Here is a 57,671-nt window from a genome sequence, read left to right on the forward strand (position 1 = left end):
AACAAGAACCTAATGTTACTATAAATCCTAAAAAAGGAATAAAAACGGAACCAATTACTTCATGAGGGTTGGCGCTTTTCAAAAACATAGTATACATTACATAACCAGGCACAACTCCGCTGGTAACCATATCTGCCAAAGAGTCTAACTGTAATCCAAGCGGACTAGAAACTTTAAACAATCTGGCAAAAAAACCATCAAAAAAATCAAAGAAGATTCCCAAACAAACCATATAAAAAGCCATTTCGTAATTGGCTTCCGAAACAAAAACAACTGCGATACAACCGCAGAATAAATTGATTAATGTGATTAAATTAGGAATGTGTTTTTTAATATTCATGATCTATAATTTTGACAAATGGTGAACGGCAAATTTCGTATAAATAAGCGACATTAATAGAAATTTTTTCTATTAAAATTCTATTACCTCAAAAGCTTTGTAAACATTTTTATATGAAAAATTTAAGTTTTACAATAATTTGAATTAGATGACTAAAATATTATATTTTTGGTAAAAATTAAAACAGACTTCGGTTTGCTAAAAAATATCCGTTGAAGAAAATCTTTGTGTTTTTATTATTTTGTAGTTGCACGATTCAGTATGCACAAACCGTTCGAAAGTATTCGAATGAGTTTATGAATATTGGTGTTGACGCAGCTGCTTTAGGAATGTCGGGTGCTGTAGTTTCTTCTACAAATGATGTTAATTCCGTTTATTGGAACCCAGCCGGTCTGACTCATCTTGAGGACCACCAAATTTCGCTGATGCACGCCAATTATTTTGCGAATATTGCGCAATACGACTACATTGGATACGCAAGCCCGATTGACGATAGAAGTGCCTGGGGAATCTCAATGATTCGTTTTGGAGTTGATGACATTATGGACACCACTCAGTTGATCGATAATCAGGGGAATATAGATTACAATCGAATCAGACTGTTCTCTACTGCAGATTATGGTTTTACTTTTTCGTATGCAAGAAAATTACCCGTGGACGGTTTTCAATATGGAGTGAATGCAAAAGTAATCAGACGAGTTATTGGAAAATTTGCCAATTCCTGGGGTTTTGGTTTTGACTTTGGACTTCAATTTGAAAAAAATGGATGGAACTTTGGTTTGATGCTTCGAGATATTACCACTACTTACAATGTATGGAATATTAATGAAGAAGAATACAAGAAAATTGCCAATGCCATTCCGGGAGAAAACAGCGAATTACCAGAAAGTACCGAAATTACTTTACCAAAAGCTCAACTGGGAGTTTCTAAGAAAATTGAGTTTCACAACGATTACAGTCTTTTGGTCGCAACCAATTTGAACATGCGTTTTGAGCAAACCAATGATATTATTTCTACAAAAGCAGTCAGTATTGATCCCGCTCTGGGTTTTGAGTTTGGTTACACTGATCTTGTTTTTTTAAGAGCAGGAGCAGGAAATTTTCAAAATGTAACTCAACTTGACAACACTGAGAAACTAAACTTTCAGCCTAATATAGGTCTTGGCTTCAAGTACAAAGGCATTCAGGTCGACTATGCTTTGACAGATTTAGGAAATCAAAGTACAGCTTTGTATTCTAATATTTTTTCTTTAAAAGTAGATTTAGGTATCTTTAGATAATATTTGTTAACCTTTAAACTTCTTAACATTTTAAATTATGAAAAATGTCCTTTTCAAAAAAACACTTTTTAGTTTACTATTATTACTAAGTTTCCTGGGGTTTAGCCAGAATATACCTTTATCACAGGAGGCTAAAATAAGTGTTATTACCTGCGGACTGGGTAATGAAAGTTATACTTATTTTGGTCATACTGCAATTCGTGTCGCCGACCCCGTTAACAATATAGATGTTGTTTACAATTATGGTAATTTTGATTTTAGAACACCAAATTTTGTTGCTAAGTTCGCAAAAGGTGATTTACAATATTTTGTAAGCGTACGATCATTTCCTGATTTTGTAAATGATTATACTACCGAAAAGAGAAGTGTTTTTGAACAAGAGCTTATTATACCTCAAGATCAAAAACAAAAACTTTTCGACAACCTAAATGCAACCGCCCTCTCTGAAGATCCTTATTATACTTATAAATTTATTGACAAAAACTGTACTTCAATGGTAGTTGATGTTATCAATAAATCGCTCAACGGGAATGTTGTAACTAAAAAAGGAGATACTGATAAAACGTATCGATCAATTCTATTTCCTTATTTCAATGAACATTTTTATGATCAGCTTGGAACCAGCATTATTTTTGGAACCAAAGTAGACCAACCAGGAACCAGGATTTTTTTACCTTTCGAATTAAAAAGCAGTTTAGAGAAAATTACTTTTCAGAATCTTCCTTTGGTCAGTAAAAGCAAAACTGTGCTAAATTTTGAAAAAGAGACACCAAGTTCATGGTGGAATAATATTTACACCTTTCTCCTTATACTAGCTTTTGTTATTTTGGCGCACAATAAAGTAGTTGATAAAATCTATCTTTTGATCTTATCTTTTATAGGAATCTTTTTTGTTACTATCGGATTCTACTCGCTTCACCAGGAATTGGCAATGAATTACAATGTACTTTTATTTAGCCCGATTTTATTGGTATTAATCCTTTTTTCATTTTTAAAGAACAAAAGATGGACCTACAGATTGGCAGCTTTACATTTATTATTTTTGGTAGTTTACGCCATTTTCATGATTAATAAAGCGCATTTTTTCATTGTTTTACCAATGATAATTACAAGCGGATTTGTTTTAGTAAGAGTAGCCATTCGAAATAAAAAGCGTATTCCGATTATTATTTAAACTACTGTCCACGATAAAATAAAACGGTAGTAATCGTTTTAAAAGTAATACTTAAATCGAGAAATATGCTGCGGTGTTTGATGTAGTACAAGTCGTATTGCAGCTTTATTAAACTTTCATCAATAGATTCGCCATAAGAATAATTTACCTGTGCCCAACCGGTAAGTCCCGGTTTTATAACATGTCTGGTTTCATAAAAAGGCATAATTCGCGCTATTTCATCCACGAAAAATGGTCGTTCAGGTCTTGGTCCGATAACAGCCATATCGCCTTTTAGAACATTAAAAAACTGCGGTAATTCATCTATTCTTGATTTACGCATCATTTTACCAAAAGGAGTAACCCGTTTATCATTTGAACTGGCGAAAACAATCCCATTAGACTCTGAGTTTTCTACCATGGTTCTAAACTTATAGATTTTAAAAACAACTCCGTTTTTACCTACACGTTCCTGTGTGTAAAACAAAGCTCCTTTATTAGCTACTAGATTCGTGATAAAAATAAAAGGAATAAAAAGGAAGCAAATAAACAATCCCGTAATTGAAAACAAAAATTCTAATAGGCGAACAAAAAACAGGTATAGCTTATTGTTATTGTTTCTGCTAAAAGGAAAGAATCTATAAAAATCTCGGGCTATATAATGAACCGGAATCCGTTGTGTTTTGCTTTCGTAAACCTGCGTATATTCCCGAATAATATTTCCTGATTCTAATAAATGAAGTAATTGCTGGTATAAGTCAGCTGTAATTCCATCTGTTTTCTGAGAAGCGATAACAATCTCTGAGACCTGATTCTGAATAACAAACTTTTCTAAATCTTTCTTCTTAATTTCTTTAACGTAATGAAAATTCAAATCTTCTGCTGAAATAGCATCTGAATTTACAAAACCAATAATTTTATAATGCGGGTCAACATTCTCAAGTCCTAAAACCAATTCTTCAACCTGATTCTGGTCACATATTAAAACTACATTCTGAGAAAAGCGATGTGATGCCAAAAAATAAACATAAAACAAACGCCACAATAGCAATGTACCAAGTATTGTAAAATAAAAAATTACGATAATCAATCGCTGCTTAGGTAATACAGGCGCTAAAATCGGAGTAAACAAATAGGCAAGGCTTGAAGCTGTGGCCGTAAAAATTACACTTTGAAGAATTTGTAACTGATTACTGGCTACCTGTAAGTTGTACATTTCGAATATTACTCCAAAAGCGTATACATAAGTAAGAAGTAAAAGTATACTTGGGAAATTACTCTTATCAAAAACAAAATAGTTATAATTAAAAACTAAACTTAACAGATATAATGCGGACAAAATAAAAACAACATCAAAAAGAAGAAGTAATACTTTTCTTTCCGAAATTTCGAAATGCATTTTAGTGTTTGAAAACATTTAATAAGTTTGTTAGGGGCTTAAACTTGAGGCAAATGTATTATAAAAAAAAGAACTTAATCGACGGAATTTTCTGCTTTTTCAGGAATTTTAACCTGAACAAAAAGTAATGATAGTGCATATACGAAAGCTGGCGCTGCGGTACGCATGGCGGCATGATTTATCGTTAGAAGCCAAAAAATAAAAAAAGAGAAAAAATACAGATGCTGTCGGTTGTTTAGATAAATAATAAATGGTGTTAAAAGAAGTATAAGGAGTCCTAAAACACCAAACAAACCATGTTCGCTTAGCATACGTGTTATTTCATTGTGAGAAGCTGATTCTTCTCCGGAAGTTTCTTTTCGGATCTCTTTACCCATTCCAGCTCCGACACCTAGAAGAGGGTTATCCATAAAAAGTTTTAATTCTTCATTCATAATTTGCTCCCTTCCACCTAAACGATCTTTCTTTTGTCTACCTCGAGCATCCTGATTGGAATAACGTTTTTCGATGAGACCATTTGTTTGTAAAGAAGAATAGCCCCATACTCCGGCAGCTATCATACCGGTTAATACAAAAACAAACACAAACTTCTTCTTTCCTTGAGCATTTGAAAAACTATAGAGTAAAAACAGTAAAAAAACGATCATAGCGACGGCCGTTATTATACCCCCTCTTGAAAAGGTAACAATGCCTCTATACGTTATAAAAATTAGTAATGCTCCATTTAAAATCATCATTCTTTTCGATTTAGAAAAAAGTACTAATTGTGTAAAAAAGATAAATATCCCTAATCCTAAGACTGTTGAAACCTGATTGGGTCCGAAACCTCCTGAAGTTTCAAAATTAGATTGGGTTCCGGTTACCACATCTCTAACACTAGGATTGTACAAAAATAAGTAAACCGTTGTACTCACTATTGGTAATCCCATTGCGACTAATACATTTTGCAAATCAGAAAATAAAATTTTTCTTTTAAGCATGTAAATAGAACATATTGCTAAACAGACGGGGCCTGACAAATTAAAGACTACTGATTTTTTAATGTCTACAGAAACATCAACTATTGTAGCTGTAATTAAAATCCCCGGGATTAACAAAATCAAAAACAAGGAGTACACAAATGCGTTACTGGAAAAATTGCTATATACCATGCCCAGGAGCATGAAAAAAATCACCGTAAACTTTACAAACTCATTATTAAAATTACCTCCTGTCATGCGTAAAAGAACCTCAGCTCCAATCAGGTAAGCAGAAACCAAAATAACCTCGTTGTTTTTATTCTTGGTTCGATAAACAAGAATAAAACCAAAAATGATAATTAAGAGTGCATAAAATTTAGACAGGAAAGGAACTGCAAAAAGTGTTAAAGCAATTGCTGCATGCAGTATAAGCAAATAATTATAAGATAACGGAACACTTTTCATCACTTACTTATTTTATACGCTAAAATTAATTTTTCAATTACAATTTCTTCCGAGTAATTTCTCAAAACAGATTGATTCAATTTATCCGCCATTTTCTCTCTAAAAATTTTATCCTCTATTATTTTTATCAATTGACTCTTTGCTTCAGAGACTGAGGACGGGTCAAACAGCAATCCATTAGAATTATTTTCAATTATCACTGAACAATATCCTGCGTTTGTAGAAACAACAACCAAATTTGCTAATGCGTATTCTATTAATATCACTGGAAATCCTTCATCTGTTGAGGCTAAAACTCCTATTGATGCTTGCGATAAAATATATTTAACATCACTCTTTTCTCCATACAAATGTATGTAATCCTGTAAGGAATGTGATTCTATAAATCTTTTTAAATTATCGGAATAGGAATCAAAATAATCTTTACCAATTAAATGAAGACTCCAGCCGGCTTCGTCTAATTTTAGATCCCGAAACGCCTCCAAAATTAAAATATGATTTTTTGGCTTTTTTAAATTCGCGACAAAGACAATTCTTTTGCCTTCATTTCCTTTCAGTCTGGTATTTTTTTGATTTCCATCTTTTGAAATTACAAAATTAGGAATAAAAATCACCCTCGAGCACTTCATGTTTTTCTTACTCCATATTTCTAATTGGTGATTAACGACAAAAATGGAAGAAAAGAAAAGCGATAAAAGAATCAATACTCTATTTTCTTCCTTAGTTTCTTTTTCTCTCATTCCATAATGATCGTGCCAGATAATTTTTATTCTGGGCAAAGTCAATTTGACTAGTACTGCGATAAAAAATGAGGAACTATGCGCGTGAATTATTTCAACTTTATTTCCCGTTATGTATTTCCTTAGACGATAAATGGCGCGTAGATCAATTCGTCCTTTCTTTTTTAAAAACAAGTAAGACACCTTAGTATCAATTTGTTCTTTCAAACTTCCTTCGTCTCTCGTTACAATTAAACCGGAAAATTGTACTTTATTCGTTAAAGCGTTAGCATAATTAACAGCCATTCGTTCTGCGCCTCCTGCATTTAAAGAATCTATGATTTGAACAATTCTCATTTGGCTAGGAGTTTTTGTATTTCAGTTTCAAAAACATCTGTGGTATAATTTTGAGACCACTTGACCGATAATTGGCTTTTTATATCAAAACTGCTTTCAGTCTTTATTAATTTTTCGATTTGTTCTATATCCTGATCTAAACTCATTTCTAGTAATATTCCTCTAGCACCATAATCTAACATAAAAGGAACACAGGAAACCTTACTTGCAATAGGAACACATCCCCAAAACATCCCCTCGGCTATGGCTTTAGGCCAGCCTTCACTTTTTGATGGTAAGATTACAAAATGGCTTTTTTGATAGGCTTCTTTTAAAGTATTACTGTCTTTATTTCCATGAAAAATGATCAATTTTTCGAGATTATTTGTCTTAATGTATTTGTTCAGGGCGTTACTCTCAATACCTTCTCCATATACATCCAGCATTACTTTATGTCCATTATTTTTTAATTTTTCAATCAATTTTACAGCATACAAGGGATTTTTTCCCGAAACTAAAGTACCTACAAAAATGAATTTTAATACTGAATTAAAATACGTTTTCTCTACAAATACTTTTTCAGATTCTGAATAAGTCGCGGTAAAAAAAGATTTTACATTTTTGTTTTTTTTAGGCCAGTCTCCATAAACCAAAACCTGCATATTTCTTGTAAAAAAAGTATTATTTAAAATATACTTTTGTAATCTATAAGTAAAGGGTTGTCTACTTTTCGGATCCCAATTACCAGCGTACTTGGCAGTTTTCTTTTTCTTCGGAAATAAAACCTGAACCAAACATCCTAATAAGCCAATATTACCGGGACAACGCAAATGAATATGATCAGCACTTTTCATTGCCCAGAATAGACTCCAAAAAACTACCGGAATTTTAAACAATGAATATGAAATATTCTTAAAACTGTTAATACTAAAACCCGGAATTTTTCTAAAATCTATATTCGGATGCTGATAAGTAATGTCTATAATTGATTTAGTTTCTTTTACTAATGGCGCAACAATAATAACTTCATCTATATATTTAAGCCAAATATTCATTTCGCGTACATACGGTGCATAACCAAAAAAATGCTCTTGGTCTTGAATATGTTGAACATGTGTGATTATTACTAATTTCACTTCTTTATGAATATTATTGTTTTACTGGTTTATTAAATAGTAAACTTAACCATCCTACTTTTCTTCCAACTACTTCTGTAAAAACAGCTTTTCTATTTTTAGAGGAAAATACATTTGTAAATCGTACTAAAATTAACAAAAGAGTTATTGCATTCCATTTAAAACGATCTGCTAATTCAGGGTTAGGGTTCTTTATACGCCAAACATACCAACCATTTCGCACCACCATTCTTCCATATTTGTATCGATTTGGACGACCCGATTCGGCATGAAAATGATCCAGTTTTGCCTGAGTATTCAGATATAATTTTCCAACTTTAGAAACTCTTAAAGTAAAATCTGCATCTTCATACAAACCATAGCCTTCAAAATAAGTAGAGAACGAAAAATTGTCAAAAACTGATTTTCTAAAAGATGAAACCCCTCCCATTAATTGTTCAACTTCATATATTTTGTCACTAGGAGGCAAAAAACCTACACTTCTACCATGCGAGAAAAGTGGAGAAAAACCTGGTGGGCAATCACTGTCTAAATTAAGTTTCCTTCGTAAAATAAAACGACTTCCTTCTTTACGCTTCCATCCATCAAAATAAAATTCACTTATTTTAGGAGTATAATTTTCAACCGTTTTTTCCCATTTTACTTCATTACAGATATAGCCCCCTGCACCTAAAGCCTTGGGGAACAAAACATATGTTTGTAGCAAATTCTTAAAGTAGTCCGGTTCTAAAATTGTATCGTCATCTAGAAAACATACAATTTCGACACCTGCATCAACTTTATGAATACCAAAATTTCGTTGTTTAGTCAGTCCTCGATCCTGACCATCAACTAAAAAGTATTTTAAATTTGTAAATTGATTTTCATTTAAGATAATTTCTGTTTTATCATTTAATGATCCATCAACTATAATTATTTCATTAGGATACAGCGACTGCTTCTTAACCGATTGCAATAATTTAAGCAATGGTTCGGGGCGCATATAGGTACAAATGATTAAAGAGAATTTCATAAAATATTATCTGGATGCTATAAATATCAAATTATTATACCCTCTTTTTCTATTGTATCTATGACCATTCATAGCATACAATTCCTCAATAGAATAAACTTCTATATCTCGAAATCCTGATTCTTTCAGATCTCTAACTAAACCTTTTTTAGTATAATAATATCCAGGAACTTTAAACCCTTTAAACCCTGTATCCCTGTTCCCTACTTTTTCGCCTAAAAAAACAGAAAAAAGCCCTCGCATTTTAAAATAAACTGTTTTCGCTAAAACCCCAATTTGGTTATGAACGGTACCTATTAAAACGCCGTCTTCCACTAAAATTTGATGGCTGTTTTTAAAAATTTTCAAACGGTCTTTCCGAAGAGGAACATAGGTTAACATACTGTTTAATATGGTTACTAATTCAAATTCGTTCACGAGTTTATCAAAATCTTTTGCATCGCCAACAATAGTAGTAGTAATTCCATCAATACTCCAAACTTTTAAGTTCTCGTTACATTTCTCAATCATGTTATCAGAAATATCGGAAGCAACAATTTTATTTGGAGCATAAACCGTTGCAATACCTTTAAGTTCTCTACCGGTTCCACAACCAAAAACTTTTATGCGGTTTATTTTTCCTTTTTTATAATAACGCTTTAAACTGTTTTCAAACATAAAATGTTCAAAATCCGAAATAGATGTCAGTACCTCCTGCGTAGCGATAATATCTTCTCTTTCCCAAAAATTCTTGTTTTCAATTTTCATTTAAATATTATTTGATTCTTTTTAAAATCTTGGATATTTTTGCTTTATTCTTCTTAAAATACTCATTTAAAAATAAATACATTTTAAAAATCCCTGACCTGATTATTAAATGATAATGCGGGTGATCAAAAAAAATGGGTTCGGCCATAAATTTTGCTTTAAAATCCAGAACTCCTTGAGAGCCTCCCATAGATATATTATAACCTCTAAAACCTAGCTCGTATGACTTTTTTATCGCTTCCCAATGAATAATGTAACCAATATTTAAGTCCGGTTTTTCTTTTTTCGTACCTCCCGAAATGTAACTTAAATAGTTGCCACAATTAACAATAAATGCAGCTCCTTTTATTTCATTATTAAAACTAACTGTCAGTAAAAATGCTTTGTTTTTATCGATCAGGCTTAATATTGCGGTTTTAAAGTCTTCGAATGCCCGAACGGGGTAATTGCCCTGTTTTGCATTATCTTCAATTAATTTATAGGCTAACCTACAATCCTCTTCACTTTTTGGATATCCTATTTGAATATCATTTCTATAACCCAAATTAATATTACGTCTTGCCTGTATGGTGAATTTCTGTAACAATTCTTCTGCTGACGCTGTTTCATTAAAACTCAACCAATTTATTCCGTATGAACTATAAACATATTTAAATAAATTTCCATTTGTCCCTAAACCTTCTATTTGATCTTTTAAATCTGAGCCATACGAATAAGATGCAATTGCAACATCATTAGAAAATGGTAAACTATATTGCAAGTAACAACATTTTATTTTTTTTGCACGTTTTACCAGTTCTTTAATCACAAATACAATAATGTTCTCAAAACCTTCATTAAAAATAGGGCCATGAGGAACAATATAAAATTTAAAGAATCCCATTTTTGCAATTACAGCACCAAGGCCACCCACTATTTCATCATTGTCAAGACATATTCCTAACTCAAAATCAAAACCATACGACTCATAAGATGATAACCAATCTGAAAGTATTAAATGACTTCCTTTATTGTTTTTACTAACAAATTCATCCCATTTGTCGAGCCAATAACTTTCTTTAGTAAAAAGGATCTGCATCAGGTAAATTTTCTAAAGATTAAATCAGATTCACTCTTAACAAAAGTATCACCATCAGAATCAATATCCAGTACTACTTTTTCAAAACCCTGCCAATATTCTATTAACTGCATAAGCGTTGGATTCCAAATTTCTTTATTTTTAATTTTATTAGACAAGAACTTAAATCCTTCTTCTATTTCTTTATTTATTTGTTTTTCAGTCAACATCAATCTTCCTTCATGGTATTTCATTGGAACTGAGAAATAAGTATGTGCTATAAAAACGCCTTTTTCATTGATCAGGGTAGTAACATTTTCTTTCGATAATGCTTTTCTAAAATCTAACATTTCTAATGTCTGAAAAACATAAAACTCTTTTTCTGCTATATAATGTTTAAATAAAATTGGAGAATACTTTGCCAATTTATACGGTTTTGTTTTATTGGTCTTCCATAATAAGAAGATTGCCAAAATAGAGCCACTTAATCTAAATAAATCTTTTAATAAGGGAAGAAATGAGGCAAACCTTTTTTGAAAAAATACTTTTTTGAAATTTTTCGCTGTTTCTTTATACCTCAATATCATATTCTCATCGTTATAATAATGAAAAATGATGTTTTTAATCATCAACTGTATTTGCTTAATCCATTTAAAATCTTTAGTTCCTTTTAGAAAGCTGGATAAAGTAAAATGTTCTGTATTTAACTGATTTATTACTCCGTCTGCTGCGGTTCCTGAGTCAATATAATTCCAGAGAACATTAATTTCTTTATCTTTTAAAAGGCTACTAAAATCTTCTTCAGGAATATTATTTTCTTTAAAAAGGGAGAAATTATATGGTTGATATCCGTGATCTATCCAAACTTTCAAATCGTTTAATGGTGGAACAAATTTCTTAAAATCGTCGAGACTTTCAACATTTGGCTTGATCGATTGTGAAAGTGAATGATAACACAATTCATGCCCATCATCCTTCCATTTTAAGAGCTCCTCCTTTTGATTCTGAAAAGATGCATTTTCCTCTCGTTTTGAAAAATGATTTAAAAAAAATCCTTTTGTTACTTTTATTTCGTGCTCTTTGAAAAATCGTCTCTGAACTGCTAAATTTTCGGCTGTATCAAAATCGCAGTGGTCGGTAAAACAGGTAATAGCTGAAAAAGGAATTTTAGATCTACTAAACTCAATCACATGAGCTTTAGGAAATAATAATGCCGGGCTTTCGCTAAACTTGAACTTTTGTTTTGCTGAAGAAATAGCTTTTCTATTTTCATCTCCTAAATAATTTACAATCGGAGAAGCATATTCCGGATTAAAACGCCAAAGCAAAATTGTCGGCTCTTTAGGATCAATTTCCCAAACCCCAAAAGTTAAATTAGATTGTACGATTTGACCATTCTCTAATTTTATTATTTTTGGACTAAACTCATTTGCTACATAATATTCTTTACGCTTTTTCCAGGTATAATCATGATTGCGAAACTCTGCTATTGGCTGTGAAAAAGCAATTTTTATATCGAATGCGTTACAATCTGAAAGGCCAGCCAGAGATAAATCAATACTCACTTTGTGTGATTGCTTATCAAATCCTGGAATATGACTTTCCAAGAGTTTTATAATAGTTATAGATTGTATCAAGCTATTTATTTAGTAATTAATTGATTCGCCCAATACAAACTTTGTTTCCATTGTTTTTGGAAATTCTTATAATAACGTACCGGATTCTTAGTATTTTGAACTTTGTAAAATTTAAAAAACAGAATCATTTTATATCCATTTATTTGTTCCTCTGTTAAATGTAATTGTTTATACAACATTACTGTAGGAGAAGGCTTCGGCTGAACACTATCATTTTGCCATTCTAATACTGGTTTTGTTCTAAAGCCTCCAATCGGAGCTTTTAAGTGTAAAATTTCCGGCTGCGTGAAGTAAATAATATCTACACCTTTATTTCGCAATTGCATACCAAAATCAGCATCCTCACCATAACCAAATTCGAAGCCTTTTCGGTATCTAATATTTTCTATTGATTGCCGCTTTACAATACTACAGCCAGACCCAAATGTTTCCCATTGTATATTACTGTAATTTTCTTTACTACTATCATAAACGGCTTCATTACAGGCAAACGTAATCTCGTCAAGTCCAAATTTATTTATTTGAACGAAAGCTTCTTTCAAAAATGATTCTTTAATTCTAATATCGTCATCGGCCATAAAAACCCAATCGCTACTCACCTCTTTTAAAGCTACATTTCTCGCATTACAAGCACCAGGCTGATGCGTAAAAATGTGCTTTATTTCAAAAGGCCAATTTTCTTCTTTAAGATAATCAAGCTCGGAACTACTTTCTATATTCGTATTTTGCTCTACTATGATCACATTTTTAGGCAGATGACTCTGTACTGATAAGTCTTTTAAAACATCATATAGATATTGCTTTCTTCCTATAGTTGGGATTATTACATCTATAGTTTTGGTACTCAATATGTTTTTTATTGACTGAACCTGAACTGGCTCCAATGAGTCATTAGCAAGTTTTCTTCTGCGATAAATGAAACAGTGGATTAATGGAAAAACAGCAAATTTTCTTTTATACAATAACAAATTCATGAACAGTAAAAATACCCAACGGGTTCTGTAATGCTGCTTAACAAATCGAAATAAAATATAGCTATTGTTTCTCTTCTCTTTTAATTCTGTTGGATTATCAATTAATAATGTTGGATCTGAGTAACAAAACAACCCAGTCTCCATTGCCAATTTTGCTAAAGAATGCAAGAAATAATCAAAGTTAAAAGTTGCTTTTATTTTTCCATTCAGCGCTACTAAAACGGCTGCATTAAGTCCTCCAACCCAACTGCTGGTCTGCCAGGTTGGATAATTAACCTTTCTATTAATTTTTATAAATGGTGATTCCTCCACGTAGCCAATAGAATCCGGTAAGAATGTTTTAAAAGATGGGCTGTAAGATGCCATTATTTTAGAATGATGAAAAATATCCTGAAATTTTGAAACATTTAAACTTGATCTAAAATCAATATGACACCAAACTATTAAACTTTGAGGATGCAAGGCAGCCATTTCGAATAGTGTTTTTGCAATATTGATCTGAGAAACACAGACAGTTTTCTTTTCAAACTCTACCTCAACGACTTTATTTTCTTTATGATAAACAATTATCATTGTGATTTTAAATTTTCACTGATTATCCTTCTGTAAAACTCAATATTTTCTTGTACAATTTTATTAATATCAAATTTAGCTTCTACTCTTTCTCTGGCGTTTTCTCCTATTTTTAAACAAAGTGATTCATCTTTAAGTAATGTTGTAATTCTATTTGCAAACAAATCATGCTCGTCCGGATGTACTAAATAACCACTTTCTCCATCGATGATGAGTTCCTGAGCCCAACCGATATTACTATTAACAACTGCTTTTTGCATCGCCATAGATTCAATGGTAACCATTCCTAAAGTTTCAGCAAAAGTAGGGAATACACAAACATTTGCTTTCTTGATATAATGCTCAATCTCATTGTATGGAATTTTACCAAGATAATCTACATTACTCAGATCATCATCTTTAAATTCATTTTGCATCAATTGCCACGTTGAGTCCGAATTTGTTTTTATATCATAGGAATCACCTCCAATTAAAACCAACTTTAAATTGGGAAACTCTTTACGTACTCGATTAAAAATTTGAGGCAATTCTAAAACTCCCTTTTTTCGAATTAAAGTTCCAACATATAAAAGTAGCCCCTTATCATAAATGGTTGGAGAATTATTGGTAAAATTTTGCAATTCTAACCCGTAATGGATTGTTTTTATTTCTTTATTATTTATTCCAAAAAGTTTCTTCGAGAGATTCCCTGCAAAACTTGTAGGCGCAATAAAAGCTGCTGCACGATTCAGAGCCCATTTTTCAAACCAAAAGTTTTTAAGTTTCTGTTTTCTGTTTTCCAAATGGCAAAAATAAGTGTCACTTCCGTGAAAACGGATTATTAAAGGAATTCTAAATTTCATGAAAGCCGTAATTCCTGTCCAATCCGGTGCTTCAATTACAGATATACTTTCTTTTTTTATTACAGCATTACAATATTTCTGGATGTATTTTCTATGAAAGAACCAACCTAAAAAAGAATATTTTCTCTCTTTAATTAAGTGAATTCTAATTTGATTTTCTACAATTATTTCCTCTGTTTTTTGTCCATAAACAAAAACAGAAACACTTACTCCTTTCTTAACTAAAGAGGTAGCGAGGTTTTTTATACTGGTTCCAATACCAGCCGCATGCTCAACTTTTGCATGGGGAAATTCCGGAGTTAAAAGGGCTATATGCATCTACTTATAAAAAAAATCTTTTATAATTCGGGCTGTAAATATTCTCGCTCCCTCATCAGTCATATGTCCACATGAAGAAAAATATTTATCCTCTACAACGACATTTTCATAATTATAAATTTCAGGATACATTTTTTTTACTTTGTCAAAATAATTCATTCCCACAACATTTTCACACATAGGTGTCATCACTGTAATTAAATTGATCTTGTTTTGTTTGCAAATCTTTTTAATTTCTTCATAATACTTATTGTGAGGCAGCGGGTTCAGATTGACAATATTATTTTTCATATTTCCGTTTTTATGCTTCTCTAATGGATAATAACCTAAATTATCTGAAGCATTCGTTCTTTTTTGAATTCCCGTGAAAAACATTTCTCTGAATCCTATTTTTTCCCCATATTTTATATACCTGTAAAATGGAATATAATACAGTTCATTAAAATTCTTTTGAGTTTGAAAATGTTCCTTTACAATTTCAGAGTAATGAATATAGGGTAAATAGGCACAGGCAATTCCTTCTGACTGATCAATACTCGATAGATTTAGATCAGCTTCAAGAATAATATTTTTAATTTGATACTTTCGCTCTATCATAAGCTTTAGCATAAGTGCACTTTCAAATAAATGTGATCCGCTCATTCCATAATTAAAGGCTTTCAACCCTTTTTCTTCAAACATTGGAGCAACAAAGTGATTATTGGCTCTTGATGACCCCAAAATTACAACATCATACCTTTTTGCCTTAGAATTCACAACATTTTCTATTTTTCCTCTATTTTTAGATTTCAAAAAAACATAGGTATAAATTCCGTCCAAAACCAATGCAATTAAAAAAATCGTAATTACTATTTTGGCTGTATAAATTAAAAAACGCTTCATTAAAATTGAAAATATATAAATTCTTTATAATCTGAAAAAGTACCAAAAGCCATGATTGCCCCTATTGCTAGGGCTATTTTAAGGATATTTCTATTACCAGAGAGAGGTTCTTCCTTAGTTCTATTATTCCATTCGATTAAAACAAATATTCCTAACAAAAGTAGCAACTCATAACTATAACGTTCATTATCTAAATACTGAAATTTAAAATCTCTATTCGTCACAATTCGCTTTAAATACGAAATAGCATCTGTAATCGTTTTGGCTCTAAAGAAAACCCAAGCTATACAGGTAAGGAAAAAAGTGCAAACGATACTGATTACAACTTTTACAGAATCAAAATTAAATTTCAGCTGAATAGCATCTATATTATTTCTATTGCTATTTGATAAAAGTAACGGAAGGAAATAAACAGCATTTATAAATCCCCAGACAACATAAGTCCAATTGGCTCCATGCCAAAAACCACTTACTACAAAAATGATAAATGTATTCCTGATTTTCATCCAGGTTCCACCTTTACTTCCTCCAAGCGGAATATATAAATAATCACGAAACCATGAGGAAAGTGAAATATGCCAACGACGCCAAAACTCTGCTATATCTCTTGAAAAGTATGGATAATTGAAATTTCGCAGTAGATCTAAACCAAACAATTTTGATACTCCCAAAGCAATGTCTGAATAACCTGAAAAGTCTCCGTAAATCTGAAAAGCAAAATAAACCGCTCCTAAAATTAAAGAAAATGTATTCATTGATGGATAATTATCAAAAATGGCATTCGCATAAGTAGCACAAGTATCTGCTATGACAACTTTTTTAACGAGACCCCAAATAATTTGACAAACCCCTTCTTTGGCTTTTTCAAAATCAAACTCTCTTTTTACTTTTACCTGTGGCAATAAATGGGTCGCTCTTTCTATTGGTCCTGCTACCAAAAGTGGAAAATAGCTAACGAATAAAGAATAATCGACAAAATTATATTCCGCTTTAATACGTTTATAATAGATGTCAATAACATATGATAATCCGTGAAAAGTATAAAATGAAATTCCAACCGGAAGGATTACATTCAATAAAAATGGACTTGCTTTTAATCCTGCCGAATTTAATAATTCTGAAAAAGAAGAGGCAAAAAAGTTGTAGTATTTAAAGATTCCTAAAAATCCTAAATTGACTAAAATACTTAGCCAGAACCAAAACTTACGGCTTTTTTCAGATTTCCCTTTTTCAATCTGAATTCCGGTATAGTAATCCAGAAAAGTTGAAAAAACTAACAAAAATAAAAATCTCCAATCCCAACAGGAATAAAAATAATAGCTGGCAACAATTAATAAAGCATTTTGAGTGCTCTTGTTTTTATTAAAAACGAACCAGTATAAGAAAAAAACGATCGGTAAAAAAATAGCAAAAGCAAGGGAATTAAAAAACATACTTAATATATTATCTTTCGGATTTAATTTTATGTGACATAATTATTGAAAATTCTTTGGCTCCTCGTTCGTTCAGATGATACCCATTTTTAAATTTAGTATCATCCGGAATAGATTTTGAAAAATCCCAAAGTCCAGGGTATTTTCCCGACAATAATTGAGTAAAGCCTAAATTTTGAGTATCATTCCTAAAAGGCGAAACAAAAAAATTAGATTTTATCTTATTATCTCTCAGGAATTTTACTATCAGTTTATTGTATTTATTGTATTCCGTAATCGTGTCAGGCAAAGTTCTCTTCCATTTATCTCCAAAACCATAAAGAGGCGCAAATCCTTTGCTCTCCTCAAATTGATTTTTCCTTCTTAGAGATGCTAACAATTCTCTTACTCCCAACTTTGAATCATTTTTACAGAATCTATAAAAAGGACAGTAGTACAATAATAAAAAATCACCTTCCTCTTCATAATAGTTTTTTATTGAAATATCTTCCCTAATAAAAGGCATCATATCGATATATAGAAAATTTGATCTCTCAGAGGAATTGTAATAATAATCTGTTTGAATAAAAATTGAATCATACTTGATCTCATATAAACGCAAAAGTTTCAGTATGGCCAAAATATCTTTAGGTCTGGCGTCCATTATACCAAAATTGACACTATTAACCTTCAAACAAGAATCTACGACCTTGGTATTTATATCATTGATAACTCTTGAAGATCCCAAAAAAACATAATCAAAATACTTTCCTTTCTGATTCTTTATAAAATTAAACTTAGAAGTATTAACGAATCGTGTATTTAAATAGGTATAACCAACATCTAATAATGCTGCCAAGGAAAACATCACTATTAGAATTTTCACTATAAATAACATGAATTTTTTCAACGCTTTTCTATTGTTTTAAAATTCTATCTATACTATTCCAAATCTTATCTGACGCAATAGTAGGATTTGGTCCGACTATTACTTCAAACCATTTTTTACCTTCGAAAACGCTTGATGACCTTGCATCTATAATATCTTTAACCGTTTGAGTTAAATTTTCTTTACTTCTTATCCATAATGCAGCTTCTTTTGAAGGCATTGAGCGAAAATGAATATAATTATAGTTTTGCCCTATGTCTCTAATTCCCTTTTTTAATTGAGGCTGCTCGTAATCAAAAAACAAACATGATTTATTATGAGCAACAAAGTCAAAAACCATAGATGAAGCAATATTCCCAACGAATTCAGTATGTTCGCAAATATTAAATTGCAGCGCAAAATCTTCTTTTGAAGGCATAATTTCATTCCAGTTTTTACCAACTGGCCGCCACAATGGATCAATTGAAACAATGACATCCTGATATTCTTTTAAAATTGCTTCATAACGATCTGTAAAATCAACCGGGCATTTACGATAAATGATTCCTAAAGAATATCCTTGCTTATTTAATTCACGGACTGAGATGGCCAAGTCTTCTAAATAATATTGATCCAGAGGTGATGTAACAATGTCATCACCCGAAAAACAAATATACTTCCTGCCTAAATCTAATTGGTGCTCTGCAAAAAAGTCCTCTTTCGATTGTATCAAAGTCGAATCAAAATGACTCTCAAATTGTGGTGTTCCGGTTACGAATATCTTTTCCGAAGCAATATAAGGGCAATACATCAGAAGTTCTTTCTTCATGTGATCGCTCCAGACGAAATAAAAATCTGTTTCGATTAGGGTTGTTGCTTTGGGTAAATTATCCCATGAAAATATAAAAGTTCCTGTTGGAATTCCTAAGTCTTTAGCAGCTAAAATTGGTGCAATTGCCTGAGTTGGTCTCGGATTAGTACAAAAAATAAAATCGGGTTTATTTTCTTCTAATTGCAATTTACAGCTTTGATATTTAGATGATTTTCGTTCCAATTTTTTAATACGTTCACGAACAAATTTATTCCCAGCGGTATTAGAACCAAAGAAAACCAAAAGATCTACTAAAATACTTTTTGCTGCATTTGTAACCGAACTGTAACTTTGAGGAAAATTGTAAGTATTATAAACTGTTTCTTTATATTCCTTATCAAAAATATTTAGTTCAATTCGTTTTCTGGCACGGGCAAAAACAGTTGTCAAAGGATGGATCTTTTGATCTTTAATTTTTACCTCATCATAATTTAACTCTCCGTTAAGTGAAAAAGGGGTATTATTCCAGTACGTAATTTTAAAATTATTCTCTTCGCCTATCGATTTAAACTTTGTAAAAGCAAAATTCCTCAATCCGACACCATCAGGCAAAAAGATAAAAATATTATTTTTCATGTGTATTTTCTTTTTCAAATAATTACTTATTCAAAAACTCTAAATTCTTTTTTATAAACAAAACTATTAAGCAAAAGGACAAACTTCCATTAGCCCGTCTCTAAGCTTCTCTAAAACAATTTCTTTTGGTAGACTTGGAAACTTTTCAAATAATGCTTCTAATTCTTTTGCACTATAAGGATCTAATCTAATTTCAGGCTTGTAATTTTCTAATTCTACCGATTCAAAATAATCCTGATATTTGATGTCATCTCCAAAAACTTTATCTGAAAATCGCTGCCAAACCGCCGGGATTCCATAAGCGTGTGCTACAATGATACCATGCAAAGACGATGAAATAATTTTTTCACATTGCAAAAACTCGATGGTTTTACCTTCAATATCATTTGTCATCATACTAAGAACGCAAATGTCATCTGTTTCCAGATTCATCGCTTCAATAAAAACGGCGTCGTCATAATGTGGAATAATTCCGTAACGGTATTTTTTTTCTGTTGGGGGATTAAAATAACGAGGCAGTAATAAAGCCGGATCTCCAAAAACTTCGGGAACTTCATGATTTTGTTCTAACAAAAAGTTACGTGTATGCGGACCTCTAACTGCCAAAAATTGGGCTTTTTTAATTGGATATTCTTTGCTGATTATTCCACTTCCCCAAACAATACATTTATGATTGACATTGGTTAAAATACTTCCAATTGTAACATATATCGGATTAAATAAATCCGTAATTCTGTTTTTTTTGGGCCAGGCAAAAATTACTTTTTTTCCTGAAATCTTTTCAACTAAATATTTCCCTAATAAATCACCATAATTTTCTTTCGTCTTCCCTTGAATAATTCTTTCATTCCACCAAAAAAGCCGAATACTTTTCATAGACTAAGAGATTAAACTTTTTGGTTTTTAAGCTTATCCCGCTGCACTTGCTCGATCGCCAGAATATCTGTTTTTTTGAATGTCAACGCTTGATGAACTGCATTTAAATCTCTTGACAGTTTGCGTAAACCCATTGGTTCAAGTGAAGCTGCATGATCGGTTCCTTTCCATGTTCTGTCGATGGTATAGTGACGTTCGATGATATTTGCTCCCAAAGTAAAAGCTGCAATATCTACTGCAATTCCTAAATGGTGACCTGAAAACCCAATGTGTTTTACTTTGTCTCCATATTTTTGAATTAGAATATTAATATCTAATAAACATACATCATCAAAAGGTACCGGATATCCTGACGTACAATTGTATAATACTAAATCCTGATTTCTATTTTTTTGAATAAAGAAATTTACTAAATCATCTGTTTCTTCTTTTGTGGTCATTCCGGTAGAAATATGTAATTCTCCAGTATAATTTTCACAAAGCCAGGATAACATTTCGTAATTATTATTACACGCTGATGGAATTTTAATAAACTCCGGTTTTAAAGAAGCAATTTCTTTTGCAGAAGTTGTATCCCAAACAGAAGTTGAATACACAATTCCAATTTCTTCGCAATATTGTTTTAGAATTGCATGCTGTGCTAAATCAAACTCTAAAAATTCACGATGCGCACCATAAGTATCACCATAGGAATTAGAAGCATTTGGATGAGGGGCATTATATTGCACTTCGGTCAATAATTCTTTATTATTTCTCTTTTGAAATTTTACCGCATCCGCATTGCAAAATATTTTAGCAATTTTGATTAGCTCTTTTGCTATTTCAATTTCTCCTTTATGATTGCATCCAATTTCAGCAATAACATAAGGCTTTTTGTAACTATTCATATCTTTCATTGTAGGCAATTATTTTCTCGCATGCTTCTCTAATAGCACCTGCAGCTGCAGACTTAGTGAGCAGATAATCTGCTTTTTGTTTTACTGTTTCTGTTGCATCAGCCGGAGTAAATGACCATCCTACACTGCAAATATTAGTCAGGTCGTTCACATCATCTCCGATATATGCAACGGCGGCAAAACTACTATTTCTATCTTTAATAAATTGTCTCAAAAACGAGTATTTATCTCTAACTCCTAAAAATGTATTTGATATCTGAAGTTTCTTCATTCGCTGGGCTACTAATTCAGAATTTTCAGACGTCATAACTATTACTTCCACCTCATGCTGGCGTAATATCTCAAGTCCCATTCCGTCACGCATGTCAAATGCTTTTGCCAATTCTCCTTCAGCGTCATAAAATACTTGTCCATTTGTAAAAACACCGTCAACATCCAGAACTAAATAATCGATACGCTGATGTGATTTGCTTTTTTTAAGTCGGTTTGCTAAAAGTTCTTCCACAATTTTCCAATCGGTCATCGAATCGATTTCAACCAAACTGGTTTCCTCCATTTTTACTAATCCGATAGTTCCGCTTACACGATTTTTGGTTTCCAGAAAAGCCTCTTTCGTAGTGGCATAAACAGCTCCGTTTTCAATAAGTAAACCCTCAAAATCCTGTCGTCTCGGGCGATTAAAAACGTCATAATTTTGTGGCGTCCCATCTGAATTCCATGTAAAACGATGTGTATTAACCACTGTCAATGCAGCTGTTTTTTTATGGGTAATAATCTCATTTAAAACGGCATTAATATCTTCTGAAGTTGTCATGGGAGATGTTGCTTGCAGCAAACAAAAAATATCAAAATCATTTGTTACTTCATTTGCAAATTCTATCATAACACTTTCTGTCAAAGCAGTATCATTTGCATTTTGCTCACCTCGAAGCTCTACTTTCACTTTTGGTGACCAATAATATTCTTTTTTAATAAACGCTATGATTTCGCTATCGTCCGTAAAAACATAAATTTCATCTAAATCAGAAAAAATAGCTTCGGTCAATACCCACGAAAAAAGTGGACGACCTAACATTTTTTTTTTATTTTTCCCAGGTATTCCTTTTGATCCCTTTCTAAGCGGAATAATAGCTGTCTTTTTCATAACTATTTAGATTATTCGTTTTAAATTATAAATAGATTGTTGTCTCCACTCTGTATAACTTTCGACTTCAAAATCGTACTTTTTGAATATTTGTTCTAACTCTGGCCTGGTGTAATCACTTAACCACCCATTCTTTTCTCTTGTTAGTTTTACTATATCTGAACAGCAATATGACAAGACAATTTGTTTTGTATTCGATTTAATTTGTTTAAATACATTTTCAATATCATAAACATATTCCAAAACTCCACTAAAAACGATCGTATTATACTCCAATAAATCTAGAGAAATTGGCTCATTTAAATCACATACCACCGTTTCTTCAAATCTCTTTAGAATATCTGATGGAGTATATTTTGAATAATTTTTTAAATAAGTTTTCAAAATCATATTTCCTGCTCCAAATTCAAGAATAGTAGCATTAGGCTGAATATAATCACCTAATATTTTTGTTCTTTCATTCCAGTCTTCATAAAGTTCTTTGTTCTGACTCCATCTTTCAATATCGGATTTTTTTTCTGATCGCAATGCAGCTATTTTCTCTAATCTATCTTCAGCATTACTGACTTGCTTTTTAGATTTATTGAAATTTTTAATTTTGTTTATTAATCTCACAAGCAATTTCTCCATATAATTTTAAAATCTGTTCTCTTACTTTTACTCTATCGTATTTATTTCTAACATTTTCTATGTTATACAATAAAGCACTGGCAATTATTTTTTTATTATTTATAGCTTTAATAATTAAGCGTTTTATTTCGGCTATATCTTCTGCATCATTTATCAAAAATCCGTTTACACCATTCTCTATAATTTCTTCTGTAACCCTACCCGGATTAGATTGAATAGGGAAAGCTCCCATTCCCATTGCTTCAATTAATGCATTAGGGATACCATCTGAAAGACTGTTACCGATATAAATATAACTTGTACCCATCAAACTTATTAAATCGGCATTAGAAATAAAATTATTCTTTAAATGCAATGTGTATTTTAGTTTGCTAAACCTATTATTTTGGGCAATATACTTTTGTATCGTTTCATCTGCTCCGAAAATAACAACTTCATAATTTTCTACCAATGAAATTAATTCTTCATCGAATGCCTTAACTATATTTATCCCTCTGCCAATTTCGTCATTATAACCTTTGATTAAAATAATCTTTCTTTGGCTATCATTTAACTCTGATGGTATTGTATCAAAATCGACTCCTCCATTTCCAGGAAAAACTCCTAAAAAAGTTTTCATGAAACCTTTCTCTAAGGTAATTTTGTAATCACGATTACAATCTGTAATTAAGTAATCAATTCTTTTAAAACATTCTTCAGCTTTGTTATCTTCAATTCCGATTTCTTTAGAATAAAAAACGTCGCTTCCCCACGATGAAAAAATCCATTTTACTTTGCAGTATTTGTTCATTACAGGTAATATAGACAAACCTGACAACTGCAAAGCAAAACTATGCACCGCATCTGGTTGAATTTCACTTAGATATTTTTCAAAAACAGCAACTGTCTCATGTTCATTGTAACGCTGCAAAAATTTATAGGTCTTAGGAAAATGACTTTTTGCAAATATTCTTCCGGGAAAATTGTATTTCAATTTCCAATTTACTTTCTGATGCAGCCAACTCAATTTATCAGATTTGACGGCCATCCCCGAAATATCAAACCAAAACACCTCATGTCCTGAATCTTTCAACTGATCTGCCCATCGAAAAAAATGAAGCGATGGTATTGAAACCATTACAATTTTCATAATTAAAATCGGACAATTAGAGTAATGATATTTTTTTGACGATCAAAAGTATATCGATATGGATTGCTTCTGTAAGTTTTAATAATTTGAAGCAAAATAGTATTATTTATATTTTCCATTGGTATATAGGATAAATATTTTCTCCCCAATAACTGCTTAATTCTACTTTTTAATAGAACCAAAAATGAAACTTTTTCAATAATAATCTGAACTGTCTCACCTGAAAAATTAGCCATTTGAGCCAAAAGTGCTTCTAAAATTATTTGGGAATTATTTAAACGAAGATCGGAATCTACTTTTTGATCAAGTTTTTCATACTCTGAAAATACTGTTTCTTTGCCAAAACCCAGTTTGTCATTTATTACTATTCTTTTACTTTGAAGGGTCTGATGCATATAAATTTGATTTATACGCTCTAGCTGGCTCTGAAATGGATGCTGACTTTGCTTACTTCGATAAGTCTTTGGATGCCATTGGTGTTTTATTAAAATTTCCTGATCATAAAAAGTAACCTTTAATCCTGCATTTTTCATTCGAATATGAATATCAGTATCTTCAGCTCCCCATCCATGATAAAATTCATCGTAACCGTTTAACCTTTTTAATGCCTGAGTTGGAAAAATAGTTGTCCCGGTGACCTCATCATTTCCTACAAAATCAACTTTATAATCTTTGAATTCTTTATCTAACAAAGATTCCTTGTGAGATAAAAATCCATACTGAAAATAATGCACCTCATCAACTGTCATTAAATCATAACATTTTTGAATAAATTTTGGGCTAAAAATCAAGTCTATATCTCCTACCAAAAAATATTCTGAGGTGACTTGCTGCAAAGCAATATTTATTGCGCGGGATTTATTCCATAGCTGTCCGGAAACGGGGCATGAAATAAATGTTATTTTTGGAAACTGTAATAACAATACCTTTAACCCCGGCAAATAATCTAAGTCACTGCCGTAATCAACCAGAAAACAAGTAAATCTACCTGTATTCTGTTGCTGTAGCGAATCAAAACATTTTTTTACGATACGTAAATCACGATTACGATTCGTTAGGACTAAGGTTATCATAATCTATTATTAAATTTATAAGTGTTTTATACAAAACTAAGAGTTAAAATAACTTTCTGTAGCTGTCATTAAATTTCTCAATCCCAAAGTTTGCTCTTGAGTATTCAAATGCATTTTTTGAAATAGTCTCTCTTTGTTTTTTATGTAAAATCATTTTCTCAATTTCAAATACAAAGTCATTAATAATTTGTTCTTCTTCAATACTTTCAATTAAAATTCCATTTTCATGATTAGAAATATGTTCACTAATACCCCCAACGTTTGTTGAAATTGGAATAACACCATAAGCCATTGATTCCATAATAGTCATTGGGAATCCCTCATATAAAGAAGGCAAAAGAACCAAGTGTAATTCTTTATACAATTTATCCAAAATCGTTTTGTCTGTGATTTCACCCAAAAAATCAACACCGGATGCCGCAATTATATCCAAATTGCTTTTCATCCCTGACCCCGCCATTACAAAAGAAATGGAAGGATGTTTACTCTTTACTTTTTTTGCAATTCCTAGAAAAACTAGTGGCTGTTTCTGTTCGCACCATCTTCCAATAAAAGCGATTTTTAAATTATCTTCTTCCTTTCCGTCAAAAACAGCTTCATCGAATTCAATTCCATTTTCTATAATTTGCAGTTTATCATGATAAGAAGAATCAACTTTGTATTTTAAATAAAACTTTAGAATATCTTGCCTGGCTGCCTCATTGATAGCTATTCGATTTGCAATTAACGGTGCTGAGTTTACAATCGCATCTTCGCGGTGATCGTTTTCTACAAAATTATGAAACAGGTCATTTTTTATAATTGTTCCTTTAATTTTGGGCAATATGTTATAATAATAATCTGTATTACAGCCAAAAATTGTTTTAACTGACTTGCTCGAATTAATTATTTGAATAATTTTATTTTGCAATTTATGGTTAACCCATCTGTTTTTTTTATTCAAAATTGGATTCAATTCAACAACATTTCCGCAAGATTTAAATTCTTCATAAAAACTTTTTGTCGCAGAACCATGTGTGAAAACAATAGTACATTTTTGATCTTTCAATGCTTTTAAAATTGCAACATGAACCCGTTCCGCTCCGCCTAAATGATAATAAGGAAAAAAGAAAACATTCTCTGCAGATTTAATTTTATACCCTTTGACAAATTCAAATTGAACAAGGTAAAAGCTCCCAAGTATACTATTAAAAATTGGTTTCAGTATCCTTTTAAATTCTTTTATCATCAAAACAATTCCTTTTTAAGCGAACTTACATATACTCTTAACGATTTTAATTTAGTTGGCATGATAATCCATACTTGTATTAATTTAAAAAAGGCTTTAAAATATTTTTTCTGTCTATTTAACTTAACGATTTCAAAGCACTTTTGATTGTAAAAGTGCTTTTGAAAGATTTTCCTTTTGTTTTTGAAGTTTATATCCTCATAAGCATCCTTCAATATTGACCTTACTATTTCTTTTTGATTAACTAATTTTGAAGCGACTCCGATATTAAGTCTATAAACTGCTGTTATATCTTTTAAACAATAAATTTCGCCTTCATTTTTTAAAGTCCACAGATAAGTTGGTAGATCTCCATACGGATACTTTAAAATCCAGGAAGGTAGTTCATCATACTTTTGAATATTCCTAAACATTGCAGTTACAGAATAAATCGTATTGTTTTCTATTAAATCTGCAAAGGTTGACAATCTGTAGTTTTTTTTGTGATGCAAAACTTCTTCAAAGCTGCCGTTGGGAAGCAACAACTTCAAATTAGTGTGAACGATATTGTATTCTTGATTTTGTTCTAAAAAATCAACTTGTTTTTGAAGTTTTAAAGAATCTGTCCAATAATCATCACCATCACATATTGCGATATATTTCCCATCACATTCTTTTATCGTCCGCATATAATTGGAGATAAGCCCCATATTCTTTTGAGGACTTGGGAGCAACTTTATCTTATCTCCATAGCCACGAACAAATTCTTCACAAATCGCTCTTGTCCTATCAGAACTGCGATCCTCTCCTATTACTAGTTGAATCGAGAAAGTTGTTTCTTGATTCAAAATACTTTCAATAGTTTGAGCAATATATTGTTCTTGATTATAGGTAAGTATAAAAATACTGACGGTGTAGTTCATTTAAAAATAAAAATTTAAGAAACAATTATTGCAGTATCCTTCGAACTTTCTTTCTGATATACTTTAATTTTCTGATTATTTTAGGCAGAAAATAATTTTCATATTCTTCTCTAACAACTTTTTCTAAATTATCGACAGCCAACATTTGTCTGTCAAAAATATTTTTTTTTATTTTTTCATCATCAAGATAAGAAAGCAGGCAGGCAAAAAAATTAAGGCTCTTTTTTATACTTATTAATTTAGAATTTGTAGAGTGCACACCAACATTATATCTATAAACTGCCATATTCTCTTGTAAATATTTCAATTTACCTTTTTCTGCGAGCAACATGTACAAAAAATAATCACCGATTGGACTCAATAAAAATTCAACTGGAAACTCTTTTATTATATTTCTAAAAACTACAGAAGGTGTATGAATATAATTACCTAGTCTGGCTAACGTTTCAATGGTTTCATAATTCTCTGGTACTTTTGTAATAAAATCATCTACAATTTCACCATCCAATTTTAAAATATTTATTTTATGAAAACAAAGAACATAATCTGGATTAGTTTCTAAAAAATCAACTTGTTTTTGAAGTTTTAAAGGATCTGTCCAATAATCGTCACCATCGCATATAGCAATATAAGTACCTGAACATTCACCTAAAGCAAAAATAAAATTAGGCATCATTCTTAAATTACTTTCATGCCTAAAGTATTTAATCCATGATTTTTTAGGATGCCTTTCTAAAATTTCCTGAATAATTATATCTGTCTTATCCGGAGAATAATCATTGGCAATAATTAGCTCTACTTCAAAATCACATTCTTGCATCAAAACTCCTTCAATAGCTTCCCGAATATAATTTTCATGACCATAAGTAATCATACAAACACTAACGATAGGATTCTTTTTCATCTCAATTTTTGCCTTAAAACACCTAAACCAACAAGTGACAAGAGAAGTTTTAGCCAAATATCAGCTTTCATTTTTTTCCTGAAAATACTCCAACTACAAAATTTAAAGGCTTCTAAAATTAATAGATTTCTTAGCAGTTTTAAAGTATCTGAATACTTTTTAGATACAAAGGCAGTATTTATTAATCCTCTATTCGTATTACAAATAGAATCTGCTAACCAAATTCTATTCAGATTATTTCGTTCAACAAAGCTCTTCCTGCAAAAATACGTATCCATTAATGCAAAGATGTATTTATCAATTTCTTTAGGATGGCTTGCACTACCTTCAAGAATTCTATATACCGTTGTTATCTCGTTTAAATGGTACAATCTTGATGTATATGCCGTTTCTAAGAGTATTCTAGTATCGCCTATTACCTTACCTTCAAGCTCTTTGCTTAGTATTTTTATAACTCCATCTAAAATTGTTTTTCTAAAAACGGTAGAAGCAAATTCAACAAATTTACTCTTTAACATTTCAGGAATGACCTCTTCCTCACTTTGTATAAATCTCGCTGGTGATTCTATAAATTGACCCGTTTTCTCAATAAATTGCTTTGTATTAGAGTATACCAATCCCACTTCCTTATTCTTTTCTAAAATATCAACCTGTTTCTGAAGCTTGTCTTTCGTTATCCAATAGTCATCTCCCTCACACATTGCAACATAAGTCCCTGAACATTGCTCCAAAGCAAAAAGAAAATTTGGCATTATGCCTTTATTCTGAGTATAATTAAAATATTTAATCCATGCGCTTCTAGGATGTCTCTTTAAAACATCCTTTATAACGATATCTGTTTTATCAGGAGAACAGTCATTAGCAATAATGAGCTCTACCTCAAAATCACATTCTTGCATTAGAACTCCTTCTATCGCTTCCTGAATAAACTTCTCATGACCATAAGTAATCATGCAAACACTTACTTTTAGATTTCGATTCATTTTCAAAATCGTAACTCCTCCAGTTCTTTAATAATTTTACCCGGTACTCCAACAATTAAACTATTGTCAGGAACATCTTTAGTGACAACAGCTCCGGCACCAACAACAACATTCTTACCTATACTAATTTTAGGCAATACAGTTGCATTTGTACCTAAAACGGTGTAATCGCCAAGTACACAATTTCCGGATATATTTACTCCCGGGGATAATTCTACAAATTCACCTATAGTACAATCATGACCTATTGTGCAGTTTAAATTGATTAGAGAACCTTTCTTAACCGTAACGTCAGATGTGATTACTGTTCCGGTCATGATATTAGATCCTACTCCAATTTCATTACCGAAATTACCTATTACAGCAAGTGGGCTAATTGTAGAACTAAATACTCCTCCTAATGCAGTAAACTTGTCATAAAGTTGTTTTCTCAATACAGGATTTCCAATTCCTATCGTAAACCTGTTATCTGTTGCATTAAAATATGTTGTTGCTTCATGAAGCGTTTTTAGAATAGGAAATTTATTAAACAATAAACCATGTATATCCTCATTCACATCATCGTAGAAGGCCAAATTATCCGTTTGACTTAATTGATAAACTACTTCTAAAACTTCTTTCGCAAAACCTTTAGCTCCAATAATTAACATAAACTGGTATTAATAAGTGAAATAATTTTCTCTAACTGCGTTAATTGCAGCCCTGCATACAATGGTAAACACATAATACGAGACGCTATATTTTCAGATACAGGCATCTTAGCCCCATTAACATATTCAATAGTATTTAAAGATGGATAGAAATAACGTCGAGGAAAAATTCCATTTTCATTTAAGATATTTTGAGTCTTAAGTAATTGTTCTTCATTCTGAAAAATTAAAGGATAATAGCTATAATTCCAACCTGTATTTTCTCTAATTTTAAAAGAACATACGTTAGAAAAATCAAGATTATCATTGTAAAAATGGACTATTTTTTTTCTTTCATTTATTATCTCATCCATATATGGAAAAACAGCCAACCCCATAGCTGCTTGTAACTCCGATATCTTACCATTGATTCCTAAACCATGAAAAGCTAACGGCCCGTTATGTCCAAAATTATGGGAATAAAATAATTGATGCCTTAAATCTAAATCGTTAGCAAACATTGCTCCTCCTTCTCCTGTATGAAATAACTTTGTCGCATGAAAACTACAAGTACTAATATCTCCATAGTTAAAAATAGACTTATTATTAAACTTTACACCAAAACAGTGTGCAGCATCATAAATAACCTTTAAATTATGTTTTTTTGCTATAGACGCTATAGCAATAACATCGCATGGGTTTCCAAAAACATGAGTGGCTAGAATAGCTGTTGTTTTTGATGTAATTGCTTCTTCTATCTTGGTCTCATCTATGGTTAAATATTCTGAATGAATATCTACAAAAACTGGTGTACAGTTCTCCCAAATTATCGATGCTGTTGTAGCCACATAACTAAACGGTGTTGTTATAATTTCACCATTATATCCCAACAACTTCAACGCAATTTGTAGTGGGACAGTTCCATTATTTGTAATAATAATATTTGAAACCTCTAAATACTCTTTCAGTCTTACTTCAAGTTCTAATACAAGTTCTCCTCTATTGGTAATCCATTCATTATTCCAAGCACGTTGAATTTGTTTTGTATATTCTGGTAAAGGGGGGAGAAAAGTTTTGGTTACGTTTATCATTATATAATTTTTTGCGAATCAATTATACCGTTCTTTTTAACAAAAACTAATTCAACAAGCCATAAAACTTTCAGATTAAATGGTCTATTTAAATCTGTTATTTCAAACAATCTATACCCATTATTATCCATGAAATTAATCATTTTAACAAAACTATTATCGAAGTTCTTATTCACAACTCCTGCTTCAACCATGAAAATTTCAGTTTCCCCAAAAAAATCGCTTGCTCCTTTCAATACTTCGATATCCAAACCTTCTGCATCAATTTTTATAATATCCGGGGCAGGAATTTCACTTTTAGAAAGCAACTCATTTAAAGTTATTACCGGAATTTCGAATTGCTCTAATCCTGCTTCTACAGCCTCCTCTTTAGTATATCTAAAAGAACAGCTATCATCCCGATCCACAATTGTAAAAAGAAAAGAACCACTTTCTGCTCCTGCTCCAACAGGGTAAAACTGAACTTTAGAGTTTTTTTCTAAAATATCATTTAACGATTCTTTAAGCCAGTTTTGTGGTTCTACTAAAGTGTAATGTGCATCCGGAAAATATTGTAAGGCCTCTCTTGTCCATGTTCCATGATTTGCACCAACATCAACAATATGTTTTGGCTGAAAATTTAATCTCTTTAAATTAGTATAGAAATTAGACAATAATAAATTTTTACTGTTTATATCAGTTTTAGCAGCAGTAACCGTATTTACTCTAGTCAAAGTATAACCTAAACTTCTAAAAAATAGCTTAAGTGCGTTTTTTATTCTTCTCTTCATTTAATTTTTAATTATCTTGAATTGTCCATTCAAATTTAGGTTTTATAAATCCTGGTTCTTTACCCATCCATGAGCCTAAATCTCTTTGCCCTTCTTCTATATTAAAACAAAGAACATCTTTTTCGACAAATAATGTTAATCTAGAATCTTCAATAATATAAATTGACAAATAATATGTTCCTATATTTAAAAACCCTTCCGGTAACGTACATTTTATCCTATTCAATCCTTCGCTCAATTTCAAGTTATTATTAACGTGAGAAAAAGTAAACAAAGCTTCTCCTAGATCATTACTTAATACAAAAGTTAAATGCAGATTTTTTGAACTATCCTTAAGCGTTAGTAAAGCATTAACTTCTACCTTATGATACTCGTTTAATGGTTCATCACAAGATTTTCCAAATGAGTTCAAACTAAGTTCATTTAGCGAAAACTCTTTTTTATCATATTCAGTAGAAAAAACTTTTTTATTCATTGACTCCGAACCGTGACTCAAATAATAACTAACCGCATTTGCAACACTACCTTGCATGGCCACATGTCCGTTAACAAGAACTACCCCTTTCGTACACAAGCTCTTTACAGCTGCCATATTATGACTCACAAATAAAACAGTTCTTCCACCTTCTTTAGAAATATCCTGCATCTTGCCAATAGCCTTTTTCTGAAATTCGGCATCTCCAACGGCTAAAACCTCATCAATAACCAATATTTCAGGTTCTAAAAAAGCAGCTACTGCAAAAGCTAAGCGAACGGTCATACCGGAGCTATATCTTTTTACAGGTGTATCTATATAACGCTCACAACCCGAAAACTCTATAATTTCATCAAGCTTAGAAGAAATTTCTTTTTTAGTCATTCCTAGAATGGCACCATTTAAGAAAATATTTTCTCTTCCCGTCATCTCACCATTAAAACCCGTTCCTACTTCAAGAAGTGAAGCAATACGGCCACGAGATTTTATACTTCCAGTAGTGGGAGCTGTTACTTTTGACAGTATCTTTAAAAGTGTTGATTTTCCTGCTCCATTTTTACCAATAATTCCGAGAACTTCTCCTCGTTCCACTTCAAAGTTAATATCTTGTAAGGCCCAAACATAATCTGAAGTTCCTTTTGTTGAGCGATCATTTGTTTCACCTATCTTTAAATACGGATTTTCTTTTCCTCTGATCTTATGCCACCAACGATTGATGTCATGACTTAGAGTTCCCGTGCCAACCTGTCCTAAACGATATTGTTTAGAAATGTTTTCGGCTTTTAATATTATATCTTTTTCCAATTGTAAATGCTAAATCATTAATTAAACAGTATCTATAAAACTTTTCTCTGTTCTATTAAAAACCAGAAGTCCTATAAAAAATACTGTTATAGTGACAACTAAAGTATAGACTAATCCTAAAACCGAAATTTCTCCAACATTCAATAACATGAAACGAGCACTCTCAATAATATATGCTAACGGATTATATTCTACTAGCCAACCGTAATCAGGCAATTTATCTTTAATAAGCTCCATGGGATACATTACTGCAGATAAATACATTAGTAGTTGTATACCAAAACCGATTAGATGACTAAAATCACGATATTTTGTTACCATGGCAGAGATAAGCATTCCTAATCCCAATCCTAAAATTCCCATTATGATTATTAAAAAAGGAAAGAATAAAAACAGGCCATTTAAACTTAAATCGGCTCCCTGAAAATAATAGAAGATATAAAATCCGACAAAAATCAAAAATTGAATTCCGAACTTTACAAGATTTGAAATTACAACTGATAAAGGTGTAATGATTCGCGGAAAATATACTTTCCCAAAAATTGCAGCATTGGCCTTAAAAGTATCCGACGTCCCGGTCAGGCATGAAGTAAAATAATTCCAAACGGTTATTCCTGCCAGATTAAATAAAAATGGTGGAACTGTTCCCGTATTGATACCAGCAACATTATTGAATATAATTGTAAAGGTAACAGAAGTAAATAATGGCTGTATGAGATACCAAAGCGGACCTAACACAGTTTGTTTATAAACCGTAATTACATCTCTCTTTACAAAAAGAAATAATAAGTCACGGTATTGCCAAACCTCTTTTAGGTTTAACGAGAAGAACTTATTCTTAGGTGTTATTTCAAACAACCAATCATTGGGGGTATTGTTGTTATTCATTTTAAAATTGTCACAAGCAGATTGCAACTAAGTCAGTAGGTAAAACTTTTTCTCAAAAAATCAATTTAATCTTTAAAATCCGAACAGCGTCCCTGTCTAATTAACAAGATTTTTATATGCTTAAAATTTATTTAAAAAGCAAAAAAGGCGTTTTCTAAAAAAACACCTTTTTTATTGTATCGAATTAAACCTTAATTCAAATATTGTAAAATTACTTATCTAAAACCTCAAAAGTAGAATTCATACTTTTGAATTCGGGAACAATTTTTTTCATTTTCGCTACTATATCCTCATTGTCATAAAAATCGGCTATTCCGATAAGTTCATCGATCTCGATATGCAGATTCTCATACTCGTCTTGAATCTCCTGAGCAATCATAATCTTATTATGATAAGTTGGTAATGTTTTAGAAGTATCGTTTAATAACTCTTCATATAATTTCTCCCCAGGTCGTAACCCAACAATTTTAATTTTTATTTCCTTATCCGGAATAAAACCTGCCAGTTTAATCATTTTTTTAGCCAAATCTATAATTTTTACAGGCTTACCCATATCAAAAATATAAATCTCACCTCCGTTACCCATTGCGCCAGCTTCTAAAACTAATTGACAGGCTTCAGGAATAGTCATAAAATAGCGAATAATATCCTGATGCGTAATAGTAACCGGTCCGCCTTCAGCAATTTGTTTCGTAAATAATGGAACTACTGATCCGTTAGAACCTAAAACATTTCCGAAACGGGTCGTGATAAATTTAGTAACGCTTTCTCCTCCATTTTCTCTCTGATTTTTCAAGAACAAGGATTGAACATACTTTTCAGCAATTCTTTTACTCGCTCCCATAACATTACTAGGATTCACCGCTTTATCTGTTGAAACCATGACAAATTTTTTGACATGATACTTACAAGACAAATCTGCTAAGTTCTTAGTCCCCTTGATATTCGTCTGAATAGCCTGTGCCGGGTTTTCTTCCATTAACGGAACATGTTTGTATGCGGCCGCATGAAAAACAACATGAGGGTTATAATTTTTGAAAACTTTTTCCAATGCTTTTTTACTTCTTACATCAGCTATTACTGCTATAATTTTTGACTCAGAACCTAAAGTTAAAGTCTCTAAACACAAATTATGAAGTGGAGTTTCAGCATGATCCAGAATAATCACCATTTTAGGATTAAAACCAAGTACCTGTCTTACTATTTCACTACCTATAGATCCTGCTGCACCAGTAATTAGAACTGTTTTGTCTTTTAACTGTTTTGAAATCGATTTACTATCTAGAACAATAGGTTTTCTTTCTAATAAATCTTCAATCTGAATGTTTTTTACTTTTTGTGAAATTTCTTTTTGATTCTCCCAGTCCGAAATCAACGGAACAGTATATACTCTGTAATTAAACTCCAAACATTGATCTACAATAATTAATTGTTCATCTTTAGACAAGCTCTTATCAGCAATAATAACACCTTCTGCAGCTACAGAACGCATCAAAGCCGGTAATTTTTTTCTTAAAATCAGAATAGGTAAATCCAGCATTCGCTTAGATGCATTCTGATTGTTTTTATCAACAAACCCGACAATTTTAAATCGCGAAGGAGTTTCAAACTTCAAAGCATTAGCAACTGAAATTGCATTAGCATCTGTTCCATAAATTACTGTACGAATTAATTTTGTAGTTGTTTTTTCAGAAAAATACAATTCAAATGTCTGCTTTACGATCACACGATATAAAAACAAACCGCAAAATGACAATACTAAATTGATAAAAAGAGCGGTATTTAAAAAAGCCTTATGTCCTGTATATAGTTCAAAAACTAAATTAAAAAACAAGAAAAACACCAAAACTGACATTTGAGAAAACAGTAATTTTATAGCGTCAATATAAGAGGAATGTCTAATAATACCCGAATAAGTTCTAAATAGCCAAAAGAAAAATATATTAATCAGAATTAAACTTGAGACAAAGAAAAACTGATGAGAAGTAATAATATAACCTAATGCCGTTCCTTCAAACAACATATAGGTAAAAGTAAAAGAAAAGATCAGTACCATTATATCTATGACAATAATGATCCATCTAGGTAAGTAACTAAGATTATTAATACTAGCTCGTAAGTTTCTCGGTGAGAATAAATTAAGCAATAAAGAAGCTATTTTGGTTTGTTTATCTGTATCCAATTTGGTTCAATTTAATTTTGTAAACTTTGTATGACCTACAAAAATACAAATTAAAGGTTTTAAAAAATGATTTTCAGCAGTAAATTAGACTTTAACACCTTTTTTCTTTTGTTTTAAAAATTCAATTAAATAAGATCCATATCCTGATTTAATCAAAGGCTGAGCAAGTTTCTCCAATTCATCATCATTTATGAATCCTTGTCTCCAAGCAACTTCTTCTATACAGCCAACTTTAAGTCCCTGTCTTTCCTCCAAAACCTGAACAAATTGTCCCGCCTGCATTAAACTATTAAAAGTTCCCGTATCCAACCAAGCTGTTCCTCTACTTAAAATACCTACTTTTAAAGAATCTCTATCCAGATAAACTTTATTTACATCTGTAATTTCGTACTCTCCTCGAGCACTTGGAGCAATATTTTTTGCAATTTCTACCACCGAATTATCATAAAAGTATAATCCCGGAACAGCAAAATTTGATTTCGGTATCTCTGGTTTTTCTTCAATAGAAATTGCCTTAAGATCCTTATCAAATTCAACAACTCCATATCGTTCAGGATCTGAAACGTGATAAGCAAATACAACACCTCCTTGAGGTTTTGTATTTGACTTCAAAAGCTCTTGCATATTAGATCCAAAGAAAATATTATCTCCAAGTATTAAGGCAACATCATCTTTGCCTATAAATTCTTCACCAATAACAAAAGCTTGCGCTAATCCATTTGGAATTGCTTGTTCAGCATAACTAAACTTGCATCCTAAATTAGAACCATCACCCAATAATTTTTTAAAATTTGGTAAATCATGAGGTGTCGATATAATCAAAATTTCATTAATACCCGACATCATCAAAGTTGATAAAGGATAATAAATCATTGGTTTATCATAAACGGGCATCATCTGTTTGCTCATTGCCAATGTTAAAGGATGCAAACGGGTACCAGAACCTCCTGCTAAAATAATTCCTTTCATAAATCTTAAATTTTAGACTTTAGGTTTTAAGATTTTAGATTCTGATTGCTCAAGCACCTAAAATTCTAATCCTAAATTTTTAAACAAACATTTTTTTTAGACTTTCCTTATAGTCAGGAACATCCACATTATAAACTTCCTTAATCTTCTTTTTATCTAATAATGAAAATTCCGGACGTTTTGCCGGTGTTGGATATGATGCTGATGGTATCCCATTAACATTACAATTATATCCTCCCAGTTCTTTTATGGTCAACGCAAATTCATACCAACTTATTTCTCCTTCATTTGAATAATTATAAATTCCCGGAATCCAATTCGCAAATTTTACTATATCAATCATTGTTTGAGCCAAATCAGCAGCATAAGTTGGCGAGCCAATTTGATCGTTAACCACATTAAGCGTTTCCCTTTCATGCATTAATCGCTGCATAGTCTTAACAAAATTATTTCCAAATTTACTATATACCCAAGAGGTTCTTATAATAATAGAACTTGGATTCTCTTTCAAACAAGCAATTTCACCAGCTCTTTTACTTGCGCCATAAACATTTATAGGATTTGTGACTGCCTTTTCATTCAAAGCAAAAGAAGAAGATCCATCAAATACATAATCTGTTGAAATGTGGATTAATTTTACATTATTTTCAAATGTATACCTTGCAATTAACGCTATGGCCAAATGGTTTATTGTAAATGCCAATTCTTTTTCAGTTTCAGCTTTATCTACTGCTGTATAAGCGCCACAATTAAAAACAATATCTGGTTTAATCTCATTCAACTGATCTTTCAGCAACTCTAAATTATCTAGCGTAATCTTAGTTCTATCTGCAAAAATCCATTCAAATTCTGGATAAGATGCTGATAGAACTGAAATTTCGGATCCTAATTGTCCATTTGCTCCAGTAACAAGTGTTTTTCTCATTAAAATAAGCTATTGCAATTATCAATAAAAGGAAGCACTTGATCTTTTTCAGAAACAATAGCTTCTTTCAGATCCATTCCCCAATCAATATTTAAAGATGGATCATCGTATTTAATTCCACCCTCAGAAGCTTTATTATAAAACTGATCACATTTATACATTACTGAAGCGGTCTCACTTATGACCGAAAAACCATGTGCAAAACCTTTAGGGATTAATAATTGCTTTTTATTCTCCGCCGATAATAAAACACTGAATGCTTTTCCATAAGTAGGAGAGTCTTTTCTCAGATCGACTGCAACATCAATAATCTCACCTTGCAACACACTTAATAATTTAGTCTGCGAAAATGGTGGATTTTGATAATGCAACCCCCTTAAGGTATTCTTTTTTGAAAAAGACTGATTATCTTGAACGAAATCGATATTTATTCCTAAGTCTGCAAATTTTTCTTTACTGTAAGATTCAAAAAAGTAACCTCTTTCATCTCCAAAAACAAGTGGCTCAATAATTAATAAATCCTCTATAAAAGTTTTTTCTGATTTCATTTAATCAACAATAATACTTTAAACTTCATTTAAAAAATACGTCTAAAACGTTTTTAATTCTTAACCTATCGTCATCACTCAAATTAGATCCCGAAGGTAAGCATAATCCTTTTTCAAATAATTCTTCTGCAACTTTATTACCATAATATGGATATTTTTCGAAAATTGGCTGTAAATGCATTGGCTTCCATAATGGCCTACTTTCGATATTCTCTTTTTCAAAAGCGATTCTCAATTCTTCTCTAGTTACACCATTTTTTACATTTGGTTCTATAACAATTGTACTCAACCAATGATTAGAAAGATAATAACTATTTAAACCTTCCAGAAGCTTCACCCCAGTTATACTATCAAAAATACTCTTGTAAAAAAAATACATTTCTTTGCGAGCTCTTAAATTTTTCTCCAAAATCCGCATTTGCGCAAGACCAATTCCAGCACAAATATTACTCATTCTATAATTGTACCCAATTTCGCTATGTTGATAATGAACCGCAATATCTTTTGACTGATTAGAATAAAAAATTGCTTTTTCCTTTAACTTTTTCGAATCTGTAATTAACGCTCCACCACTTGAAGTTGTAATAATTTTATTCCCATTGAATGAAAGAATTCCAAATGCACCAAAACTTCCACATTTTCTACCTTTATATGTACTTCCCAAAGCTTCTGCACTATCTTCGATAATTGCTATTCCGTATTTATCTGCGACGGCATGAATTTCATCAACTTTATAGGGAATTCCATATAAATGTACAGCAATAATCGCTTTAGGCTTTTTCCCTTTTTTTATTCTGTCTTTTATTGCTATTTCAAGATTCTCAGGACAAATATTCCATGTATCAGATTCACTGTCAACAAAAACTGGTACCGCTCCTTGATATAAAATAGGATTTGCAGATGCAGAAAATGTCATACTTTGACAAATTACTTCATCACCATATTTTACTCCTAGTAAAACCAATGCCAAATGAATAGCTGATGTCCCAGAATTTAATGCTGTTACAAATGATTCATTATTAAAATAATTTTGCAGTTTATTTTCAAAATCATCAACATTTGGCCCTCCAGAAGTTATCCAATTTGTCTCTAATGCCTTTTGAATATATTCTTGCTCAAAACCACTTTCTTGACATAATGATAAATATATTCTTCTATTATCCATTTATAAGCCAGTAATCTGAAGGATAACGAACACTATCTTCATCTACATTTGTTAATGGTAAAGTTGTAAATGACATCAATTTTGCATTTGATTCCAAAGATTCAATAGCATTTGCATAACCTTCCGGTATATGAAGTATATTATTTTCCTCTGTAGTAAGTAATATGCTCTCTACCTTCAAATCCTTGGAAGGAGATTCCCAATTGTCAATTTTTACAAAATGCACCCTTACTTTTCCTTGGATACAATAAAAAAACTTATTATCAATTTTGTGCCCTTGCCAAGCTCTTAGTGGATATTCATCGGAGTTACAAATAATGTAAAATCGTTCAATCTCATCAAATTTAAAATCATTGACAAAGGAAATCTGTCCACGATTGTCTCTATGAAAACCTCCTTTTATTAAGTAAGGCTGTTTAATCTGTTTCATTATATCGCAATAGCTTTATCACAAATTTATTTGTACTTCTTTTTAGTGACTTAACTATGATAATATGTTTTTAATAGTGTCCACAATGTATTGCAGTTCTTCGGTAGTCATATACGGATATAAAGGTAAGGAAACATTTCCAAGCCAGGTTAACTGAGCATTTGGATAATCTTCTTTAACCAAATTATATCTCTCTTTATAATAAGTTAATTGATGAATTGGTTTGTAATGAACAGAAGTACCAACCCCTTGCTCTGACATTTTTTCGATAAACTCGTTTCTTGAGATTCCAGACTTTTCATTCAAAACAATTGGAAATAAATGCCATGCATGATCTTCTAACTTACCATTACATATTGGTAAATCTATCATAGATAGGCCTTTCAAATTTTCATAATAAAACTCTACAGCTTTTTGTCGCTCAGATCTAAATAACTCAGCTTTTTCTAGTTGGCCTAAGCCAATTGCAGCAGCTAAATCTGGCATATTATATTTGTATCCTGCATCAATTACATCATACTCCCAAGATGGCGTTTTAGATGTAAAGCGATCCCATATATCTCTGTTAATACCATGCAAACGCATTGTTTTCACTCTTTTGTATATATTTTCATCATCGGTAACCAACATTCCACCTTCGCCTGTTGTTATTGTTTTATTCGCATAAAAACTAAAACAAGTAATGTCGCCAAAAGTTCCAATCATTTTTCCGTTATTTCGAGTTGGAAATGCATGAGCAGCATCCTCCATAATCTTTATATCATGACGATTACAAATTTCAATTAATTCCTCCATTTGAGCAGCCTGACCACCATAATGAACAACAATTAATAATTTTATATTATCATGCTTTTCTATAGCGTCTATTAGAATCTCTGGTGTAATTAAATTAGTTCGATACTCAGTATCAATCGGAATTATTTCTGCTCCAATATATCTTACCACCTCTCCAGTTGCTGCAAATGTCATACTTGGAATAAGTACTTTATCTCCAGCTTTTATTCCCAGCGCATCTATTCCTAAATGCAATGCAGCAGTGCAGGAATTTACAGCGCATGCATATTTAGCTCCCACAAAATCAGCAAATTTTTTCTCAAATTCAAGTGTTTTCCCTGCGGTAGTTAACCAACCAGAATCTAATACTTCATTTAAATATTTTCGTTCACTTTCTCCAATAAAAATTTTAGAAAAGGGAATTTTGGTTATTGTACTCATTTTATGACTATTTCTTTGATTGTTGTTAAAATAATTTTAGTATCCAATAGAACAGAATGATTCTGAACATAATCAACATACATTTTAAGTTTTTTAGGCAAAATCTCTTCTTTATATGTTAATGTTGGATCTTGTGAATTGGCCAGTATTTCTTCTTCATTCCTAAACATTATTGATGCATTATCAGTTATACCCGGACGAATACTATGAACAATTTTCCATTGATCAGGATAAATTTGTGTCCATTGCTGCACTTCAGGCCGAGGTCCAACTATAGACATATCACCAATAAAAACATTAATTAATTGTGGTAACTCATCCATTTTTGTTTTTCGTAATACACGACCCAATGGAGTAATACGAGATGAATCTCCAGCGTCAAAACTTCCACTAGTTTTTCCGGACGCCAGACTCATTGTTCTAAACTTAAACAATTTAAACAGCTTTCCTTCTTTGCCTACTCTAAACTGAATAAAAAAAACAGGTCCGGGCATTTTAATTTTGATTAATAGCGCGATTAAGGCAAAGGGTAAAATCAAAATAATTAAACCAATTAAAGAAAACAAAAAATCAATTATTCGTTTCATCTAACTTTTTTATCAATTTATACATATGTCTGTTTGGATAAGCTATGAAATCATAATACACTTCATAACCGCATTTATTATAAAATTTTATGACGCTATCGTTATCATTAAAATCGGTTGTCAGAGCTATTTTTATCGCACTATGAATTTTTACTTTTTTTTCAAATTCTTCTAACAAAACTTTTCCATAACCCGCACCTTTTAGATTTGGCAAAATAGCTATTGACAATAATTCAGCATATTGTTTATCATCAATTTTATTAGATTTCTTATTTATATTCTTAACTAATCTAATTATAACTTGGGGTCTGCTTAATGAAACAAATAAAAGACTTTTAAAAAAAAGAAAAGTGTTCTGTAACAAAAGTGTTTTATGAAAACCTGCTGATTGACTTGTACCAGTAGCAAAACCGTTTAAATTACCATCACTATCAAACAAGCCAATTCCAATACTGGTATTATTATTCACAGAAGCTGTATAATATGTTTCAAGAAATCGCTTGCCTAATGATGTTAAGAAAAAATCTTTAAATGATTTTGCATGCACTTCAGCAATTTTTGGCACATCGGAGATATTTAAATCTCTTATTTCCATTTGATTTTGTTTAAATATTAAACTTATATTATTAATTCTAATGCTGGGTTCTTCGATAATTTTTTTTAACCTAAACAAGAGACCCATTCGTTAAAACAAATCGTTAACCTACTCTAATAATATAATTTCTTGCTATTCTAATAATACTATTAAAGCGTTTCCACAAACTTTCATTGTTTGGATAATCTGCATATGTTTTATTAGGTGCTTTCAGGATAGATTCGAATTCATCTTCACTTAAACCTAATTTTTTAATTACATAATCTCTATCTTGCTCTAACATTTCTTTAGGAGCTGGAGGCTTACTAATTTCTTCCAAAGCTTCATCTCTTGAAATTTGTCCTGAGCAAACCAATGCTGACAAGTATGATTTTCTTAGATCATAACCAAATTTAACTGGTAAATAAAAGGCATGAAAAAATCTGGTAAATATCGATTCGTAATGCTTACCTCCATAATCTTGCCATCCAAGTTCATCAATAAGTGTTTGTTTTGCCTCTGCTTTATTATAAGGTATGTAATTTAAAATAGGTACCCATCTAATTCCTCTAACCAATAAATAATCAACATAATCCATTGTTGACAAACTTGGATAAGTTTTCATCTTAACTTTTCCAAACTGTCGGTGAAGAGATTTTATTAATTTTGAATCTTTAGATCCATACAACCATGATTCTGGCATGATCGATTCTGTAACGACATTATTACCTGCTATGATATAAGGAATTTTCATTTTAGCAGCTGTCTTAATCAAAAGTGCCCAAATTGCGTGGTCGGTTGGGATTTCAATGTTCGAAATCGAAGATTTTATAAATGAAGTCTGAATATCTCTAAATTCTTTCCAATCTAAAACACAAGTATCAAGATCAATATCCAGACGCTTAACAATTTGTTCTACATTTGCAACAGCCAGCTCTGTATTCCATCCATTATCAAGATGAATTGCAAAAGCTCGAAGACCATATTTCTTTTTAATCACATAAGCAACATACGAACTATCTACACCTCCACTTAATCCGATCAAACAATCGTATCTTGAGTTTTTACCTTTGCGTTTTATTTCTTCGATTAATTTTTCTAACTTCTCTTCACCTCCCTTATCAGTATGCACATCATTAACAAGTACATTATCATAATTATGGCAAAAATTACAAACGCCATTGTTATCGAAAGTTATTTCCTTCGCTGTTTCATCCATTATGCAACGGCTACATACTTTTACTGTATTCATTTTTTCTGATTATATGATTATTCTTTTAATTCTTGCTCAAGTTGGTCTGTAGTAATATAACTAATTAATACCGCTTTATGTACTCCCTGAAAAACGAACATTGATCCCGCTCCAACAGCTGAAGCTCCTACTTTTACGGCTTTAATAAAGTCAGTTATTGTTCCCGCGCCACCAACTGCAACTACAGGAATATTTAGCATGCCCGAAACTTTTTCAACAAGTTCTAAGTCATACCCCAACATTGTACCGTCTTTATCTATGTTATTAATTACTAATTCACCAAACCCTATTTCCTGTATTAATCTAATGCAAGAATCAAGGCTTAAATTTTGCTTTTTCTTTCCACTATTACTATAAACTTTATAGTTACCCCATATATCTTTTTTTACATCTAAAGATGCAACAATACTTTGGCTTCCATATATTTTAATAGCTTCTTCAATTAAGTTCTTATCTGTAAAAATAGTGGAGTTCAAAATTACTTTTTCTACTCCAATATTAAATAGTTGTTCAATATGTTCCATTTTTGAGATACCACCTCCATATCCGACAGGCATAAATGCCTCTGAAACAATTTCCTTAATTTCTAAAAAATTAGGACTTGTTCCATTTCTAGTAGCACTAATATCTAGAAGGACTAGTTCATCAACTTCTTTTTGATTAAAAATTTTAACCGCATTAATTGGATCACCAATGTATTTATCTTTTGAAAACTTTACCGTTTTAACCAACCCTCCATCATTCAATAGCAAAATTGGTATTATTCTTGTCCTAAGCATTAATATTTCTCTAAAAAGTTTCTAAATAAATTAACTCCAAAACGATGACTCTTTTCAGGGTGAAATTGTGCTCCTATAAGATTATCAACTTCAAACGAAGAAACAAAATCAAATCCATAGGTGGTTTTTGTAAGTATATCACTTTCATTCTGACATTTTACAAAATAGGAATGAACAAAATAAAACCTTGAGTTATCATCTAATCCATCTAAAATATTAGATGGCTTATTAATATGTATTTTATTCCATCCCATATGAGGAACTTTAAGTTTCGAATCTGAACCAAAATCGAATTTTTTAACTTCTGCCTGAACAAATGACAAACCTGGCAAAGCACCTTCATCACTAGATTCACACATAATTTGCATTCCCAAACATATTCCTAAAAATGGTTTTTTCTTAACCAAAGCCATTTCTTTTAAGACATCCATCAAACCTAATTTTTTAATATTGGTCATTGCCCGATCAAAATGTCCTACTCCTGGTAAAATAATTTTATCGGCATTTGAGATGATATTAACGTCTGAGGTTATTACAGCTTTTACTCCCAAATATTTCAACATATTATCAATTGACCCAATATTTCCCATACCATAATCAATAATAACAACTTTTTGATTTCTATATTCCATTATATTGTCTTCTAAATTCCGTTTATCAATTCAACATATCGCTCAGTCAACAACTTGTAGTCGTAATTTTCAGACGCATTCCTCGCATTAGCACAAATAATATTATATTCATTCTTATCCATTTTATAAAAAGATAAGATTGCATCAGCATATTCTTTAGAATCTTTAAATTCTTCCGCTATCCCAATATTAAATTTTTCAATTGGACAATAATTCATTTTAACGTTTGCACAAATAGGTTTCCCACTTGCCATATATTGAAAGGATTTACTTTGACTACCACCGTATCTAAGAATTGAACTAGGTTTATAATTAAGAATATTCAATGAACTCTTACTAAGAATATATGGTACAAATTTTAGTTCTACCCATTTTTGTTTAAAAACAATATTATTAAGCTGCTTTTCTTTACAATATTGTTCTAAAGTCGATCTGTCCTCTCCGTCTCCGTAAATTAAAAATTTAATATCAGCTATATCTTTTAAATGTTCAGCCGCTTCTACAAACTGCATAACATTATTTGCAAGTCGAATTGATCCAATATAAATAACTTTAAAAACCTGATCATTCTCTAAATCTTCATCTGAAATTTTATAATTTATTTTGTTAAAATCAAAATCTTGTAGATCTACTCCGTTATTAATATAGAATACCTTATTAATGTCTATTTTACCGCCTTGTTCTAAATCCCATTTTTTCTCTCTAATATAGTCCTTACCACCTTCCATTGAAAAAATGAGCAAATCAGCTTTTTTATAAAGCCAGTATTCAGCCCAATATGCAAGTTTTAATAATGGGTTTTTTTTAGATACTAATCCATAAGCAACAAAAGATTCAGGCCATAAATCAACTATATCAACAATAAATTTTGCTTTTAATTTTCGTGCTACGAAATAGGTAATATTACCAAAGGGAACCGCAGCAATGTGTGAGATAAAATCTGGTTTTTCAAAACTAGAAGCATGCCACCAAAGCCTGAAATAAAATTCCAAAATACTATAGATCCTAGTTAATCCATTAGAATTGTAATTAGATGTTCGAATATGAATAAATTTTTGTTCATCCTCATATTCTGAAAATTTATAAGAAGAATTGTCCTCTATTAGATTTATTGTAGTATTATGAAGAAAACTCCCGCTAATAATCGTTACATCAAAACCGTGTGAACGTAAATATTGTGCGCGTTTAAGAGTTTGAATTCTAGCCTCATATTTAGGAGGCATTGCTGCAGGATTAATTAACCAAACTTTTTTCACTACAGTTTCCACTTATTAATTGCCTTAACAACACTTGTAATTTCCTCTTCTGTCATAACTGGACTAATTGGCAAACTTAATTCCTCATTATGTATTTGTTCAGTTATTGGAAATGACATTTCATTATACTCTTTGTAACATTGTTGTTTATGAGGAGGTATTGGGTAATGAATTAATGTTTGCACCTCATTATCTTTAAGATATTGTTGAAGCTCATCTCTGTTTTTAGAAAAAACTGGAAATAAATGAAAAACATGGCTACTCCAATCAGAAAGTGCTGAAATACTAACCAATGGGTTTTTTATTTCACTCATATATCTGCGGGCAACATGTTTTCTTGCTTCAATATCTCTATCAAGGTATTTTAATTTTACATCAAGTACCGCAGCCTGAATTTCATCTAATCTACTATTCAAGCCTTTATATTTACTCACATATTTTTCACTTGAACCATAATTAGCCAAAGCTCTAATTGTCTTAGTTAAATTATCATCATTAGTGGTGACAGCACCTGCATCGCCCAAAGCACCCAAGTTTTTACCTGGATAAAAACTATGGCCGGCTGCATCACCAATAGCGCCTGTTTTTACATTTCCAAAATAACATCCGTGAGCTTGAGCATTATCTTCGATCAGTTTGAGATTGTATTTTTCACACAAACTTCCTATTTTATCTGTATAACTGCATCTCCCATAAAGATGGACAATCATAATGGCTTTTGTTTTATCTGAAATGACTTCTTCTATTCGATTATCATCAATTTGAAGTGTTTCAGGATCTGGTTCTACAAATACAGGAATCAAATTATTATCGGTAATCGCTAATATCGATGCAATATATGTATTTATTGGAACAATTACTTCATCACCTTCCTTCATAAAACCTAACTCTATGTACGCTCTCAAAATAAGCCTTAAGGCATCTAAGCCATTTGCTACACCAATAGTATATTTTGTCCCAATATAATTAGAATAATTTTTTTCAAAAGTATTATTTGCTTCTCCTTGCAGATACCAACCGGAAGAGATTACCTTGTTAACAGCATCATGAATTTCATTTGAAAATTCATCGTTTAATTTTTTTAGATTTAAAAATGGAACCATATTATTTTTCAAGTTTTCTTATAAATTTTGCCGGATTACCGAACCATAACTCATTATCAGGAATATCTTTTGTAACCAAACTACCAGCGCCTACCATTGCATTTTTACCAATTGTTACACCTCCTAAGATTGTAGATGCTGCACCAATTGAAGCATTTGTCTTAATTAATGTTCTTTGCAATTGAAATGGCATTTTGGCTCTTGGATATTTATCATTAGTGAAAGTAACATTTGGACCAATCTGAACATTATCTTCAATTGTTATTCCATCCCATAGATAAACACCATTTTTTACTGTTACATTATTTCCTATTACCACATCATTTTCTATAAAACAATGTGCACAAATATTACAATCATTCCCAATTTTTGCATTTTTAAGCACAACAACATACTGCCAAATATTTGTACTTTCAGGCACTTGTTCACTAATACACTCTGCTAATTTATGTACCATTTATTTTTTATAATTTATAAATTCTTGAAAATCTCTAATATAATCAAACTCATTATACAAATGCGAAGCTAGCACTAAACAAACAGATCCTGAAGAAAAGTCATCAAGTTCTCGCCAGATTCCAGGAACAATTAACAAGCCAACATTTGGATTGTTTAGAAAAAAGGTTCTTTTAATATGACCATCATTTAGTGTAATACTAAAACTTCCGCTAGCAGCAACTATTAATTGATGCAACTCTTTGTGAGCATGACCTCCTCTACTTTCATTACCAGGTACATCATATAAGTAATATATTCTTTCTATAGGAAAAGGAACACTTTTATTCTCTTCAATAATAGTAATATTACCTGCTCTATTGTGTATTTTATTTAATTCAATTAAACTGCATCCATAGACCGTACTTTCTCTCATAGCTGCTTAGTTTTTAAAAATAAGTCATAATCTCTAATATAATCCTCGTCAGAAAATAACGTGGAGCTCGAAACCATTGCTAGAGAATTAGTCGAAAAATTATTCATTTCCCTCCATAATGTTGACGGTATGTAAAGACCATAATATGATCTATTTAATGTAAAGGTTTTCTTTTGCTTTCCATCATCAACAATTACATCAAACCCGCCAGATAATGCAATTATAAATTCATGTTGTTCCAAAAAAGCATGCCCACCTCTGCCGTAGCCTCCCGGTACATCATAAATCCAATATGTCCTTTTAATCTTAAAAGGAATATGATTGTTAGATTCCAAAAATGACAGATTCCCTCTTTGATCCTCAATTTTAGGAAGTTGAATGATTTTAACGTCTTCTAAAAACATATAAAATTAATTATTATTAATCGTTATCTTTTTTAAATAATCTAAAGCAACTTTACTATCAGTTAGAGATGATGCGGTTTCAATTGCTTTAGTTGCAACTCGCATTTTATCCTCATAAGACATCTGATTTATCTCAATAAATAAATTTTTCAATGTTTCAACATTTCTTGCCTCACAAAGAAAACCATTTTCACCATGTTTTATAACACCATCTATTCCTTGCCCGATTGTACCAATCGTAATACATCCTTTACTCATCGCTTCAACATAAACCAAACCAAAAGCTTCTGGTTTGCTGACCATAACAAAAATGTCATTATTGATCATTTTCTCTTGTACTTCGTCTCTAGACAATTTCCCAAGCATAGTGACACATCCTTCAAGTTTGAGCTCAGTAATTTTTTGCAAAATCTTTTCATTTAACATTCCTTCACCTAATATTTCAAGGGTAAAATTCCGGTCAGGAAAAGCCAAATTCACAGCTTCAAGTAAAATATCAATATTTTTCAAAGGTATCAACATTCCCACAAAACAAATTGAAATCTTTTCTCCGGCAAACTTTGTCTTTGGTGTTTCTGATAAAATATAATTTTCAGGAATTCCAGATGGACAAATAAATGTATTGTTTCTTTCACCAAACATTCTAAAAAAAACATTTCTCATTTCGTCAAAACGAAATCCAATGTAATCTAAGTTTGCCAAAAGCTGAGATGCTTTTGAACCAAATAAATCAGAAATTACCTTAGGATTTTCATGAAGTACTAAAGAAGTTTTTGCAGCCGGATAGTATTTTTTAAGTTCCGTAATTAATGGTAACTGCGGATTAACAAAATGCGAAATAATTATGTCTGGCTGAAATTTTCCATGCAAATTATCAGTGTATATAATTTTTGCCTGCTTTCTAATTGTACTATTAAAAAACTTAAAATGAGGGAAAATTTTAAAAATAGGTTGGCTAACAACATTAATTCCCTCATGCACAAATTCAACTCTTTTGTTTAATCGAACAAAAGGTATAAAGTCAGTTTGAAAGATTTTTTTTAAAAATGTTTTTAAAATTTTGGCAAAAGAGTAAAAAATAGTTGGAAAGACCGATCTAAAATGTACAACCCTAACCTCATGCCCTAGTTGAACCCACTCTTTTGCATAATAATGTACAACTGGAGTATCAAATGAGCTATTGGGATTTGGATACTCAGATGTCAGTATTAATAATTTCATTCTTTATTTAATTTTTTGTTATAAAAGGAATAGAAAATACATTTGCTTTTCTTATGATTTTTTCCAAACCATCTTATTGATTATACCTGTATAACTTTGGATAATTTTAATTACTTTGGTCGAAACATTCTCATCTGCATACGCTGGGACAATGCTACCCATTTCTTCATTCTTATGCATTTCAACAACTAGATTAACTGCCTGTAAAATCTGTTCGGATGTTATTGAACCTATTGTAAAAACTCCCTTTTCCATTGCTTCAGGTCGTTCAGTTGATGTTCGTATGGAAACTGCAGGAAAGTTAAAATACGCACTTTCTTCTGGTAATGTTCCGCTGTCAGATACTACACAAAAAGCACTTTGTTGTAATTTATTATAATCAAAAAAACCAAGTGGTTCATTCAAAATTACATTGTCGTGAAATTTAAAACCAGTTCTTTCAATATTCTTTTTTGAACGAGGGTGACAGCTATAAAGTATTGGGATTTTATATTCCTCCGCCATTATATTAATAGAGTTCATCAGGGAATTAAAATTACTTTCAATATCTATATTTTCTTCTCTATGAGCGGAAAGCAAAATATATTTTCCTTCTTCCAGTCCTAAATTTTCTAATACACTACTATTATTTATTTCCTTTATACTTTCGTTAAGTATTTCTGCCATTGGAGAACCAACCACATGAGTATATTCAGGTTTAACTCCAGATTCAAGGATATAACGTCTTGCATGCTCAGAATAACACAAATTGACATCACTAGTGACATCTACAATTCGACGAATAACTTCTTCAGGCAAATTTTCATCTTTGCAACGATTTCCTGCTTCCATATGAAAGATTGGGATTTTAAGCCGTTTAGCCGAAATCACACTCAAACATGAATTGGTGTCTCCTAAAACAATAACCGCATCAGGCTTAATCTCATTCATTAAATCATAAGATTTCGCTATTACATTCCCCATTGTTTGCCCAAGATTCTCCCCCACTACATTGAGATAATGGTCTGGTTCTTTTAAGCCTAAATCTTTAAAAAAAACTTCATTTAATGAGTAGTCATAATTTTGCCCTGTATGAACTAAAATATGATCAAAATATTTATCGCTCTTTTTTATTATTGATGACATTTTAATAATCTCAGGTCGAGTCCCTACAATTGTCATCAGTTTTAGTTTCTTCATATTATTTAATTAAATATGTTATAATGCGGATACATATCTTTATGATTTTTAATCCATTCAGCTAGTTCAGCAATCATGGTTTCATAATCCGGAATTAAGTAATTAAATTCGTAATTTGTACGAATAAGTGATTTGTCGGCTAATATTCCTTCAACAGGATTTATTTTTAAAGAATCATCTTTAAAATAATGGTTAAAAAGATTTAAAAGTTCAAATTTAGAAATAGAATGATCTGGCACAGCGTTATAGAGTCCGTGTGCTTTTTCTAAAACTGCTTTTTCAATAGTTTTAGCTAGCTGAAGTGTTGTCTGGCCAGTCCAAATAGACTTTGTATAACCATTAACTTCACCGCTTTGATTCATAAACCAGTTTAAAAGCCCAATACCTTTTAAATTAATATCCGGTCCTACAATTGAATTTCTTAATGTAAGATTCTTTGAATCAACAAGTTCTCCCAGAGCCTTAGATCTGTCATAAAAAGTTTCTCCATCACAAAACGAATCTTCGGTATAACTACCTTCCTTACCAGAAAAAACGCAGTCTGTACTCATATGAATGATTTGTGTTTCTGTATCGGCAGTTATCTTTGCTAAAAAATGAGGCAAATAAGAATTTATAAACGAAGCAGAAGCCTTATCGTTCTCTGCAAATTGATTTAACATTCCGAGGCAGTTAACAACGGCATCAAATTTATTCTCTTTAATAAGTTTTTTTAGTAATTCAGTATCAAAAGCATCTCCAACTATACTATCCACAAATTTTGATTTTGTTCTGGCAAAACCAAGCACTGAATGACCTTGTTCTTTTAAATATAAAGATATTATATGGCCTGCCATGCCATTGCAACCTAAAATAAAAAAATTCATATCAATTTATTTCTATTTGTTAAGTCTTTCTCTAATATAATCAATTGAGAGTAATTTACTTTTTACCTGCTCAATATTTAAAAGCTCAGTATTGTTACTATTGAATTCTGTCAATAAGTTTCTTTCTGTGTCTCCGTCAACAAAATACTTCGCATAATTTAGATCACGATTATCAGACGGAACTCTGTAAAAATTGCCCATATCAACGGCATGAGCGCATTCTTCATTGGTTAAAAGCGTTTCATACATCTTTTCACCATGACGAATTCCGATAGTCTTAATATTCTTCTTATCATAATCAAACAATTCGCAAACAGCTTCTGCAAGGACTCTAATTGTACAAGCAGGTGCTTTTTGTACAAGTACATCCCCTGTTGTACCATTTTCAAAAGCAAAAAGAACAAGATCAATTGCTTCATCAAGTGACATAATAAAACGAGTCATTGAAGATTCTGTCAATGTAATAGGCTGATTATTTCGAATTTGATCAATCCATAAAGGAATAACAGAGCCACGTGAAGCAATGACATTACCATATCTAGTACAACAAATTTTTATTTTATCAGGGCTAACAGTACGAGACTTTGCAACAATTACTTTCTCCATCATTGCTTTGGAAGTTCCCATAGAATTAACCGGATAAGCTGCTTTGTCAGTTGATAAACATATTACAGTTTCTACTTCTGCTTCAATAGCTGCAGTAAGGACATTATCTGTACCTATAACATTTGTTTTTACGGCTTCTAAAGGGAAAAATTCACAAGATGGAACTTGTTTCAAAGCAGCCGCATGAAAGATATAATCCACACCATGCATTGCATTTTTTAGACTCGCTAAATCTCTAACATCACCTATGTAATATTTTATCTTATGTGCAGTTTCGGGCATTTTAGATTGAAACTCATGACGCATATCATCTTGCTTTTTTTCGTCACGAGAAAAAATACGGATCTCTCCAATATCAGTGTGAAGAAAACGAGATAATACTGTATTTCCGAACGACCCTGTACCACCGGTAATTAACAGGGTTTTATTTGTAAATAATGACATATTTTTAATTAAATAATTATTATATTTTAGGAAGATCCTCTAATTTATATTTCTTACTTCTTATTAGTACTTGTCTGGTATTCTTCACAAGTAAAAGAATAGTTTTAAAAGAAAATCTATTGTAAAAATTGTAAACAAAATTAGTCGCAAGGGATGCGTCAAAAATATTTTTAATTCCCAATTCTGTACCTTCAAATCTAATAGAATTGGTAATCACAAATCCAAAAACTTCATCTTTTACATAGACTTTTCGTTTCGTAGTAGTTGATAATTTATTGAATAAATCTAATAAATTATGTTGTATGGCAATTTCTCTTAATATTTTTAACTCTCTAGTCAAAACTTCATTTTCAAATGTCCCTCCTTCAATTAATTTAAATGACGCACGAATTAATCCTTCATAAGAAATCGGATCAAATTTACCCGGCCAGCCAGGCAAATCTTGTGCAGTTAGTAAATAATCTGCTGTCATTAAAGTAACTAATGGTGAATATTCTTGAGAAGCCAACTGCGGATGCATTTTCTTCTGGATATTATCCTTGAAGAATTGCTGAGCTTCTTCTTTTGATTTTGTGTCAGTTCTTTGATAGTTTCTTCCCTGAGACTTAACCGTAGTTCCGCCTATGGATAACGGTTCAGATGTAAAAGCATAATCTTCAACTTCCCCAGCAAGGACAACACCAGAAAACCCATCCGGAGTAGCGCAATAATAAAAACTATTATCACTAGTTCGGGACTTTACTTTGTCAATCAATGCCGTTGAAACAACTGCTTTCATGAATAACATTGGACACTCATCAATTTGATATAAAAATGTACGCGATATTTTGTTTAGAAAATTTGCTGAATTAATAAACTCTATTCCTGCATTTTTTTTTCTTTTAACATAGAATATATTTTTACCATTCTCATGATCAGGATAAGTAAATCCAGCTGGAGTCCATGTTAATAATTCTCTTTTTGTACTCAATAAAATCTCATACATACGCCATATACATCCTGGCACAAGCGCGTCATCACCTCCTAAAGCCATTACATACCCGTCTTTAACTTGTCTCAGCGCAAATTCAAAATTCTCTCTCATACCCAAATGTTGCTCATGGGCAAATAACTTAATACGGGAGTCTTTTTTTATTAATTCACGAACCACCTCAACAGAATTATCTTCACTCCAATCATCTGAAATAATTATTTCAAAGTTAGGATAATCTTGTATCATGCAAGTTTTTAAAGTATGTATCAAATATTCAGCCCTATCTTTTTGGGGTATTATAACTGTAAATAAAGGATAATCTATATTTTTATTGTTCATCACGAAAATTCAAAAACTATTAATTATTTAATAAGATCAATATATTTGACATAAAAACTATACTAAGTTTTTTCTCTGTCTTTTAAGGCTATAAGCATAAACTACTCTAAAAAAAAGGAATGCAAAAAAATATACGATCAACTGTAAGTTTCCTCCAACATCAGAAAAAGGATACAATTTCATTCCTCCTAACATACAAAGACTCATCACAAAATGAAGAAGAATCAACTGATGGAAAAGGATTACATTGTTCCGAACGATTGTTTTATTCAAAATAAATATTATAAAGAATATAAAGATAAAGGGAGCTATAAAAGGACCAAAATCTAAAGTAAAATCACCTACAAAACCGATAAATACCTCGTCGTTTATTTGTAAATTAGGGTATTTAGACCTTCTTTCCCAAAAATTATCGGGTACATTTTCAAATCCTAACATTTTTTTAAAAAGTGGAAAAGTTCGATCTCCATATCTTATGCCTCCATTGTCTAGTCCATAGTTATTAAAATACAAGTTTTCCTGTCCCGCATAAAAAAACACAGATGATTCAGAACCAGCGTCACTATCTCCGAAACGACTTACTGTTAACGCAATTATCGGAATAGATGTAGCTATTAAAAAAGTAATTCCAATATTCCTAATTATCTTATTTACCTTTGGTTCATAAAACTTTCGAAGTGCAAAATAAGTAATAACCATAGAAAGCATTATTTCTAAAATTGGTCCCCTTTGCCCCATAGTTATATTACTTAAAATACTTATTATACAAGATATAAACAGCCCAATCAAAATAAACTTATTGCGATCTTTTAAAGTCAAATAATAAAAAAACAATAAAATACCGAAGTTGCCATATGCGTTAGAAATAATTGACGAAAGATTTGATATACTCCCATCACCAAGAGAGGTACTTTCGGCCATAGCTTCATTATATAAATCTTGCCCCCCTGCAGAATCTAGCAATAATCTAACAATACTTACTGCAAAATTAGAAATGATATCTGGAACCTGCATTAGTGAAGCTATAATAAACACAATACATACTAAATTCAGAAATATAGCAGGTGGTTTCTGAATTTTATCTATTTTATTATAATCGTATCTTAGAATGGGAGAAAACGCCAGCATTAACATCAGAAACAAATAAATAAAAGGAAAAATTTCTATACTATTGAATTTATAATAAGGGTTGTTATACAAACACAACGACATAATTGCATAAAATAGATAAGAAAATAAAAGTACACTTCCGGCATCAAAACTTTTCTTTCTTCTCTGGTATAAGATAATTGTCGTAATCCAACCTAAAATAAAAAGGACAATATTTATATTACTTAAAATTTTTTCTATTGTCATTGTTTACCAATTTTTCTCTTAAAGTAGATCAACAACTTCTTCATGTCTTCTTTCTCTGCTTTAGACAAACCAAACATCAAAACCAAAGAAACTACACATACTAAAGAAAGGGCAAAAGTTGCTGGTAATCTCACTAATACACTAATACTACTTCTAGATAGCAAAAAAATAAAGAAAGAAGAAAATAATGTTATGAACAAAGCGGGCAATAAAAATGATTTAAAATATTCAGAATACCTAAAATATTTATAGAACTTTTTAAGACAAATTAATCTAATACCGTGTGAAGCAACTGCAGCCATAATCATTACTACGTAAGTTGAATATGCTGGAAAACCCAGTTTAAACAATAAATATGTTACTGGCACACACAAAAGAGTAAAAATTTCTACAGGAACATGATATTCTTTAACACGACCTATAGCTTGAATAATTATTGAGATAGGATTATTCAATGACATTATTAATGTGTAAATCAAAATAAGCCTAGAAAATAATACGGTTTGAAAATCTGTCTTATTTAACCAAAAAAGCAAAACAGAATTCATTTCAAAAAAAAGCGGGAGAGAAACAATCAACAAGCCATAATAAATAACTTTATTACTCAGATTAAAAATTTTGTTCAAGTATAAATATGACTCTTCTGCATATGATTTTATCATTTGCGGTCTGAGTGCCATTAAAAAACTTGCTGTTAATGAACTCAATGCAAAATTAAACTGAAAAGATATTGCTCTTGCAGCATTAAACAGTGGGCCAAAAAACACATTAATTAAAATCGTAGTAACCTGTGACATCCCAACACCTGCCAAAGAGCCAAACAATGACCAGCCTGAAAAAGTAATTAATTCTCTAAATAAAGTCTTCTCCGTTTGTTTCTTATAACGACATTCGTCATATTTAAAGTAGCCTACTACTATATATGACATCATAACTAAAAAAGAAATTGAAAAAAGACCAGCTCCATAAACGATAAGTCTGTCTTTTGGAACTACAAAAATTAGTAGTGCTGCACCAAACTTTAACAAACATTCTGCAGTACTAATGATTGTAAATATTCCCATATCTTCACGGGCTATTACTGCTGCAGAATACGGTACTTGTAGAAAAGTAAAAATAAATGAAAAAATCGAGAATTGATAAATCCAATTTGCTGCAACGCTCCGATCAACAGGGATAACTAAATAATTATTAACAAACCACAAACCTAATGTCTCACCAAAAATGATAACAATAAATGATAGTATAAAATAAATATTGACACTTGTTGAAAAAATATTCCGTAATCGATCTAATTTATTTTCACCAATAGTAGCTGAATAATATCTTTGAGTAGCCGTTGAAAGCACACTTGATAAACTAATAAGCATAGTAACTACTCCGGCAACGACATCATTAATTCCATAATCAACAGCTCCAAGAGCTTTCAATACAACTCGCACTGTATATAAATTAATAATCATCACAATTATCATTCTTGTATATAAAAGAATGGAATTTTTTGCGATACGATTACTATTTAGAGCATTATTCTGCATTTATTTTTTTACTTTTTTATTTTGTTATGATAACATCAGAAATACAGTCTTGTGAAAAGAAATCATTTTTTTTAAAACTAAGAATCCTTGATTACATTATAATCTTGCATCTACCAAACCTCTATCAAGAAATGATTTAGTATCATAAATCACGGAATAACTTGAGCTCTTAAGTTCATTGTAATCGATTAATGAGAATTCGTTATGAGATACAGCTAAAACAATAGCATCATACTTTGAATTTAAATTCTCTAAAAGTTTAATTCCATACTCATTTTC

At 31.3% G+C, this 57,671-nt stretch carries 57 protein-coding genes (2 of these 57 only partly in view); 2 read left to right on the forward strand and 55 right to left on the reverse strand.

The window, feature by feature from the left end:
* On the reverse strand, positions 1–340 hold the 5' portion of the coding sequence (locus AC3IS6_RS01360; RefSeq protein ID WP_489163004.1) for a CDP-alcohol phosphatidyltransferase family protein. 377 nt of this gene lie to the left of the window's left edge; 340 of the gene's 717 nt are visible here — the first part of the coding sequence; it begins with the start codon at positions 338–340; its stop codon lies off the left edge, out of view.
* Positions 341–552: 212 nt separating this feature from the next.
* Between AC3IS6_RS01360 and AC3IS6_RS01365 the strand changes: the two genes are divergently transcribed.
* Together AC3IS6_RS01365 and AC3IS6_RS01370 are read left to right on the forward strand one after the other, a co-directional pair.
* Positions 553–1,620 (forward strand): putative type IX sorting system protein PorV2, encoded by a 1,068-nt coding sequence (locus AC3IS6_RS01365; protein WP_489163005.1) that lies wholly within the window; start codon positions 553–555, stop codon positions 1,618–1,620.
* A gap of 37 nt (positions 1,621–1,657) precedes the next feature.
* A complete protein-coding gene (locus AC3IS6_RS01370; RefSeq protein WP_489163007.1) occupies positions 1,658–2,794 on the forward strand; it encodes a lipoprotein N-acyltransferase Lnb domain-containing protein in 1,137 nt (378 codons plus the stop codon).
* A gap of 1 nt (position 2,795) precedes the next feature.
* Here AC3IS6_RS01370 and AC3IS6_RS01375 read toward each other — a convergent pair whose 3' ends face one another.
* From AC3IS6_RS01375 to AC3IS6_RS01640, 54 genes are all read right to left on the reverse strand, one after another.
* Entirely contained in the window at positions 2,796–4,190 is a 1,395-nt protein-coding gene (locus AC3IS6_RS01375; RefSeq protein ID WP_489163009.1) for an exopolysaccharide biosynthesis polyprenyl glycosylphosphotransferase, read from the reverse strand.
* Between the two features lie 56 nt (positions 4,191–4,246).
* Positions 4,247–5,596: an O-antigen ligase family protein gene (locus AC3IS6_RS01380; protein ID WP_489163011.1), complete on the reverse strand. Its 1,350-nt coding sequence runs from the start codon at positions 5,594–5,596 to the stop codon at positions 4,247–4,249.
* Positions 5,596–6,672: a glycosyltransferase gene (locus AC3IS6_RS01385; RefSeq protein WP_489163013.1), complete on the reverse strand. Its 1,077-nt coding sequence runs from the start codon at positions 6,670–6,672 to the stop codon at positions 5,596–5,598. The genes AC3IS6_RS01380 and AC3IS6_RS01385 overlap by 1 nt, the downstream gene beginning before the upstream one ends.
* Positions 6,669–7,787, reverse strand: coding sequence for a glycosyltransferase (locus tag AC3IS6_RS01390; RefSeq protein WP_489163014.1), 1,119 nt, complete (start codon positions 7,785–7,787; stop codon positions 6,669–6,671). The genes AC3IS6_RS01385 and AC3IS6_RS01390 overlap by 4 nt, the downstream gene beginning before the upstream one ends.
* Before the next feature lie 13 nt (positions 7,788–7,800).
* Complete coding sequence (locus AC3IS6_RS01395; RefSeq protein WP_489163015.1) at positions 7,801–8,799, reverse strand: glycosyltransferase family 2 protein; 999 nt, start codon at positions 8,797–8,799, stop codon at positions 7,801–7,803.
* 6 nt (positions 8,800–8,805) lie between these two features.
* A complete protein-coding gene (locus AC3IS6_RS01400) occupies positions 8,806–9,546 on the reverse strand; it encodes a class I SAM-dependent methyltransferase (protein WP_489163017.1) in 741 nt (246 codons plus the stop codon).
* 7 nt (positions 9,547–9,553) lie between these two features.
* Positions 9,554–10,624, reverse strand: a complete 1,071-nt coding sequence (locus tag AC3IS6_RS01405) for a lipid II:glycine glycyltransferase FemX (RefSeq protein ID WP_489163019.1) — start codon at positions 10,622–10,624, stop codon at positions 9,554–9,556.
* On the reverse strand, positions 10,624–12,240 hold the full coding sequence (locus AC3IS6_RS01410) for a hypothetical protein (protein WP_489163021.1): 1,617 nt from the start codon (positions 12,238–12,240) through the stop codon (positions 10,624–10,626). Before AC3IS6_RS01410 ends, AC3IS6_RS01405 begins: the two co-directional genes overlap by 1 nt.
* 5 nt (positions 12,241–12,245) lie before the next feature.
* Positions 12,246–13,787, reverse strand: coding sequence for a glycosyltransferase family 2 protein (locus tag AC3IS6_RS01415; protein ID WP_489163023.1), 1,542 nt, complete (start codon positions 13,785–13,787; stop codon positions 12,246–12,248).
* Positions 13,784–14,947: a glycosyltransferase family 4 protein gene (locus tag AC3IS6_RS01420; protein ID WP_489163024.1), complete on the reverse strand. Its 1,164-nt coding sequence runs from the start codon at positions 14,945–14,947 to the stop codon at positions 13,784–13,786. Before AC3IS6_RS01420 ends, AC3IS6_RS01415 begins: the two co-directional genes overlap by 4 nt.
* On the reverse strand, positions 14,948–15,829 hold the full coding sequence (locus AC3IS6_RS01425; RefSeq protein ID WP_489163025.1) for a hypothetical protein: 882 nt from the start codon (positions 15,827–15,829) through the stop codon (positions 14,948–14,950).
* Positions 15,829–17,262: an MBOAT family O-acyltransferase gene (locus AC3IS6_RS01430; RefSeq protein ID WP_489163027.1), complete on the reverse strand. Its 1,434-nt coding sequence runs from the start codon at positions 17,260–17,262 to the stop codon at positions 15,829–15,831. The genes AC3IS6_RS01425 and AC3IS6_RS01430 overlap by 1 nt, the downstream gene beginning before the upstream one ends.
* Positions 17,263–17,272: 10 nt before the next feature.
* The gene (locus tag AC3IS6_RS01435) at positions 17,273–18,100 is read right to left on the reverse strand and encodes a hypothetical protein (protein WP_489163029.1); all 828 of its coding nucleotides are present in this window, start codon (positions 18,098–18,100) and stop codon (positions 17,273–17,275) included.
* Between the two features lie 58 nt (positions 18,101–18,158).
* On the reverse strand, positions 18,159–19,556 hold the full coding sequence (locus AC3IS6_RS01440) for a UDP-glycosyltransferase (RefSeq protein WP_489163031.1): 1,398 nt from the start codon (positions 19,554–19,556) through the stop codon (positions 18,159–18,161).
* Positions 19,557–19,622: 66 nt separating this feature from the next.
* Positions 19,623–20,432 (reverse strand): polysaccharide pyruvyl transferase family protein, encoded by an 810-nt coding sequence (locus AC3IS6_RS01445; RefSeq protein ID WP_489163032.1) that lies wholly within the window; start codon positions 20,430–20,432, stop codon positions 19,623–19,625.
* An 11-nt stretch (positions 20,433–20,443) separates the two neighbouring features.
* Positions 20,444–21,319 (reverse strand): N-acetylneuraminate synthase family protein, encoded by an 876-nt coding sequence (locus tag AC3IS6_RS01450; protein WP_489163034.1) that lies wholly within the window; start codon positions 21,317–21,319, stop codon positions 20,444–20,446.
* Positions 21,312–22,472, reverse strand: a complete 1,161-nt coding sequence (locus AC3IS6_RS01455) for a cytidylyltransferase domain-containing protein (RefSeq protein WP_489163036.1) — start codon at positions 22,470–22,472, stop codon at positions 21,312–21,314. The genes AC3IS6_RS01450 and AC3IS6_RS01455 overlap by 8 nt, the downstream gene beginning before the upstream one ends.
* A 6-nt stretch (positions 22,473–22,478) precedes the next feature.
* Positions 22,479–23,102 (reverse strand): methyltransferase domain-containing protein, encoded by a 624-nt coding sequence (locus AC3IS6_RS01460; protein WP_489163037.1) that lies wholly within the window; start codon positions 23,100–23,102, stop codon positions 22,479–22,481.
* A complete protein-coding gene (locus tag AC3IS6_RS01465) occupies positions 23,065–24,174 on the reverse strand; it encodes a glycosyltransferase (RefSeq protein WP_489163039.1) in 1,110 nt (369 codons plus the stop codon). Before AC3IS6_RS01465 ends, AC3IS6_RS01460 begins: the two co-directional genes overlap by 38 nt.
* Before the next feature lie 59 nt (positions 24,175–24,233).
* Positions 24,234–25,304 (reverse strand): glycosyltransferase family 2 protein, encoded by a 1,071-nt coding sequence (locus tag AC3IS6_RS01470; RefSeq protein WP_489163041.1) that lies wholly within the window; start codon positions 25,302–25,304, stop codon positions 24,234–24,236.
* Between the two features lie 43 nt (positions 25,305–25,347).
* Positions 25,348–26,532, reverse strand: coding sequence for a glycosyltransferase family 4 protein (locus AC3IS6_RS01475; protein WP_489163043.1), 1,185 nt, complete (start codon positions 26,530–26,532; stop codon positions 25,348–25,350).
* The gene (locus AC3IS6_RS01480) at positions 26,532–27,434 is read right to left on the reverse strand and encodes a glycosyltransferase (RefSeq protein ID WP_489163045.1); all 903 of its coding nucleotides are present in this window, start codon (positions 27,432–27,434) and stop codon (positions 26,532–26,534) included. Before AC3IS6_RS01480 ends, AC3IS6_RS01475 begins: the two co-directional genes overlap by 1 nt.
* Before the next feature lie 25 nt (positions 27,435–27,459).
* Positions 27,460–28,338, reverse strand: a complete 879-nt coding sequence (locus AC3IS6_RS01485) for a glycosyltransferase family 2 protein (protein WP_489163047.1) — start codon at positions 28,336–28,338, stop codon at positions 27,460–27,462.
* Complete coding sequence (locus AC3IS6_RS01490) at positions 28,335–29,291, reverse strand: glycosyltransferase family 2 protein (RefSeq protein ID WP_489163049.1); 957 nt, start codon at positions 29,289–29,291, stop codon at positions 28,335–28,337. Before AC3IS6_RS01490 ends, AC3IS6_RS01485 begins: the two co-directional genes overlap by 4 nt.
* A 32-nt stretch (positions 29,292–29,323) precedes the next feature.
* The gene (locus tag AC3IS6_RS01495) at positions 29,324–29,971 is read right to left on the reverse strand and encodes a NeuD/PglB/VioB family sugar acetyltransferase (RefSeq protein ID WP_489163051.1); all 648 of its coding nucleotides are present in this window, start codon (positions 29,969–29,971) and stop codon (positions 29,324–29,326) included.
* A complete protein-coding gene (locus AC3IS6_RS01500) occupies positions 29,965–31,041 on the reverse strand; it encodes a DegT/DnrJ/EryC1/StrS family aminotransferase (RefSeq protein WP_489163053.1) in 1,077 nt (358 codons plus the stop codon). Before AC3IS6_RS01500 ends, AC3IS6_RS01495 begins: the two co-directional genes overlap by 7 nt.
* Positions 31,041–31,811: an FkbM family methyltransferase gene (locus AC3IS6_RS01505; protein ID WP_489163055.1), complete on the reverse strand. Its 771-nt coding sequence runs from the start codon at positions 31,809–31,811 to the stop codon at positions 31,041–31,043. The genes AC3IS6_RS01500 and AC3IS6_RS01505 overlap by 1 nt, the downstream gene beginning before the upstream one ends.
* A gap of 7 nt (positions 31,812–31,818) precedes the next feature.
* On the reverse strand, positions 31,819–33,090 hold the full coding sequence (locus AC3IS6_RS01510) for an ABC transporter ATP-binding protein (RefSeq protein ID WP_489163057.1): 1,272 nt from the start codon (positions 33,088–33,090) through the stop codon (positions 31,819–31,821).
* 21 nt (positions 33,091–33,111) lie between these two features.
* Entirely contained in the window at positions 33,112–33,978 is an 867-nt protein-coding gene (locus AC3IS6_RS01515) for an ABC transporter permease (RefSeq protein WP_489163059.1), read from the reverse strand.
* 211 nt (positions 33,979–34,189) lie between these two features.
* Positions 34,190–36,160: a polysaccharide biosynthesis protein gene (locus AC3IS6_RS01520; RefSeq protein ID WP_489163061.1), complete on the reverse strand. Its 1,971-nt coding sequence runs from the start codon at positions 36,158–36,160 to the stop codon at positions 34,190–34,192.
* Positions 36,161–36,244: 84 nt separating this feature from the next.
* On the reverse strand, positions 36,245–37,129 hold the full coding sequence (gene rfbA, locus AC3IS6_RS01525) for a glucose-1-phosphate thymidylyltransferase RfbA (RefSeq protein WP_489163063.1): 885 nt from the start codon (positions 37,127–37,129) through the stop codon (positions 36,245–36,247).
* Between the two features lie 79 nt (positions 37,130–37,208).
* Entirely contained in the window at positions 37,209–38,054 is an 846-nt protein-coding gene (rfbD, locus tag AC3IS6_RS01530; RefSeq protein WP_489163065.1) for a dTDP-4-dehydrorhamnose reductase, read from the reverse strand.
* Positions 38,054–38,602, reverse strand: coding sequence for a dTDP-4-dehydrorhamnose 3,5-epimerase (rfbC, locus tag AC3IS6_RS01535; protein ID WP_489163066.1), 549 nt, complete (start codon positions 38,600–38,602; stop codon positions 38,054–38,056). Before rfbC ends, rfbD begins: the two co-directional genes overlap by 1 nt.
* A 25-nt stretch (positions 38,603–38,627) precedes the next feature.
* Positions 38,628–39,767, reverse strand: a complete 1,140-nt coding sequence (locus AC3IS6_RS01540) for a DegT/DnrJ/EryC1/StrS family aminotransferase (protein WP_489163068.1) — start codon at positions 39,765–39,767, stop codon at positions 38,628–38,630.
* Positions 39,760–40,197 carry a dTDP-4-dehydrorhamnose 3,5-epimerase family protein gene (locus AC3IS6_RS01545; protein WP_395338614.1) on the reverse strand — a complete coding sequence of 146 codons (438 nt, stop codon included), beginning with the start codon at positions 40,195–40,197 and terminating at the stop codon, positions 39,760–39,762. Before AC3IS6_RS01545 ends, AC3IS6_RS01540 begins: the two co-directional genes overlap by 8 nt.
* A gap of 54 nt (positions 40,198–40,251) precedes the next feature.
* Positions 40,252–41,412 carry a DegT/DnrJ/EryC1/StrS family aminotransferase gene (locus AC3IS6_RS01550; protein ID WP_489163070.1) on the reverse strand — a complete coding sequence of 387 codons (1,161 nt, stop codon included), beginning with the start codon at positions 41,410–41,412 and terminating at the stop codon, positions 40,252–40,254.
* Complete coding sequence (locus AC3IS6_RS01555; protein ID WP_395338610.1) at positions 41,409–41,999, reverse strand: sugar transferase; 591 nt, start codon at positions 41,997–41,999, stop codon at positions 41,409–41,411. The genes AC3IS6_RS01550 and AC3IS6_RS01555 overlap by 4 nt, the downstream gene beginning before the upstream one ends.
* Positions 41,983–42,594: a GNAT family N-acetyltransferase gene (locus AC3IS6_RS01560; RefSeq protein ID WP_395338608.1), complete on the reverse strand. Its 612-nt coding sequence runs from the start codon at positions 42,592–42,594 to the stop codon at positions 41,983–41,985. The genes AC3IS6_RS01555 and AC3IS6_RS01560 overlap by 17 nt, the downstream gene beginning before the upstream one ends.
* Before the next feature lie 103 nt (positions 42,595–42,697).
* Entirely contained in the window at positions 42,698–43,825 is a 1,128-nt protein-coding gene (locus AC3IS6_RS01565; protein WP_395338606.1) for an N-acetyl sugar amidotransferase, read from the reverse strand.
* A gap of 17 nt (positions 43,826–43,842) precedes the next feature.
* Entirely contained in the window at positions 43,843–44,604 is a 762-nt protein-coding gene (locus tag AC3IS6_RS01570; protein WP_489163073.1) for an AglZ/HisF2 family acetamidino modification protein, read from the reverse strand.
* On the reverse strand, positions 44,604–45,236 hold the full coding sequence (hisH, locus tag AC3IS6_RS01575; RefSeq protein ID WP_489163074.1) for an imidazole glycerol phosphate synthase subunit HisH: 633 nt from the start codon (positions 45,234–45,236) through the stop codon (positions 44,604–44,606). Before hisH ends, AC3IS6_RS01570 begins: the two co-directional genes overlap by 1 nt.
* Before the next feature lie 11 nt (positions 45,237–45,247).
* Positions 45,248–46,492 carry a glycosyltransferase family 4 protein gene (locus AC3IS6_RS01580; protein WP_489163076.1) on the reverse strand — a complete coding sequence of 415 codons (1,245 nt, stop codon included), beginning with the start codon at positions 46,490–46,492 and terminating at the stop codon, positions 45,248–45,250.
* Complete coding sequence (locus AC3IS6_RS01585) at positions 46,492–47,607, reverse strand: DegT/DnrJ/EryC1/StrS family aminotransferase (RefSeq protein ID WP_489163078.1); 1,116 nt, start codon at positions 47,605–47,607, stop codon at positions 46,492–46,494. Before AC3IS6_RS01585 ends, AC3IS6_RS01580 begins: the two co-directional genes overlap by 1 nt.
* Positions 47,597–48,052 (reverse strand): acyltransferase, encoded by a 456-nt coding sequence (locus tag AC3IS6_RS01590; protein ID WP_395338597.1) that lies wholly within the window; start codon positions 48,050–48,052, stop codon positions 47,597–47,599. Before AC3IS6_RS01590 ends, AC3IS6_RS01585 begins: the two co-directional genes overlap by 11 nt.
* The gene (locus tag AC3IS6_RS01595; RefSeq protein WP_395338595.1) at positions 48,053–48,466 is read right to left on the reverse strand and encodes a sugar 3,4-ketoisomerase; all 414 of its coding nucleotides are present in this window, start codon (positions 48,464–48,466) and stop codon (positions 48,053–48,055) included.
* On the reverse strand, positions 48,463–48,870 hold the full coding sequence (locus AC3IS6_RS01600; RefSeq protein WP_395338593.1) for a sugar 3,4-ketoisomerase: 408 nt from the start codon (positions 48,868–48,870) through the stop codon (positions 48,463–48,465). The genes AC3IS6_RS01595 and AC3IS6_RS01600 overlap by 4 nt, the downstream gene beginning before the upstream one ends.
* Positions 48,871–48,876: 6 nt before the next feature.
* Entirely contained in the window at positions 48,877–50,091 is a 1,215-nt protein-coding gene (locus tag AC3IS6_RS01605; RefSeq protein ID WP_489163080.1) for a glycosyltransferase family 4 protein, read from the reverse strand.
* 51 nt (positions 50,092–50,142) lie between these two features.
* Positions 50,143–51,270: a non-hydrolyzing UDP-N-acetylglucosamine 2-epimerase gene (gene wecB / locus AC3IS6_RS01610; protein ID WP_489163082.1), complete on the reverse strand. Its 1,128-nt coding sequence runs from the start codon at positions 51,268–51,270 to the stop codon at positions 50,143–50,145.
* Positions 51,271–51,275: 5 nt separating this feature from the next.
* Positions 51,276–52,136: an SDR family oxidoreductase gene (locus AC3IS6_RS01615; RefSeq protein WP_489163084.1), complete on the reverse strand. Its 861-nt coding sequence runs from the start codon at positions 52,134–52,136 to the stop codon at positions 51,276–51,278.
* Positions 52,137–52,148: 12 nt separating this feature from the next.
* On the reverse strand, positions 52,149–53,186 hold the full coding sequence (locus tag AC3IS6_RS01620; RefSeq protein WP_395338585.1) for a polysaccharide biosynthesis protein: 1,038 nt from the start codon (positions 53,184–53,186) through the stop codon (positions 52,149–52,151).
* A 19-nt stretch (positions 53,187–53,205) separates the two neighbouring features.
* Positions 53,206–54,498, reverse strand: a complete 1,293-nt coding sequence (locus AC3IS6_RS01625) for a glycosyltransferase family 2 protein (RefSeq protein WP_489163086.1) — start codon at positions 54,496–54,498, stop codon at positions 53,206–53,208.
* Positions 54,499–54,555: 57 nt separating this feature from the next.
* On the reverse strand, positions 54,556–55,854 hold the full coding sequence (locus AC3IS6_RS01630) for an O-antigen polymerase (RefSeq protein WP_489163088.1): 1,299 nt from the start codon (positions 55,852–55,854) through the stop codon (positions 54,556–54,558).
* The gene (locus AC3IS6_RS01635; RefSeq protein ID WP_489163090.1) at positions 55,851–57,392 is read right to left on the reverse strand and encodes a lipopolysaccharide biosynthesis protein; all 1,542 of its coding nucleotides are present in this window, start codon (positions 57,390–57,392) and stop codon (positions 55,851–55,853) included. Before AC3IS6_RS01635 ends, AC3IS6_RS01630 begins: the two co-directional genes overlap by 4 nt.
* Before the next feature lie 96 nt (positions 57,393–57,488).
* Positions 57,489–57,671: the final stretch of a nucleotide sugar dehydrogenase gene (locus tag AC3IS6_RS01640; RefSeq protein WP_489163092.1), read on the reverse strand. Its footprint extends 1,110 nt past the window's final position; 183 of the gene's 1,293 nt are visible here — the last part of the coding sequence; the start codon falls outside the window, past its right edge; its stop codon occupies positions 57,489–57,491.

Source organism: Flavobacterium sp. KH_035, from assembly GCF_057839565.1.

What these genes read in the sequence shown, in the direction of transcription:
- AC3IS6_RS01370 (WP_489163007.1), top strand. Translation starts at nt 1,658, where the DNA reads ATGAAAAATGTCCTTTTCAAAAAAACACTTTTTAGTTTACTATTATTA.
- AC3IS6_RS01375 (WP_489163009.1), bottom strand. Translation starts at nt 4,190, where the DNA reads ATGTTTTCAAACACTAAAATGCATTTCGAAATTTCGGAAAGAAAAGTA.
- AC3IS6_RS01380 (WP_489163011.1), bottom strand. Translation starts at nt 5,596, where the DNA reads ATGAAAAGTGTTCCGTTATCTTATAATTATTTGCTTATACTGCATGCA.
- AC3IS6_RS01385 (WP_489163013.1), bottom strand. Translation starts at nt 6,672, where the DNA reads ATGAGAATTGTTCAAATCATAGATTCTTTAAATGCAGGAGGCGCAGAA.
- AC3IS6_RS01395 (WP_489163015.1), bottom strand. Translation starts at nt 8,799, where the DNA reads ATGAAATTCTCTTTAATCATTTGTACCTATATGCGCCCCGAACCATTG.
- AC3IS6_RS01400 (WP_489163017.1), bottom strand. Translation starts at nt 9,546, where the DNA reads ATGAAAATTGAAAACAAGAATTTTTGGGAAAGAGAAGATATTATCGCT.
- AC3IS6_RS01405 (WP_489163019.1), bottom strand. Translation starts at nt 10,624, where the DNA reads ATGCAGATCCTTTTTACTAAAGAAAGTTATTGGCTCGACAAATGGGAT.
- AC3IS6_RS01415 (WP_489163023.1), bottom strand. Translation starts at nt 13,787, where the DNA reads ATGATAATTGTTTATCATAAAGAAAATAAAGTCGTTGAGGTAGAGTTT.
- AC3IS6_RS01420 (WP_489163024.1), bottom strand. Translation starts at nt 14,947, where the DNA reads ATGCATATAGCCCTTTTAACTCCGGAATTTCCCCATGCAAAAGTTGAG.
- AC3IS6_RS01425 (WP_489163025.1), bottom strand. Translation starts at nt 15,829, where the DNA reads ATGAAGCGTTTTTTAATTTATACAGCCAAAATAGTAATTACGATTTTT.
- AC3IS6_RS01430 (WP_489163027.1), bottom strand. Translation starts at nt 17,262, where the DNA reads ATGTTTTTTAATTCCCTTGCTTTTGCTATTTTTTTACCGATCGTTTTT.
- AC3IS6_RS01440 (WP_489163031.1), bottom strand. Translation starts at nt 19,556, where the DNA reads ATGAAAAATAATATTTTTATCTTTTTGCCTGATGGTGTCGGATTGAGG.
- AC3IS6_RS01445 (WP_489163032.1), bottom strand. Translation starts at nt 20,432, where the DNA reads ATGAAAAGTATTCGGCTTTTTTGGTGGAATGAAAGAATTATTCAAGGG.
- AC3IS6_RS01450 (WP_489163034.1), bottom strand. Translation starts at nt 21,319, where the DNA reads ATGAATAGTTACAAAAAGCCTTATGTTATTGCTGAAATTGGATGCAAT.
- AC3IS6_RS01455 (WP_489163036.1), bottom strand. Translation starts at nt 22,472, where the DNA reads ATGAAAAAGACAGCTATTATTCCGCTTAGAAAGGGATCAAAAGGAATA.
- AC3IS6_RS01460 (WP_489163037.1), bottom strand. Translation starts at nt 23,102, where the DNA reads ATGGAGAAATTGCTTGTGAGATTAATAAACAAAATTAAAAATTTCAAT.
- AC3IS6_RS01470 (WP_489163041.1), bottom strand. Translation starts at nt 25,304, where the DNA reads ATGATAACCTTAGTCCTAACGAATCGTAATCGTGATTTACGTATCGTA.
- AC3IS6_RS01475 (WP_489163043.1), bottom strand. Translation starts at nt 26,532, where the DNA reads ATGATAAAAGAATTTAAAAGGATACTGAAACCAATTTTTAATAGTATA.
- AC3IS6_RS01480 (WP_489163045.1), bottom strand. Translation starts at nt 27,434, where the DNA reads ATGAACTACACCGTCAGTATTTTTATACTTACCTATAATCAAGAACAA.
- AC3IS6_RS01485 (WP_489163047.1), bottom strand. Translation starts at nt 28,338, where the DNA reads ATGAAAAAGAATCCTATCGTTAGTGTTTGTATGATTACTTATGGTCAT.
- AC3IS6_RS01490 (WP_489163049.1), bottom strand. Translation starts at nt 29,291, where the DNA reads ATGATTACTTATGGTCATGAGAAGTTTATTCAGGAAGCGATAGAAGGA.
- AC3IS6_RS01495 (WP_489163051.1), bottom strand. Translation starts at nt 29,971, where the DNA reads ATGTTAATTATTGGAGCTAAAGGTTTTGCGAAAGAAGTTTTAGAAGTA.
- AC3IS6_RS01500 (WP_489163053.1), bottom strand. Translation starts at nt 31,041, where the DNA reads ATGATAAACGTAACCAAAACTTTTCTCCCCCCTTTACCAGAATATACA.
- AC3IS6_RS01505 (WP_489163055.1), bottom strand. Translation starts at nt 31,811, where the DNA reads ATGAAGAGAAGAATAAAAAACGCACTTAAGCTATTTTTTAGAAGTTTA.
- AC3IS6_RS01515 (WP_489163059.1), bottom strand. Translation starts at nt 33,978, where the DNA reads ATGAATAACAACAATACCCCCAATGATTGGTTGTTTGAAATAACACCT.
- rfbA (WP_489163063.1), bottom strand. Translation starts at nt 37,129, where the DNA reads ATGAAAGGAATTATTTTAGCAGGAGGTTCTGGTACCCGTTTGCATCCT.
- rfbD (WP_489163065.1), bottom strand. Translation starts at nt 38,054, where the DNA reads ATGAGAAAAACACTTGTTACTGGAGCAAATGGACAATTAGGATCCGAA.
- rfbC (WP_489163066.1), bottom strand. Translation starts at nt 38,602, where the DNA reads ATGAAATCAGAAAAAACTTTTATAGAGGATTTATTAATTATTGAGCCA.
- AC3IS6_RS01540 (WP_489163068.1), bottom strand. Translation starts at nt 39,767, where the DNA reads ATGGATAATAGAAGAATATATTTATCATTATGTCAAGAAAGTGGTTTT.
- AC3IS6_RS01545 (WP_395338614.1), bottom strand. Translation starts at nt 40,197, where the DNA reads ATGAAACAGATTAAACAGCCTTACTTAATAAAAGGAGGTTTTCATAGA.
- AC3IS6_RS01550 (WP_489163070.1), bottom strand. Translation starts at nt 41,412, where the DNA reads ATGAGTACAATAACCAAAATTCCCTTTTCTAAAATTTTTATTGGAGAA.
- AC3IS6_RS01555 (WP_395338610.1), bottom strand. Translation starts at nt 41,999, where the DNA reads ATGAAACGAATAATTGATTTTTTGTTTTCTTTAATTGGTTTAATTATT.
- AC3IS6_RS01560 (WP_395338608.1), bottom strand. Translation starts at nt 42,594, where the DNA reads ATGGAAATAAGAGATTTAAATATCTCCGATGTGCCAAAAATTGCTGAA.
- AC3IS6_RS01565 (WP_395338606.1), bottom strand. Translation starts at nt 43,825, where the DNA reads ATGAATACAGTAAAAGTATGTAGCCGTTGCATAATGGATGAAACAGCG.
- AC3IS6_RS01570 (WP_489163073.1), bottom strand. Translation starts at nt 44,604, where the DNA reads ATGCTTAGGACAAGAATAATACCAATTTTGCTATTGAATGATGGAGGG.
- hisH (WP_489163074.1), bottom strand. Translation starts at nt 45,236, where the DNA reads ATGGAATATAGAAATCAAAAAGTTGTTATTATTGATTATGGTATGGGA.
- AC3IS6_RS01590 (WP_395338597.1), bottom strand. Translation starts at nt 48,052, where the DNA reads ATGGTACATAAATTAGCAGAGTGTATTAGTGAACAAGTGCCTGAAAGT.
- AC3IS6_RS01595 (WP_395338595.1), bottom strand. Translation starts at nt 48,466, where the DNA reads ATGAGAGAAAGTACGGTCTATGGATGCAGTTTAATTGAATTAAATAAA.
- AC3IS6_RS01600 (WP_395338593.1), bottom strand. Translation starts at nt 48,870, where the DNA reads ATGTTTTTAGAAGACGTTAAAATCATTCAACTTCCTAAAATTGAGGAT.
- AC3IS6_RS01605 (WP_489163080.1), bottom strand. Translation starts at nt 50,091, where the DNA reads ATGAAATTATTAATACTGACATCTGAGTATCCAAATCCCAATAGCTCA.
- wecB (WP_489163082.1), bottom strand. Translation starts at nt 51,270, where the DNA reads ATGAAGAAACTAAAACTGATGACAATTGTAGGGACTCGACCTGAGATT.
- AC3IS6_RS01615 (WP_489163084.1), bottom strand. Translation starts at nt 52,136, where the DNA reads ATGAATTTTTTTATTTTAGGTTGCAATGGCATGGCAGGCCATATAATA.
- AC3IS6_RS01620 (WP_395338585.1), bottom strand. Translation starts at nt 53,186, where the DNA reads ATGTCATTATTTACAAATAAAACCCTGTTAATTACCGGTGGTACAGGG.
- AC3IS6_RS01625 (WP_489163086.1), bottom strand. Translation starts at nt 54,498, where the DNA reads ATGAACAATAAAAATATAGATTATCCTTTATTTACAGTTATAATACCC.
- AC3IS6_RS01630 (WP_489163088.1), bottom strand. Translation starts at nt 55,854, where the DNA reads ATGACAATAGAAAAAATTTTAAGTAATATAAATATTGTCCTTTTTATT.
- AC3IS6_RS01635 (WP_489163090.1), bottom strand. Translation starts at nt 57,392, where the DNA reads ATGCAGAATAATGCTCTAAATAGTAATCGTATCGCAAAAAATTCCATT.